Source organism: Cupriavidus sp. D384 (assembly GCF_001652915.1).
In the GTDB taxonomy this organism is placed as follows: Bacteria; Pseudomonadota; Gammaproteobacteria; order Burkholderiales; family Burkholderiaceae; genus Cupriavidus.
Map to the genome: position 1 here is coordinate 1 of NZ_BBQI01000006.1, position 57,671 is coordinate 57,671.

Here is a 57,671-nt window from a genome sequence, read left to right on the forward strand (position 1 = left end):
CGAGCAGGACAGTGTTCTACACGTGGGTCAACATTCGATGCAAATTACCGGGTCAGGTGGGTCAGTTCTCAGTGCAAATCAACAGCTCATGCCGTTAGCGACCAGATCGCGCGCGCGCAACGTTCTCCAACAATCTTCTATATCAACACCCTGCACGCCTCTCGGGATCGCAACGATGCGCAGGCTCGCACTGAACTCGAGCTACCTTCAACTGATTGGCTATGTTGACGGAGACCGACTCCTCTGCTCGTCATATGGCGATCACGCCGACGGCATTCCGGTGGGGCCGGCTGACTACATGAGCGGGCGTAAGGCATGGATCCGTCGTTCGGTTCTGTTGCCGTTCCTGCCGAACGCAAAATTCTTCATGGTCACGGAAGCGGACAGCGGCTACTCGAGCCTCGCCCTTCCGGACCTGATTCTTGATGCAGGGAGTGAAGTTCGCGACGTCTCTATCGCGCTCGTGGCGGTCTCGAACAGAAGTATCATTCTGGCGCGTGGCCGGATCGAAGTTCAGCAACTGCCCGTCTTTCACCCGGAGTCCGGCCAGATGCAATGGGCAGGTGACGAACAGGTCGGAACCATTCGGTTCTCTGCGTCCAACGACTATGCTGCCGTTGCCTCCGTACCCGTCAGTGCGGTGCACCATTCGTGGCGAGACTTCGCGCGTATTGCAGCCCCCTTGGGAGGCATCGTCGGTACTGCGATTGCCTTACTGCTATTAGCATTCCTCCGGCAACGTACTGGAATGCTCGCGAAACTTGATCGAGCGATCCGCCGCAGGGAGCTGTCGCTCGTGTACATGCCAATTGTGGAGTTAAGCAATGGCCGATGGGCCGGAGCCGAAGCGCTCTTGCGGTGGCGTCGGTCCGGCGGGGAAGTTGCGGGTGCGGACGAGTTTATCCCCCTTGCGGAACAGCATCACCGGATGAAACGGTTGACCGCCGCCATGCTTGACGCCCTAGTCAAGGACGCCCACGAGTACCTGGCACAGCATGCCGGTCACCGTTACGTATCCATCAACCTCAGCGCCCAAGACCTTTCGGATACCGCGATCGTGGAAAAGCTCCGGCAGGCCCGAGACCGGTCCGGTCTGCCGCGCCTAATGGTCGAAGCAACCGAGAGCGGGCTTCTCAATGTCAACCACGCCAACAGCGTTATCCGGCGCCTTCGCGAGCTAGACATTTCCGTTGCGATTGACGACTTCGGCATCGGGTATTCCAGTTTGTCATATTTAGGGTCCCTTGATGCCGCATATCTAAAGATTGACAAATCCTTTGTATCAGCGATCGGTAGTGGTGCCGCGACCGGAAATGTTGTCGACCACATCATAGCGATGGCAAAGGAGTGCAACCTCATGCTGATCGCAGAAGGCGTTGAGTGCGAAGAACAGGCAAATTACCTGCGCGACGCGGGGGTCGAGTATGCCCAGGGCTGGCTTTTTGGTAAGCCAATGACGGCCGGTGAACTCGTGGTTCGTGGCTGGCGAGACGCCCCCGGCTCGCGCCGCGCAGGGCTAAGTGACGCCTGACAGAAGATTGATACGACTGGAGGCTCGACACCGGAAGCCGGCCGTCGAGTTCGTGACGAATTCGGTGACGGGAACGGGATAGGACGTGGCTTCTCGCGCCGGTGCGTTCCGGTAGCCCGTGGTCTTGCTTCGTTCACACTTAGCACTTCACGCTCCCGACACTGTCCATTTCATTTCATGCCGTCGCGAACTTCCTGCAGTACTTGGTCGAATTCGTCGACTCGGATCAGACCTAGACGCGGAAATTCGAGATCGACAATGACATAGAGGGTTGCAGCAAGGGTTACCGCAAATAGCAACGCATGGAGCCAGTTGCGTGGCCCCCTTCTCGCCATACCGTATCCGGCAAAGAGGGCACCAATCCAACTCAGCGCCAGCAGCAGGGCGTAGATCACGCTAGGCGGATGCTCCATAGTAGAAGCCAGGCGGGTCGAAGCCGTATCGAATGCAGCATTGAGTGCCGGCAACAGTAGCATGGTTGCTGACGTAGTCGAGGCGCGGGGGGACTCTTCGACGGATCTTTCCCACAGGCGGTCACGCAGTTCACTGGCGCGCGCGAGCGCTTGCGCTACGCCCTCGCGATCGGGCACTGCCCGATACGCCTGGAGTCGAGCATCCAAATATTGCCGAAATGTTTCTCGAAGCTCATCGCGGACGGGCGTGCGCAGCAGATCCAGCCGCAGGTAAGCGGTGCCGATGTCGTTAGCTTCCTGAACGACCAGAGTGCGCCTTGCCTCGAATCGGCTGGCTGCCCCCGAAAAAGTGAAGGCGATAAGCAGACCGAGCAGCGCGAAAATCGCGCTCGTAACCGCCCCTACCCCGGTACTCTCGGGTTCCCGACCAGCATTGACCTGCCACTGCCACACCAACCGTCCGACATCCATAGCCACCAAGATGCTCGCGAACAGTCCGACACATAAAGCAATGGCGCCGAACACACCGGAATCGTAAAGGAGCGATCCCATGCCTGCTTTCTCCCTGAAGTGGACGCGGCTTCCAGTGCTATACGTTGGCTGTTCCGATGTTGGAAGCTCTTGATTATTTCAGCGCACCGGAAAACACTGTGTCAATTGGGCGAAGGTCCATTCCGAGGCCTGCCCGCGCGCCGTAGGCCCCGCCGCTCCGTCAACCCATCCATTCAGCGGCCGTTCCGGCATCATTTCAGTCGCGCTTGGATGGCGGCCACGGCAATGCCTGCAAGAAAGGCCGCCACGCCACCTACAGCGACAAGATCGGTGTCGCATGGTGCGCATGGATGCCTCCCGCCTGCTGCAGATCGCAGCATAGATACAGCAAACATCGGACATACGGAAATACCGAAACGCTGGCCGATTTTCGCCCGCGACTAGCGCCGCTCCGACGCGCCATTGTCCGGGCTAGGGTGAAAGTGTATTCCTCCACAAGCCGCCGAGTCCGCCATGAACCAGGCACAACTCGACGCCCACTACGAGAGGGTCCTGCGACACGTCGCCGCGTGCCGCGCCCACATTCGACAGCAGATAACTTTGATACGGCGGCTTCGCATGCAGGCACTTGATACGTCCAGGGCGCTGAATCTGCTTTCCGTGCTGCGGGACATCTTGTCGGCGCACCGCGCGCATCTTGCACTCATCAGACGCTTGCGTAGCGTCTAGCCCCCGTTTCGTGGCAAAGGTTGTCTCTGATCCGCACCAGATCCGAATAACCGCCCTGCAAGTGGCGCAGCACCTGCAGGCTGAGCGCAACGTCGCCCCCGTCCAGCCTCGCTTCCCGTACCCGGTCGAGCTGCCGCCGGATCCGCTGCCGCGAGGCAGCCAGCTTCCGATCCAGTTCCAACAGGCGAGCCATGAGAGCCAACCGATGTTTTGCGCGCATTACATATCCCCACGACTATGCGTCAGGGTTTATAGGCGAACTCCGGGCGGCAGAGACGTGTCCGGAAAGGTTCGGTATCGGGCATGCCGGGCGCACAATCCGGTAGCTGGGCGGCGCTGGCAGGGGCAGGGGCAGGCGAAGATTTTCCATGCCACGTCCCCGGCTTCACCTGGGGATATCCGGGCGGCAATACTTGCCCGACCAATGACTTCCGCCATCCATCGCGCGCAGGCTAAAAGTCAGGGTCGGCAAGGGCCGGTCAGATGTCACCCAGCCAGCCGTCCGCCGCAATTCGCGCCCGTTGCACGGACGCCTGCTCTGCGGCGCGCTGGGTGCCGTAGCTCGACAAGGAAACATAAGGTCCGCACAGGCGCACCCGGTCCTCATTCTCGACCGTCACCTCGTAGTCCCACTCCTCCTTCCCCACCGGCGGAATGAGCTGAAACACGAACAGGTCGAGCACGAGGCCGCGATAGCGCTGGCGGGTGTGGTCAGATGAATCGGTCAGGTTGTCCCCCGGTGGACCACTAGGGACTGCGCGTGCCGGGGCGACACGCATCCGGACATCCGAGTGGTGAGATTTATGCTACACGCGCCGCCACTCCTTCCTATCCGTGTTCCGCTGATTTTTGGTGGGAGCGCGGCCGCCGCCCCACAGCCATGCCTTCTCCAAAAAACGGCCCGACGCCGGGGAGAAGTCGGGCCGAGGACTATCACAGCGCGGAAGCGGGGGGATCCTCCGCCGAAAAAGTTTAGGCTGCAGCCGGTTGGCCCGGTATCCGCCAGAGGTCGGAGCCACCGCCTCTTGCCGGCGGGCGTCTGCGGCGCCGTCACAAACCGACGCTGACTGGAATCACAACTAGCGGATCTGTATGCCCGAATTTGAAACCCTCGACGTCTGCTAGCGGAGATTAACCCGTAGCTCAGACTACGTTCGTTGCCAGCGCATCTAACCGCGCGGGCAGTAACGGTTGCTGTTATGCTGATCTGCATTGGGAATGACGAGATGCAAGTATGCGATTGGACCGAGAACAACGGGAAGCCGTGGACCTCCTCAAAAAAGCAATAGTTGAGCGCCGTCGTATCGCCCAAGGTGAAGCGGCACGGTGGCAGGTGGTCCCCACGAGCCCGGAGTATCGGAAAGCGCGTCAAATCATTGAGCGGACCCCTGCGCTCTTGGCAGCGTTAGACGAAATCGGGCAAATTCTCATCCCAGAAGTGCCCCTGCTCAGGCCCTAATCCACGTGCCATCGGCAGCTAAAGAAAAGCCAGAACGGGTCAGGATGGGTTGTTATGACTTGGTCACTGGGTTCTTGTTACGTTCGCCAATGATACGCAGCGCCAGCGGGCTGGGCTGACGCAAGCGCGTGTCGGGTGAGACATAAACGTAAACTTTCGGATAACCTCCAAAACTATCCCGGTTTAGAGCCTCAAGTCACCAACGATGCCCGGCAGACCGTTGGCCGGCGGTGTAATGCCGTTAGTCTCTTGAGCGTCCACTACGCAGTACCCATGAACCGTGAGATCGTAATGTATCGCGGAGGGACTTAAACCAAGCATTGGGGTTTTCGCGTCAAGCTCTGAGTCGACGGAGGTCTCGATCGTACCGAGCCACGCTAGAGCTTCTGGGGGGCTTGCGCGAGAGGGGTACCGGCGCGCACAAACAACGCGCGGGGCGCATTTCGATGGAGGGTAATGACCCGGTCAGACTCGGCAGTATGCGCTAGCGCCGTTATGAAAAGTGCGTAGTTGGACTGTCCAGAATGCACACATTGTGGATATGACGGCAGCCAGCATTCCACTGGGGAATCGGCACCTGCTCCGGCCACGCTGGCCCGGAGCTTTTACGCTACTAGCTTCGTTTGGCTCCTTCCCGAAAAGGTCGTCGTATATCCGAGAACACGAGGAGCGTGACGACCAGCCGTAAATCGCGTCGTGATGTAATATTCCGAGGCCTTTGAAGGTTTCGGCCATCGATGTTCTATCTATAATTGGGAATGCTCAGACGAGCTCACCGGCAAGCTACAAAACTTTTCCTGTGCTGAGGTCGCAATTTTCGCCATGATGAGGGAGCTTCTCGTCAATGAGGCTCATCTATCAGACGAACCCTTACAGATGCTTCCCTCCATCTCGGCCCGCTATTTTTAGCGGGCCCTTTTTCGGATACCGAGATTGCATCGCACCCTAGGGCGTGAGCTGGTACGCCCGCGTTCCGAGTGCAATGGCTGCGTCCCGGCGCCCGGCCTGAGTTGCGCAGCAGTCTAGGGTGGTGGCCCAAGACGTGAGCGCCAGACGGAAGCTGCCGGACGTGAGCGCCAAATCGGGATGGCACCACGCCTCATCGGCGAAAGGAAATCGAGTCTCGTGCACGCCATTCGCCGGTGATCCGGCATATCAGCCCGACCAGGAACAGGGTGCGCGCCGCGAGCGCAGTGATTGCCTGGGCTCGATCGTCAGCTAATGTACGGGCGGCATCAGGCGGCGTGCCCCGGCCCCCGACCGCACCGGGTTGAACTCCATTGCGCGCTGTTCCAAAAGCCGCTGTAGTTCAGTCGCGCCCCGGTAGTAGTGGGTCAGTATCAGACGCAACTGCGCATCGGCGAGCGGCTCTCGGAGCAACGCGCCATAAGCTGCCGCTGCGCGGCCGGCCTGCTGGATGGCATGACGCAGCAGAGGCAATTCACCGGATTCGGCGGGGGGTGACAGATTTAGCGGATCGCGAGTGCGGCCCGCCGCGCCGGCGCCGTTGTCGTCGCCCGTGCCGTCGCCGGCTGCACCGGCCCGGGCCGCCAGTTCGATCGACGCCACGCGTTGCATATTGGCGCGGTGCATAAGCACCGCCCTCATCTGCGGATCCGATGCGGCAGCAGCCACGGCCGACAGCGCGTTTGCACACAGCAGGGCGTGACGGCTAAGGCGCGCCAGCGAGGTGTTCAGTGCATCCACGTACGTCTCCGATGAATGCTCTAACTGTAGGCGAAAGCGCGCGGTGGCGACCAGATTGCAATGCTGGCGCGGCTTATCTTGTTCGATTCTTCCCAGTGCCCAAAAGCGACGCGATTTGATTTCTGGACCGGATGCAACGATGTCGCCTTCGCCGCCGCGCTAGCACTGGCGGGCCGTCTGGGCTACGCTGCCGCCAAGGCTTTCAAGAACCAAACACGTCACCCCGCGATGGAGTGTGCTGGGCTTCACCGGAATGGGCAAGGCGTATGGCCACTGGAACAGTTTCAGCGACGCCCAGAACGTGGTCAGCGTCGGCGCCGGCTTTCGGTACTTGGTCGCCCGCAAACTGAGCGTAGCGGTCGGGACAGCCAGGCCGCAGCCCCGCGCGCCTGGCTTTTTTTTGGTTCAACCCCGCAGCGAGTGGACCCCTGAAGCGAGCCCTCAAAATCGGCTTGCCTGCCTCGGTGCGGGCTTTCTTCGCACCACCTGCCGGGAATGTTATTTCCACGATAGGCATTTGTCACTCGTCGGATTTCTCTCACGTGGTGTTCGCCGGCTTTCGCTATTCCAAGTCAAGATTTGCAGCGTTCTTGAGTGCCAATCCGCGAAGAGATCGCGGATAGCGCTCTGCAACCTTACCGGGGAAAGTCATGAAAGCAGTCATCTATAATCCGCCTGCGCCTTGCCGGCCATTTTTAGCAGTGCTCTCCAGCGACGACGGCCTGTTGCTCAGTATGGCCGCCGTCGAATCTCGCCGCGCCGGTGAAACGCTGTTGTCGGAAATGCAGTACCACATCGCCGAACTTTCACACCGACAGTGAGAGAGAGCCGCCGTCGCGCGCCTCATGTGAGTTCGCTCACGAACGCTTCAAATTGGCTGGCGTCCACCGGCGGACAAAAGAAGTGGCCCTGCCCGTAGTCGCATCCGGCAGCCACGAGAATGTCGCGCTGCGACGCTGTTTCGATCCCTTCTGCAATCACGCGGATGCGCAGTGCATGCGCCATGCCAATAATGGCACGGCACAAGGCCACGTCATCTGGACCTCGGGTCAGCGAACGGATGAAGGAGCGGTCGATCTTGATGTAGTCGACATCTAGGCGCCTCAGGTACGATAGCGAAGAATAGCCAGTGCCGAAGTCGTCCAAAGCGATTTCGATACCGGCCGCCTGGAAGCGGGCCAGTTGATTGACGACGTCGGCGCTTTGCTCCATCACCGCGCGTTCGGTGATCTCAATGACCAGGCTGCCGACTGGCAGATTCTTGCGCTCAATCACCGCGGACCACGAGTCGGATCCGCTTGCGGGCGCGCAAAACTCCATTGGGGACTTGTTCACCGAGATCTGGAAACCTTTGCCCAGCACCGCCTGCCAGCGTACAAGCTGCTCCAGCGCTTCTGTCAGCACCCATCGGCCAATATCGATGATGAGTCCGGATTCTTCTGCGACGGCGATGAAATCCGCCGGGCGGATAGGCCCGCGGGCCGGATGGTTCCAGCGGATCAGGGCCTCAGCTTTGCATACCTTGCCCGTCCGCAGATCGACAATCGGTTGGTAGTGCAGAAGGAACTGCCCGGCTGCCGGCGCCGTGCGCAGATCATGCGTAATGCGCAGGCGCTCCTTTTCTGCCTGCAGCAGGGCCTTGGTGAACGCTTTCGAGCGATTACGTCCCTCTTTCTTGGCCGCAAACATTGCCTGGTCAGCGCACACCACCAGCGCCTCGGCGCTATCGGCGTCTTGGGGGTAGATCGCCACACCGATACTGGCCGACACAACGACCATTTCGCCGGCCAAACTGTATGGTGCTGCTATGCGTTCCAAGATGGCTTGGGCGATGCCCTCGGCGACGCCGGTATGGCCGACCGCTGGCAGAATGACGGTGAACTCGTCGCCAGCGAGGCGGGCAACGGTATCTGTCGCGCGTATCGATCCCGTAATGCGACGCACCGCCTCCCGCAGCAACAGGTCGCCCTGGTCGTGGCCGAGGGTATCGTTCACCTCCTTGAACCGATCCAGATCAATGAACAGTAGCGCCAGCACATCCTGCGTGCTACGCGAGCGCTCGATCTCCTGCTGCAAGCGTTCAAAAAACAACCGACGGTTGGGTAGGTCCGTGAGCGCGTCATAATTTGCCTGGTGCCGGATGACCTCCTCCGCCCGGCGTTTTTCTGTCATGTCATGGATCAGCGCGACACGGCGGCGTTCGCCGTGCGCGTGGGCAAGGTAGGTATCCACAGTCAAGTAAGCTGGGAACTCGCTACCATCCTTGCGGCGAATCGGGATTTCCCCATTCCATTTTCCCGTGGCTTCCACGCTGGCTCGCAGGCGTTCCACGCGCAGCGCTGCAGTATGGCCTGTTCCACCGATGCTATAGCCTGACCGGCCCCTGATCTCCGTGACCGTATAGCCGGTGGCGGCAGAGAATGCTGGGTTCACGTCGATGATAGTGCCGTCCAACGATGTCACCACCATGGCCTCGCTGCTGGACGAATAGACCAGCGAAGCCAGCCGCATCTCTTCGAGATGGCGTCGCCGCTCCTCCATGGAGCGGCGTAGACTGTAGTACAACAGCGCGAGCAGCAGCGTCGACGCTATGGCACTGGCGAAAACGACACGGCGATAGGCCGCGTAGGGCGCAAGTACTAGCCCTACCGATTGGCCCACCACGAAATTGAGTCCGAACTCCGGCATTCGGTAATACCCGAACACCCTCTCTACGCCTTCGGAGTCCGACAATGCTCTGAAGCTACCTGTAAGGCCGGCATTGCTAGCCAGATACGGGCGATCGATGATCGCCCTTGCAAGCGAGCCCTCCAAGGCCGGCACACGGGCGATGATTTGGCCAGAATTCTTGATGACCGCCGCCGCCTCGCCATCGCGGTTTGTAAAGGTCTGCGCAAAGCTCGCGAACTGATCGGGACTGACCGATACCACGATGACGCCGTCGAAGCTACCTGCTCGCAGGATCGGGCGTGTAAATTGGATGGACCATTTGTTCGAGACCTTGCCCTTCACTGGGTCGCTGATAAACAGGACATCGCGTCCGGCAGCGTTTTGATGAACCCGGAAATGCTCACGTTTGCTTAGATCAACCTTTTCGCCGGGCTCGGGTGGGGCGATGGACGAATAAACCAGCAAGCCATGCTTGTCGATCACTGCAACCTGGAACGACAGGTCTACCACCAGGTTCTCGCGCTCCCGTACTAACTCATTGAATCCCGACTGGCTCACCAGCCAACTTGCCCTCAGGTCGAGGAGAAACTCGGATAGCCGCAGGATATTCGATTTCGAATATGCGCCGAACGCCTGGGCCTCTGCCTGGGTGCGCTCTGCGGCGTTATGCAACAAGCGCTCACGCTCGCTGACGAGCTGGAAAGCCGCGAACGACCATGTTGCAATCAGCCAGGCGGCCGCCCCTAGGTTTAAGGGGGTAAAAAACTGGCGCAAGTGCTTTAGCATCTTGCCTTCTCGGCGGGGCAAACGGTCCGGCATCAAATGTTTTTGCTGCGTTGCTTCGGGTCGGCATGAATTGTCAGGCTAGCCGAGGTCAGCGACGCCCACAAGCAGCTCCCCCTTTGGCACTCTGTTCTTCGAAATCGGACACTTCGAGCCCAATGAATCACATATCAAGCCAGCCGTGACGCCTGAAGACCCCCGTGCACGATCTTAGCGCGAGCAATGAAGTTCTCAGCATAGCGCCGCCGGACGGAAACATTGTGCGGGGGATGGGGTTTTGATCGCGCCGTTGAAAAGGAGGGTGCACGCAGAACGCCGCTTCGCTACTCTGTCAAGGGTCCTTCGTGCCGTCCAACCCGAGCGCGGAGATGGGTCGATCACAAGCTACCGGCCATAACGGCGGCCAACGGGTCGGCCGAGGTCGGCCATTCTCAGTCACCAAGATCCCTCTTGCGTGTGTCCGTTGTGGCGAGAAAGCACTCTGTCCCAGCCGTATTCGGTCTTCTGGCCTGGTTTCGCCCCCTGTGAAGCGACCCTCAACAATTCTTGCTTCCGGGCCTGATACGCACGCAGCAGGCAGGAGTCGACTGGCCGCTTGCTCGCATACCCCGAAAGCAGCTCGATTGTCTCTTCCGTTTTTGCCAGGCCAGCGCTGTGGAAGTCATCGGCAACATTGCGAATGTATCGAGCAGCCGATTCAGGATCTTTCCTGTTCACGCCAGCGTTCGGCCCCGTGTACATAGCCTTGAGCTCGGACTCACAAATGAGGCCACCTTGCGCTAACCCGCTTTGCGCTTGCCCACCTTGCGACGTCGCGGGAAAATCGCTCGGTTGCGCAGTTGGCACTCTCACAGCACCCTTCGCAAGCGCATCTCGGCGGGCCAGCCAGGCGCGCTTCATACACGCTCCGAGCTCATCTCCCTCCTGAACTTCCACGACGTTCGCAATTGACTCTGCCTCAGCGGCCGATGAGTTGGCGTAGCTTGCCATCGTTTCCTCGTACCAGCGCTGCTCAACTTCGGGCAACTGGGCATCGGTGTTGGCTTTATCCCCAAGGGCTTTCCGGCGAAGCTCAGCATAGCAAAGAGGACCCGCGCTTTGCTTGGACTTCGCGCCACGTCCCTGGGTCTTGGACAGCCGTCGCTCCATGTCCGCATTGAGCGGCGTGCCGGGTGCGCCGGCGGAGGCTGGTTCAGGCGCCAACATAGCCTGTTTTCCGCCCTTCTTGCGCTGCCCAGCAGTATCTGGGACCGCTGCAGGGTCAGCGACCGACTGCGCGGGCGAGGTATCGATCGCCGCGGACAGGATCGTAATGGGCGTCGTAGGCACATTGGAGAACCCGCGAACCGTCGAAGTCGAGACGTTGGCCATCGAGTCAACGACATCCATGCCTCTCACTACTTTCCCGAAGACCGCATACCCATAGCCGTCCGGATTCGGTGCGTTCAAGTTGGCGTTGTCCTGCAGGTTGATGAAGAACTGATTGGTCGCAGAGTTTGGATCGACCATCCGTGCTGCTGCGAGCGTGCCGCGATCGTTTCGCAGCCCGTTGTTCGCTTCAAGCGGTACCCGTCCGTAGGTCGGCTTTTCATTCAGATTGGCGTCCAACCCGCCACCCTGGACCATGAAGCCAGGGATTACGCGGTGAAAGACGGTGCCGGAGTAAGCGCCGGAGCTGACGTACTGCAGGAAATTGGAGACTGTCCGCGGTGCTTTGTCGGGATAAAGCTCGACGACGATGTCGCCGGAGCTCGTGGATATTTTGACCCGGGGGGCGTCTTCCGCGACGGCGACCATTGGCATGAAGGCCGCCAGTACGAGCACATACTTGCGAAGGGATCTCGCGAACATATGGTGTTAGATCGTTGAAATTGAAGTTCTTGGATGTGGCGGCGAGATTCTGAACGAGCGGCGCAGCAAACGCATCACCAGAATTGGGTATCCAGGGCTCAAGCGTTGGCTAAACCTAACGCTCCCGTGGAATGTGGCGCGTAGCCACCCTAGCGCGGCACTGCGTCTAACAATTTGGTAGGGGTTAGTTCCCGGCTAGTTTCGTGGCGGCATCATGAACTTGACGCCTCTTATGCTGGCCTCGCTACAACCATGCGACTGGAGGGGCCGCCACCAACTCCTCGTTCCCTACCAGTTCAAGTCATTAAATGACGACTCATCGAAAAACCGTGTTGGGTCGTCAACTGTCTTCCCCCTCCTCGACGCGCCGCTAAGCCGAAGGAGCCGGCCGCAATTTATGTGAAATGCGGTGCGTAGGTCGGAATCATGCGCCAATTGTCGTACTACCCTTCGCTGTCGGCCCTCCCTGATCGCCAATCATCAGTGAGCAATAGTTCGTCCGACTCAAGCCGGCCAGGAGCGGCCGCTCGACGGATAGCCGAAGATCGACAACTATTTCGGTTCACAATTGTTGGACCTGCTTCTTATGCCGAACCCAACCCATGTCTTTGCGGGCTGCAAGTACCTCTATCTCGACAGATTGTTTGAACCGTCTAAGAATCAGTTGGCGATGCGGGTGCTCGAAGCCACGGATCACGAGCCAGTTCCCGCCGAGGTCATTTAACGCCGAACCGGTCAAAGCTGTGAGAAATATCCGTGCGCGAGCGATAGCGACAACTCCGTCAAACCAGTCGCTTAGCAGTTAGAAAGTCCCGCACGGCCGAAGCCGCGCGGGTCCTTGTGCAGATCCCTAGGTCAGCCAGTTCGGCTTACGGTCGGTCGATCGAGATGGAGTAGAACGGGTTGGTCGGGTTCACGTTGATGGAAACGGTCAGGCCGGTGTTCGACAGGCTCATGCCAATGGACTCGGCCGCACCGGGCAGGCCGTTGACCGGCAACACTTCCGGTCGGTAACGTAGGCCAACGGAGGGCCGGTTGTCTTGCCACGTGTCGATACGGCCATCGCTGCGCTGGCGCGTGTAGGTGCTGGTAGCCGGGGCGACGGCAATCACGGTGTTCGAGAACGTCGTGATGTCGGTACCACCGGTGGGGTTCAGCGCTGCGTCCCAGTAGGCGTTGGTGAAGCCCACTGCTGGCAGTGCGCGTGCCACCGGATGGCGCGCGACCATGAATCCGTCCGCATGCACGATCACGATGGCCAGTTGCCCATCCACGCCCTTGAAGCCGAATGCGCGAGCGGTGCCGGTGGTGTCGGTAAGATCAAAGCCACCGCTGGCGTTGGCCGAGAACGCCGGCAGGTCGCTGGCCGGCCAGGGCTGGCCGCAGCCACTCAAGCCGCAATCGGCAGCCTTGGTGAACTTGCCCGCGGCATCCACCGTGAACTGGATCAGGCCCGAGCCGTAGTTGCCCGGGTTGGTCTCACGTTCAAAGCTCATCGCCACCCAGTCGCCCGCCAGTTCGGACATCGGAATGGTCTGCTCCGGAATCAGCAGGCTCGCTGCGCCGGCGCGACGCTCCAGTCCGATGCCGGACTTCGATACCAGCAGTCGGGCATCGTTGTTGCCGAAGCGGCAGGCTTCAGTGGCATTCGCGTCGAAGTGCTCCGATGCGCTTGTGGCGTCATTGGTGCGATTGAGTGCCACGGCATCCACGGTGAAGCGCTGGATCGTGTTGGCGGTCAGGTCCACCTTCTGGTACTTGCCGCTGCGGTACGACGCGCAGGTGGCCGAGGCCGGATTCAGCAGTGTCTTGATGCCGTCCGTCGAACCCTTGTTGGTGGCCACCGCATCGGACAGGTCAGCGATCGACGTCTTGGACGAAGCGAGTGCGTCGCCCAGGGTATCGAGTCGCTGGTCGAGCGCGTTGCCCGGCGTGCTGCCATGTGCGGCGACGAGCGTGTCCTTGAGCGGGTCCACGCCGGTCAGATCGACCGTGCCGGTCAGGATCAGCTTGACCGCTTGAATCGCGCCATTGAGACCGTCGGCATTCAGCTTCGATTGCGCGGTGGCATCGAAGCTTTCGAAGAAGTCCTTGGTGTTGCCGCCGGCCAGCGATGCCGTGACCAGTTCGGTCAGCGGCGTGATGTTGGCAACAGCACTCGTGCTCGTGCCCGCCTCCACCACCGAATGCAACGTTACGCCGTCTACCGTAGTGACGCTCAGCACACATGGGCGCTTGGCGTCCGCGATGTTGATGACGAACGTGCCGTCGGCGGCCGTGGTAGCCGTACCACTACCGGATGCGCATTTGGCCTGTACGGTGGCATTTGCCAGTGCCGCGCCCACGGCGGCCGTACCGGATAGCTTCGTGGTCGATGCCGCGGGTGTAGCCGACGGCGCTCCCGAATCGGAACCGCCACCACAGGCGCTCAGTGCCGCTGCAGCGATGGCCGCGAGAATAATTCTTGTTTTCATAAACCGGATTCCCCCTGTCGTTTTTCAGAAAGCGAGAGACGTGCATGGGCCGTCTTCGCGCCACGATTTTCTGAAATGAAACATCGGTCCGCATCATTCATTTGAATGAAGAGCCGTCAATCCCCCAGTTCGCGGGGCACGATTTAGCTCGACGTTGTGGGAAGCTGGACACAGCCCGCTAGAGGCTTGTCGGCGCATGCGCCGATCAGAAGGAAAACAGATCCTTTGGGGAGGAAGGCTTGCTACGGGACCATCTTATCGGCGACCTCTATGAGGCCGCGGTACAGCACGACGGGTTTCTCGACGTGTTTCAAACAACAGTCGAAGCGCTGGGGGCCAGCGGATTCCATATGTTCAGTTGGGATCCGGAACGCAATGCCCCCCATTTGTCTGCCTACACGTCGGACAGACACTGGGATTCAGTCGTGGCGCTCTATGACCAGTATTACGGCGCCCTGGACCCGCGGCGTGAAGTGGTAGCCAAAGCCGCAATCGGCGAGTTCCAATTTTGCCAAGACTACCTGAGCGAGACCGACGTCGCGCGCAGCGAGTTTTACCAGGACTTCCATATCCCGACGGGCTTCCGCTACCTGGCCGGTGCGCGCCTGGCGCGGCCCGGTTCCGATGACATCCTTCTCGGATTGTTACGAATGAACGATCGACCGGCCTATTCAGACCAGGAACGCCACGGCATCAGCGGCATGGCCATTCACCTGCAGCGTGCCATCAACCTCTGGCAGGACGCGTGCGTGCTGAATCGGGATGCAGCCATCGGATCAGAACTGATGGCGCAGTTGGGCGTCGCTGTGTTCGCCCTCGATGGCGACTTGAAACTTGTCTTCGCCAACAAGTCGGCGGAAGCGGTGTTGCGCGCCACGACCTGCCTAAGGCTCAATCACGGGAAACTGTCGGCTACCGTGGCAGCCGAGAACACGAGACTGCAGGCTGCGATGGCGGATACGCTCAGATCGCGCCAGGGGGAAAGCGTAGCGCTGCGTGCAGCACCGGGTCTTCCGCCCGAAATCTTCCTGGGCATCAGTCGCCTGTCGGGCGCAGCTACGCGTATGACATTCGGTCATGCGGAAATCCTGGTGACGGTCAGGCGCAGGGGTTCGGTACCGATGGTTCGTGCCAGGCAACTGCAGCAAGCGTTCGGGCTGACCGCGGCAGAGGCGGCTGTCGGCGAAGCGCTAATCGGCGGCAAGACCCCCGACGAGTACGCCATCGCCGCCGGCGTATCCGTCGCCACCGTTCGGACCCAGTTGCGCGCAATCTTCGAGAAAACCGGCTCGCGTTCGCAGGCAGAAGCGGTCGGGGCCATGCTGCATCTTCCGCCGCAGACACCGTGACCGGCGCAATTTCATAACGCCTGATCGGTGCAGAGGTCAATATTGTCCAAGCATGCCACTTGCCACTCCCGAGGCGGTGTTTGTGTCGGACCCGTAGCTGCTGGTCTGGCGGCTTACCGAAAATTCCCATCACCAGAGCCATTCGATGGCTCATGCAACCAATTTCCGGCCGTTGGCTAAGGCGAGTCGTAGCGGCTGCTAAGGGTCGGTCAGCGACCGTCGGCGGCAGAGGCTTCGGACTACGTGTGGCACGTCAGATGTCCCCGAGCCAGCCGTCCGCCGCGATCCGCGCACGGCGCACGGACGCGTCCTCGGCCGCGCGCTGGGTACCGTAGCCCGACAAGGAAAAATAAGGCCCGCACAACCGCACCCGGCTGTCATTCTCGACCGTCACCTCGTAGTCCCACTCCCAGCTGCCGGCCGGCGAGATGACCTGGAAAACGAAGAGTTGCAGCACGAGTCCGCGATAGGGTCGGCTGGTGCGCCCCGTTGGATCGTTCAAGTTTTGCCCCGGTATGCCACCAGGGGTGAGCGTGCCGGCACGGCACGCATCAAGACACCCGAGTAGTGAGATTCATGCTACGCGCGCCGGTATGCCTTCCTGTCAGTGTTTGTCTGATTCTGGCGAGGCAGGGGTTACCGCCTCGAGGCGGGGTACGTCCCCCAAAAACCACCTGATGCCGCAAGGCGTCAGGTCAATAGCTCACGGCAGACGCGCGCTCCTTCGAGAGCGACAGATCAGGAAAGCGCACCTGCGTTTTGCACCCATCCAAAAGTGGGAGCGGCTGTACTAAGATCATTTCTGAGGCGTTTCGCAAGCAGCGCCTCGGCCGTTTGGGCGCCCGCCGTTTCCAGTCACCGGCGGGCCTTTTCCCAACCGGGCGGCACGGGATCCCCACGCCCACTCCATTTCTGCTGTCACCATGAACATCGTCCTGTTGCGCCACGGCAATCGGGCTCTGCTCCTGCCGGCTGGCCGTTCCCTCATCGACTGTCCCCTCCACGTCCGTCTCTGGCTCGGCGCGCCCCAGACCGAGGTCACCACGCAGCTCACCGCGGACACGCCGATGCCCGGCATCCATCCGCCCATCGTGCTGGCCGAGATTTTGCACAACGGGTTCTGCGCCCTCGATGTGTATGGCGTGGTGCGGGGGCTTTCCCGCCCCTTGCCGCGGCCGCCGCCGGTGGGGGCGCGGAAGGACGCGGCGGATGCCATTGCATGGGAATTTCTAAAAGACGAGGTGTGACTGCCTGGAAACCCGCGTGGTTAAGCCAGAGTGAGGTTTACTTCGCATCGATCCATCATTGGCCGGATTGTGGCCCGCTGCAGTCATTCGATTCAACCCAACTGAACGGCTCCCTTGGGTCGATCTGAGCCATCTGGCTTGGGCTCGACAAGGCGCAGGTTCGCCTGCGGCGCCAGCCGGCCTGAGAGATTGCTAACGAAGATCGTCGGCAAATGTGGCGTCGACGAAGGCCCGCAACTGCGTCAGGTCCGTCCTGGCATAGGCCGCCGTGGTCTGCACGGAAGCGTGGCCGAGCAGCGCCTGGGCGGCGGGCAGCGGCACCTGATGGTCGACCACCAGCGTGCGCGCATAGGCATGGCGCAGCCAGTGCGGCGATGCGGCGCGCAGCAGCAACGCCTGCGCCGGCTCGCGCGCCTCCAGGTCATCCGCCACGGCGGCAAAAATCGCCTTGACCTCCCGATAGAGGCCTGCCTGCTGCAGCGCTTCCGCCTTGTTGCCGTGGATCACGGGCAACGTCTCGTGCGCCGGCGGCTCGGGTGGCAGGCCGCGGGCATGCCGATAGGCCCGCAGTACGACCATGCACGGGGTCGGCAGCGGGATGGCGCGTACCTTGCGCCCCTTGCCGCAGACATAGAGCGTCCACCGCCCGGGCGCCTCGGCCTCCAGCCGGGGCAGTGCAGTTTCGGCCGACCAGGCCAGTTCCGCCAGGCGCACGCCGGCATAGCGATACAGCGCCCAGATCGCCCGCTGGCGAAGCGCCGGCAACGCATCGTCGGCACGGTTCGCGTCAAGCCAGGCATCGCACGCGTCCAGCAGCGCTGGCGGAATCAGCCGCGTCGGCACAAAACCGGAACGCGCGCGACTGCCTGCGGACAGACCGGCGGCCGGGTTGGCATGCAGGTAGCCGGTGGCGTACCAGTAGCCGTAAAGACTCGCCACCACCGCGAGGGCCCGCGTGCGGGTCGCTTCGGATAGCGGCGGCGAGGCGTTTTCTGTACGGGACTCGCCGTGCTGCAACGCGTGCCGGTAGGCAAGCAGCTGCTGTCGCGTCAGGTCCGACAATGGTCCCAGGCCGCGCGTGCCGCACCAGCGTATCAGGCGAAGCAGTTCTGCGCCGTAGGCGCGTCGCGTGTGGGACGATCGGCCGGTCCGGTCGCGCATAAAAAGCGCCAGTGCCTGCGCGTCGTCGACGGCACCCAGCGTGTTGGCGGCGGTCTGTGGCTGGGCGAAGCGGCCGATGCGCGCGAGCCACGCATAGTCGGCATGGCCGGAGGCTGCCAGCCATGGCGCGACGACCCACCCGGCGGGCTCCGGATCGGCCGGCATCCCCGCAGGGCTTCCCGGCAAAGCAGGGGAGGAGCGGAAGCGACGGCGGTGCGTGTGGAGCAGCCGGGCGAGGACCGCCTCCGCGCTCGGCGCCTGTTCCGCCGGCGCGGTGCGCAGGCGTCCGCGCTCCCAGTACTCGACCGCCCCGTCGTGGGCCAGCAGCAGTTTAAGCACCGTCGGCTGCGCAGCCTTGGCGTCCGAGAGTGATCCGTAGCGACGCTTGATGCGCGTCAGGGTCCAGTGCGCGTAGACCGGATGCCCGAGCGCCTCGGCGAGGTAAGCGAGCGCCGTATCGACCGTCGCCGGCAACGGGCGCGGCGGGACTGCGCCCGTATCGATCCAGTCGGCCGGATTCATGACTTGTCGCGGCGCTTGCCGTCGGGCTTACCGGCTGGCTTGCCGGTCGACCGGGGTGCGCGCGCCACCTTGGCCGGGGGCGGTGCGGCAGCCAGGGTCGCGCGCAGCAGCTCATCAAGCTGGGCGCGCTGGCTGGCGGTAACAGCCTTGAGCGCGCTGGCCTCGCCAACGGCAGTCTGGCGCGCAGCGCGCTCGCTGACCAGTTCGGCGTCCTGCCGTCCGCGCTCCTCCTCGAGCGCCGCGACGCGCCGCTCGGCGAATTTGAGCTGGGAGGCCAGTTGCGCGCGCTCGGCGCGCACCGCGTCGCGCTGATGGGCGGTTTCCTGCAGGAGCTGCTTCGACAGCGCCTCGTAGCGCGTCTGGACGGTAGCGATCGCCTCGGCGTGGGCGCGCTTGTTCGCGTCGGCACGATCCTGCGCGGTCGCCAATGCCGTTTCGAGTTCGCCACGACGTGCCGCCTGCTCGTCGGCCCGCGCACTGGCGGCCGCCAGGGCAGCGCTGGCTTCGGCCAGCGCGGTGTCGCGCGCGGCAAGCTGCCCGCGGACCTCACTCAGCTCCTCGCGGAGCAGTTCGACCCGCAACTCGGTCTCGGCGCGGGCAGACTGCGCGGCCTCCGCGGTCTGTTGCGCTTCGCGCCGCAGGCGCACCACATCCTCCAACTGCACCGCAACGGCGGCCTGCCAGAGCGCGCGCATCGCTTCGGCGATCTCGACGGGAAGCTCGGGCAGGGCCAGGTCGGCCAGGCCCACGCGCACGACTTCGGCCTCGATGGCATTCAGCGTGCGCGAAAGCGTCGCCGGGTCGCCGCCGCCGAGGCGGTCGCGCAGCTTGCGCACCGACACCACGCGGCGAAAGCGTGCGGCGGTGGGCGGCGCCGCGTCGCCGGCTTCGGTCAGCATGGCCAGCACGGTGGCGCGGATCTGGTCGGGCGTGGCGGCGAGGCGGGGCATGGCGGTGGACTGAGGGTAAATGTGATCCTATCTTACGCACGCTCCTAACGTTAGGAAAGGAATTTAATCATGGTAAGGAATGACTAAAGATGGATAACTATAATTATCTTGCCGAAACAGGGGATCGCACGGGCGCGCCGGTGCGCTATCAGGGCCCAGGGGCCGATCAACGATTCAGGACGGGGAGCAAAGGACCAGTCAGCAAGTGACTGATTTGACTGGGGTATCAGGCGAGCGCCGCCCGGAAACCCGCATGGATGCTAGGGGCGGCTACCCCGGTAAAGTGCAGGGAAATCAAAGAGACCCCAAGTGGCGGCCCGTTCCAGTGCCCATCTGAGGGATCCGGGTTAAGGTTGCAGCCGATGAATCCTAGGGTATTCACGCAGCGATCGAGCTCAGCAATACATGAATCGAGACCATGTCCTGGTGACTGCGGCAACTGGCAGACGGCAGTGAATTGCGCCGGATACAGAGTCGTCACGCGGTGAATCAAATCGTTGCAAGCTTGTGACCAGTGAAGGCTTGTGGTGGGATTGCCCACATGGTGTGCCATGGCGCTCGCCTTGGGGGACAAGATGGTCATATCGACCCCGCGTTCGCGTTGCAGACGAAGCTGATTGCGCTCCAGGCTATCGCGAATGTCGTCGTCGCTGATGTGAAAATCGGGAGCGAGGGGTGGCGCGGCCGGCTCAAGCAGCTTTGCGGTCTGTCGCGAGCGATAGTCGTCGAGCGCTTTGGGGGCGGTCGTGTAATGCCCGTGGCAATCGATGATCATGGTGGTCTGTGCTCCCGATAAATGGCGGGTTAGTTCAGCGAAATCTTGGCGCTGCGGATGACCTTGTCCCACTGTGCGGTTTCCTGACGAGCCTGCTTTTCAAGGTCGTCGGCTGAAGTGACGTGAAGGTCGACGCCTTGCGTATCGAGTCGTTCACGCAGAGTCTTGTCGTTGCCGATTTTCACCAGCGCTGCGTTCAGGCGGGTAATGACGTCGCTCGGGGTGCCCGCCGTCGCATAGATGCCGTACCACGTGGTGTACTGGAATCCAGGCAATCCTGAGGCCGATATCACAGGAATACTCTTGAGGCTCGGCGATGTCGATGGCGCAGTGAGCCCAATGGCGCGAATGGCACCCTTGTCGATCATGCCTTTCAGTGAGGGGAAACTGCTGAACAGTCCCTGGACTTCGCCTGAAACAAGGTCGTTCACGACCAACGATGTGCCCTTGTATGGCACATGATTGATATCGATCTTTGCGGTCGCCTTGAATTGCTCCATGCCGAGGTGGGCAAGCCCTCCTACACCCGCGGACCCAAAATTGACCTTGCCTGGATTTGCCTTGGCATAGGCAATCAGTTGCTGAGTTGACTGGACAGGGAGCTTCGCGCTGACCACCAAGACATGCGGACTCGTCGAAACCATGCCCACCGGCATCAAATGCTTGGCTGCATCCGCGACGCTCTTTGTCAGCAGAGGCTGGATGACGATATTGCCGGACGCCGCGAAGAGAAGCGTATAGCCATCGGAATTTGCCCGGCTGACCGAGTTCATGGCAGGCAAGCCGGCACCGCCGCCGAGGTTGTCGATCACGAATGACTGGCCGAGCTCTTTACCTAGCGCCACGCCAACTTCACGTGCGACGACGTCAGCGGGGCCACCTGCCGCGAACGGCACAACCATCTTGACGGGCTTGTTTGGATAGCTTCCAGATTGAGCCAGCACGTGCGAGCCGCATACAGCAGCGATGCAGGCGAAGGCGGTGCGAACGAGTGAGGGATTACGCATGGGTTGTCTCCTGTGCCGATCATTGCCGGCGTCTGTTGGCGCGGGCCATTCTATGGCGGGGAGCAACCATGCATTTGAGCGTTTCATCAGATGAAACGCTGGAGACGCGCGTTCGTTTTTCTGGATCCTTGAATGTTCTAACCCAGCGGCGGCTGCGCCTGTACGGGCTTCCTTCAGTAATCCGATTAAGAGGGAAACCCCAAGTGGCAAGTGGGTGCGCTTTCACCAGCTTGCAATGAACTGGCGTCTCATGGCCAAGCCGGAGACGAAAATTTCCCTTAGAGAGTGGCCGGCACGGGTCGCCTCAAAATGCTGTAGCCGTTTTTACGGCGGCCCCCGAGTTTCATTAGTGAACTCAGGCTTTACCTCGCACATCGTTGGACTGCCGCACGATGAAAGCGGAGCCATTCTCCAGCGTCTGTGCTCACTCGACTAAGCCCGAGAATGTTTACTGGCATCGGTAAGCGCTGCACGATTTGCTGATCTAGGACAACCAGTGCAACCTCCACGATGCCGTCGCGGACTACAAATCAGAAGGCGCGTGGTACATGCATGGCACGACAGTCGAGGCGCCGCACTGACAACAGAAGGGGGGGTGATCCGGTGCGGCAAAGCGCAACGGCATTTCGTCAGTCGTGCACGAGAGCTGCGGTGTTGTAGACCTTTTCGCACCATGCCGAACTGGCGCCAAGCAACCGCGAGAGCTTGGAGGCGGCGACGAGCTGAACGCGCGCAATTTCCGAGCGCTCCGCTGCTTGCAGCCGCGAAGCGGGCCCGGAGAGTGTGAGCGCAGCCTGGAACTTGTCGCCTGAGCCGAAGAGCGGTGTGGCAAACGCTGCCGTATAGAGGTCACGGACGCCCGAAGTGAACCACGGCAGCGGTTCCTCGCGATTTGCTGCGGCTTCCCCCTTGGCCCAGTACTTGATGACTGAACCAATCGCCGTGTCGTCGAGCGGCAAGATTGTCCCGGGCAGACGGGTTTCTCGAAGGCCTTCACTGGGTTCGGCGCGGTAGAGACACATGCGTTGCTCGTCGCCGTGAAGCACGTAGTACGACGCGCTTTCCCGCGTGGCCAGGGCGAGCTCCTGCAACACAGGCTCGATGACGGAGCCGAGCTGAAACGATTGCTCGTACAGCTTGCCCAGATAGAGCAGGCGGGGGCCCAGCGCGTAACGGCCATCGGCCGTGCGCACCACATAGCTCATCCTCTCCAGCGAGTTCAGCAGGCGAAAGACGGTCGTCTTATGCATCCCCGACGCCGTCGACAGGTGCGCAAGCGACAGAACTTCCGAGCCCAGCCGGAAGCAATCCAGCAGGCTGAGGGCCTTTTCAACGGCGGCTACCCCGTGATTACTCATTTTTCATTTCCGACGTAGTTTCGATCATTGTACTGTGTACAACGATATTTTGTATGGTACACGGGTAAACGCCTAGTGGAACGATGACGTGGAGCGACTATAGTTCTCTCAAATTTGTGAAACGACGTTGTACACAGTACAACGCACAAGAAAGGAGACAACACATGCAAGCGATTCGATCCCGAGTTCTTCTCTTCGCAGCCATGGCGATGACCGCGGCGTCAGCCCACGCTGCGTGGCCTGAGGACCGGCCCATCGAGCTATATGTCGGATTTGCCGCCGGTGGCGGTACCGACTTGCTTGCGCGCGCCATGGCGCCGTTTCTGCAGAAGCATCTGGGTGGGAAGGCACGCATCGTCGTGGTCAACAAGCCCGGCGCCTCTGGCGAAATCTCTTACCTGTCGTTGTCGCGCGCTGCGCCGGACGGCTACACGATCGGCATCATCTCGACGCCGTCGTTTCTGACGATTCCGATCCAGCGCAAGCCGAAGTACGACCCGGCAGCGATTGTTCCGTTGGCGCGCGTCATCGACGACCCGACCATGTTCGTGGTGGCTGGCGACAGCAAGCTGACCTCGATGGCCGACCTCGTCAAGCAATTGAAGGCCAATCCCGAAGGGCTGGCAATGGGCAGCAACGGCATCGGCACGAACGGCCATATGGCGGCGCTGGCGCTGCAGCAGGCCACCGGCGCCAAGGTCAACCACATCCCGTTCGCCGGGACGTCGCAGACCAAGACCAGCCTGCTTGGCCATCACATCGACGTGATGGCGATGAGCACCACCGAGTACACCGAAGCCGACCGCGCGTCGAAGGACGTGAAGGTACTAGCGCAACTGGGCAGCGAACGCCGCCCCGGCGTGGTGGCAGACGTGCCGACGGCGCGCGAGCAGAAGCTTGACATCACAGTGTCCTCCGAGCGCGGGTTCGCCGCGCCACGCGGGCTGCCGCCGGAGATTGCCAGGCGCCTGCAGGCGGCCATAGAAGCCACTGCCAAGGACCCCGAGTTCCTGACGCGCGCCGTAAACGAGGCGCGGGGCGTTTCCTATCTGTCCGGCGCGGCGTGGAGCCAGCACATGGTCACGCAGCGCGGCAAGTTTGAAGGCCTCTGGAAGGTCGCTTCCACGAAGTCGCCGCAGTAATCAGATCCACTTTGTTCGTCCGTCACATCTGGAGTTGTAAATGAGCACCCAAGCCAAAGCATCCCCCGCGATCCGTCGCGATTTTGAGCGCGTTTCCCCTGAACTGGTCGAGCGGGCCTCGAAGTTCCAGGCCGCCATCCTGGCCGATGTGGTCGGCCGTCGCGGCACTCTGAACGCACGGGTGCAGGGCCTGTCGTCGACGATGAAGGTATGCGGCCCGGCGCTGACCGTCGAAGTCCGTCCCGGCGACAATCTCATGTTCCACGTGGCCCTGGCCATCGGCAAGCCTGGCGACGTGATCGTGGTCGACGGCAAGGGCGACCAGACCGCCGCCCTGTGCGGCGAGATCATGACCACGCAAGCCCAGGCTTCCGGCCTTGCCGGCTTCGTGATCGATGCCGCCGTGCGCGATTCGCATGAGCTCGCCAACGGCCCGTTCCCGATTTTTTCGGCCGGCACCAACCCGTGCGGCCCCACCAAGGCCATCGGCGGCCTCGTGAACTGGCCGGCATCGGTGGCCGGCGTCGCCGTCAACCCGGGCGACCTGATCGTGGGCGATGCCGACGGCGTGGTCGTCATCCCGCGTGAAGACGTGCCGGCGATCCTGGAACTGGCGCAGAAGAAGGTGGATGCCGAAGCCAAGCGCATCGCCGCCATCAAGGCCGGCGACCTACGTCCGGGCTGGCTGGACAAGGAACTGCGTGCCGCCGGCGTGCTGGCTGAAGGTGAAACGCTGTGAGCGGCATCAAGAAACCCGTTCTGCTGGTTACTGGCAACGACCTGGCGCCGCAGGCGCTTGAACTGCTGAAGGACTTCGACGTGACCTTCGCTGGCAAGCAATGCAGCGAAGAGACCGTGCTGGCGCTGGCCAAGGAGAAGGACCCGGTAGCTATCATCGTGCGCTACGGCAAGATCAACGCCAGCATCATGGACGCCGCGCCGTCGCTGAAGGTGATTTCGAAGCACGGCAGCGGCATCGACGTGATCGACCAGAAGGCCGCCGCCGAGCGCGGCATCGCGGTGAAGGCCGCCGTGGGTGCGAACGCTGCCGCCGTGGCCGAGCATGCGTGGGCGCTGATCCTGGCCTGCGCCAAGTCGGTGCCGCATCTGAACGACCGCATGCGCGCCGGCCACTGGGACAAGTCCACGCACAAGACCATCGAGCTGAGCGGCCGCACGCTGGGCCTGGTGGGCCTGGGCGAGATCGGCCGCCGTGCCGCGACGACCGGTGTGGCGCTGGGCATGAACGTGATCGCATTCGACCCGTACGCCAAGTCCGCCCCGGCGGGCGTGACGCTGGTGGACAGCCTGTCGCAGATCTACCGTGAGTCCGATGTGGTGTCGCTGCATTGCCCGCTGACGGAAGAGAACCGCGGCATGCTGAACCGCGAGACGCTGGCGCAGTTCAAGGATGGCTCGATTCTGGTCAACACGGCGCGCGGCGGCCTGATCGACGAGCCGGCGCTGGCCGAGGTACTGGCCAGCGGCAAGCTCTACGCAGCCGGCTTGGACAGCTTCGCCGTCGAGCCGATGGTCGCGCCGCACCCGTTCCAGCAGATCCCAAACCTGATCCTGTCGCCGCATATCGGCGGGGTCAGCGACGCGGCCTACGTGAACATGGGCGTGGGTGCGGCAAAGAACGTACTGGCTGTGCTGCAGGAAGCCGCCACGTCGGCGTAAGTGAAGCAGGGGAGCCTCAGCGCTTTCCACAATAGATACAGGCACCACGATGGGTCGGGCAAACAGCCCCGACCCGCCACAGGTGCTAGGAGACAACGATGTTGCATCGCGCATTCTCTCGCCTGGCGGCGCCGCTGGCCGTCGCCTCAGTGCTGGCCGGGCTGGCTGGCGTGGCCACTTCGGCGCTGGCCGCCTACCCGGACAAGCCAGTCCGGATCGTCGTGCCCAACCCGCCGGGTGGCGCTGTCGACGTGGTCACGCGCAAGATCGCGCAGAAACTGACCGTGCAGATGGGCCAGAGCTTCGTGGTCGAGAACAAGCCCGGCGCGTCGGGCACCATCGGCACCACGCAGGTCGTCAATGCCCCTGCGGATGGCTACACGCTGCTGGCCAACGACAACTCGTACACAACGCTGCCCTACGTGTTCAAGAAGCTGAATTGGGATCATCAGACCGCGCTGGTGCCCATTGCACCGTTCGCATTCTCGCCAGTGGTGCTGGGCGTGAAAGCCGATTCACGCTTCAAGGATCTCGCCGCACTGATCGCCTATGCGAAAGCGCATCCCGGCGAGGTGACGTTTGGCACCGGCGGCCCGGGCAGCTCGCCTCACTTCGCCGCCGAGGCGTTCCAGCAGGCCGCCGGCATCAAGCTGATGCACGTGCCGTACAAGGGCGCCGGTGAGGCGATGGTCGGGCTGCTCGGTGGCAGTGTCGATCTGCTCGTGGTCTCTACGCCAACCGCGCTGGCGCCGGTCAAGGGCAACCAGATGCGTCTGCTGGGTATCAGCGGCAAGCAGCGCGTCGATGTCTTCCCGAATGTGCCGACCTTTGCGGAAGGGGGCGTGCCGAGCTTCAGCCTGTTCAACTGGTCCGGCCTGGCAGCACCGAAGGGCACGCCGAAGGAGGTCATCGCCCGTCTGCAGGCAGAGGTCCAGCGTGCGCTCCAGTCCCCCGACATGAAGCAATTCCTCGCGCAGATGGGTTCGCAGCCTGGGAATCTGGACAGCAGCGCCTTTGCGCAACTGATCCAGAAGGAAACTGCGCAATGGGCCACCGTCGCGCAGAAGGCCAATATCGAAAAGCAATAACCGGGGAGCCACGATGTTTCTGCTTCAGCCACCCACCGTCCGCGATGCCACCGTACTGACGCGGCTGCCCGATTCGTTTCGCCGGCAGGACCGCAACAACGCCTGGTCGCAGGCCAATCGCGGCGGGGCGCTGACCGATTCCTTCCTGGAAGGGCCGGTCTGGTCGGACGGCCATCTCTGGGTGACCGATATTCCCTACGGCCGCGTGTTTCGCGTGTCGATGCAGGGCGCCTGGGAGCTGGTTGCCGAGTACGACGGCGAGCCGAACGGCATGAAGCGACTGGCCGGCGGCGATTTTCTGATCACCGACTACCGCAATGGCCTGATACGACTGGACCCGAAGTCGGGCACCGTCACGCCGTTCCTGGAGCGCCGCAATTCCGAGCGCTTCCGTGGCGTGAACGACCTGACCTTCGATGCAGCCGGCAACCTGTACTTCACGGATCAGGGCCAGACCGGCATGCACGACCCCACGGGGCGCGTGTACCGCCTGTCGCCGGAGGGCAAGCTCGATGCCCTGCTTAGCAACGCGCCGAGCCCGAATGGCCTGGTGCTGTCACCGGACCAGAAAGTGCTGTACGTCGCGATGACGCGCGGGAACTGCGTGTGGCGCGTGCCGTTACAGGCCGATGGGTCGGTCAGCAAGGTCGGGCAGTTCTTCTCGTCATATGGGGCGAGCGGCCCTGACGGACTGGCGATGCGCGCCGACGGCTTCCTGCTGGTGGCGAACCCGGGGCTCGGCTATGTCTGGGTGCTCAATCATCGTGCCGAGCCGGTCGAAGTCATCCGTACGCCGGTTGGCGCTTCCCTGACCAATCTCTGCTTTGGTGGTCCCGACGGCAAGACGCTATTGATGACCGAATCTACCACTGGCGCGATCCTCAGCGCAGAGATGCCCCAGGGCGGTGCCCCGGTGCACGGAGGACGCGTGGCATGACCCCCGTGCAGACTCCTGTCGTCGAATTCGCGGGCGCGTGCGATTGCCATATGCACGTGTATAGCGGCCGCTACCCGGTGGCGCCGGGCGCGAAGCTGCGGCCGGCCGATGCCTCGGTCGACGACTACCGGGAGGTCCAGCGCGTGCTGGGCACGCAACGCGTGATCGTGGTGACCCCTTCGACCTACGGCACGGACAACGCCAGCACAACCGATGCCATCAAGGCGCTGGGCGAGTGTGCACGCGGCGTGGCGGTGGTGGCGGGTGATGTCACTGACGCTGAACTGGCGCGGCTGCACCAGGTTGGTATCCGTGGCATCCGGTTCAACCTCACGCTGCCCGCGCCGGTATCGCTCGACGACTTGCCAACGTTGGCCGCGCGGATTGCCGCGTTCGGATGGCATGCCGAACTCAATATCCCGCCCGAGTGGCTGCCCGATGCGGCCGGCATGCTGGGCAGGTTGCCGGTGCCGGTGGTATTCGACCATTACGGCCATCTGCCGCTCGGTAGGCCGCAGGCGGAGCCAGCCTTCCGCGTCATCGCGGATCTGGTGGCCGCTGGCAAGGCTTGGGTGAAGCTCTCAGGCCCCTACATCGAATCGCGCGAATGCGCACCGCATTACCGCGACATGCAGCCTTTGGCAACGCACTTCCTGCGCCTCGCGCCGGAGCGGATGGTGTGGGGATCGGACTGGCCGCATCCTTCGGCCCAAGCAAAGGGTAATGGACCGATTGAGGACGCTGCAGTGCTGCGGACCTTCCTCGGTTGGTGCGGATCACCCGTGACGGCGCACCAGATACTGGTTCGCAATCCGGAGTCGCTTTACGGGTTCGGGGAAATTACCCCGGCCTGAGTGGTACCTAAGAAAGTAATGGAGACATGATGTTCGCAACGTTTCAACTGACCGAGCGCATGCGCACGCTCGGCACTTCGATGTGCCTGGTCGTCGCCTCGCTCGCCGCTGGCTCGGCCCAGGCGCAAACGGACTGGCCCGCCAACAAGGTCATCAACTACGTCGTCCCGTACCCGGCAGGTGGCACGACCGATATCTTGGCGCGCTTGGTTGCGCGCAAGGTCGGCGAAGCGCTGCATACCACCATCGTGGTTGAGAATCGCCCCGGAGCCACAGGCGCCATCGGCTCCGCTTTTGTCGCGCGGTCGGCCCCCGACGGATACACCCTGCTGGGCGCATCGACGGCTTCGCACGCCATCAATCCGGCGTTGAACCCGAAGTTGCCATATGACGCGGTCAAGTCGTTCACGCCGGTGGCGTTGCTGGGCACCATCCCCAGTGTGCTCATCGTCGGCCCCAACAGTCCCTATAAGAACGTCAAGGACCTCGTCGCCGCTGCCAAAGCCAAGCCTGGCGTCGTGAGCTATGCGTCGGGCGGTAACGGCACCATCTTGCAAATGTCGGCGGAACTGCTGCAGCAGCAGGAAAATGTGCGGATGACCCATGTGCCATACAAGGGCGACGTTCCGGCGATTCAGGACGTCATGGCTGGCCATGTTGATTTCATGTTCGCACCCACCGCGCCGATTCTTCCGCACGTGCAGGCAGGGAAGCTCCGCGCCTTGGCGGTAGCCACGTCAGCCCGCGTGCCGACCCTGCCAAACGTGCCGACGATGGCCGAAGCCGGCATCTCGAACTTTGAGGCGGAGCAGTGGCAGGGAATTTTCGCGCCGGCCGGCACGCCACCGGCGATCGTCCAGCGGCTCAACGCCGAGATCAACAAGGCTTTGCAGGATCCGGAGGTCAAGGCACAACTGGGCAAGCTGGGGATCAAGGTGGTTGGCGGAACCCCTGACCGGCTCGCGGAGGCCCAGAAGGCCGATATTGCCAAATGGAGCCGCGTGGGTAGGGCGGCCAACATCACGCTGGAGTGAGTCATGGCTGATCGCATTGAACCGCAGGTTTGGTCGCGTCGCCGGTTTGTTGCCGCGTGTCTGACGATGGCCGGGGTCGCACCATTCGCGCAGGCAGCATCCAGGCAAACAGTACCGTTCTCCGAGGGGGATCAGCCGCCTGTGCTGGCTGCCCCCGAGGGTGCGTGTGACTGTCATATGCACATCTACGACCCGCGATTCGTGCCGTCACCGCATTGGAAGAATCCGCCGCCGGTGGCGCCGGTCAGCGCCTACCGCCTGTTCCAGACACGCATTGGTACCTCACGCACCGTCGTGGTCACACCTTCCACGTACGGCATTGACAACAGTTGCACCCTCGACGCACTGCATCAACTCGGCGATGGCGCCAGAGGTATTGCCGTGGTTGACGCTGACGTGGCTGACGCGGAGCTGCAACGGCTGCGCGATGGCGGCGTCGTGGGACTGCGTGTCAATTTCGTCTCGCCACAATCGTGGGGCACGACGACACCGCAGATGCTGGAAGCGCTGGCGCGCCGCGTGAGCCCGCTGGGCTGGCATATCCAGGTTCTGATGAACGCCGACCAGATCGTCTCGCATCGCGCAGTGCTGGAAGCGCTGCCCACGCCGGTCGTGTTCGACCACCTGGCCCGCATCCCGCAGCCAGCCGGCACCAGCCATCCTGCGTTTGGCGTGGTGACGGGCCTCATGCGCAAGGGCAGGGCGTACGTGAAGCTGTCCGGGGCCTACATGGACACCGTGACCGGCGCGCCGGCCTATGCCGACATGTCGGCTGTGGCACGCGCGTTCGTAGAAGCCGCCCCCAATCAGGTGATATGGGGCAGTGATTGGCCACACCCGACGGAGAAACACAAGCCCGACGACGCTGTGCTGTTCGACCTGCTGAAGCAGTGGGCGCCGGACGAGCGCGTGCGCCGGCACATTCTGGTCGATACCCCGACCCGTCTGTATCAGTTTGCATAACAACCGGAGCAAGACGTTGTACACCGTAGTTGCCGAACGCCAAGAGCCCAATCTGGAAGCCGACACGATCAGGAAGGTTGCCTGGCGCATCGTTCCGTTCCTGATGGTCTGCTACTTCTTCAATTTGCTGGACCGAGTCAATCTCGGCTTTGCAGCGCTGGAGATGAACAAGGACCTGGGATTCAATGCCGCCGTCTACGGGCTCGGTGGCAGCATCTTCTTCGTGTCTTACTTCCTGTGCGAGGTGCCTAGCAACCTGGCGCTGCAGAAGGTGGGGGCGCGGCGTTGGATCGCGCGGATCATGATCTCATGGGGCTTGGTGTCGGGCGCCATGGCCTTCGTGACCGGCGAGACCTCGTTCTATACGGTCCGCTTCCTGCTCGGGGCCGCCGAAGCCGGCTTCTTCCCCGGCGTCATTCTGTATCTGACCTACTGGTTTCCGTCGGCCTACCGGGCTCGCATCGTGGCCACGTTCATGGTGTCGATTCCGCTGGCCAGCTTCTTGGGCTCGCCACTTTCAGCAGCATTGCTGCATGTACATGGTTTCTTGGGCCTGAATGGCTGGCAATGGCTGTTCCTCCTGGAGGCCTTGCCTACGGTGCTTCTCGGCATCGCGTGCCTGTTTGTGCTGACGGATCGACCGCAGGTCGCGAGATGGCTGAACGATGACCAGAAAGCATGGCTGGAACAGCGTTTGGACAGTGAGCGTGCAGGCAAGAAGCTCGTTGGCAAAGCATCGATCTGGAAGCTACTGTCGAACCGCCATTTCCTCGTCATGGCGCTGGTCTGCTCAGGCGCGTCGGCCGCTGGCACGACACTGTCGCTGTGGCAGCCACAACTGTTGAAGTCGTTTGGATTGTCCACGATGGAAACCGGCTTGATCAACGCAGTACCGTACGGACTCGCATGCGTGATTATGGTGCTCTGGGGGCGGCATTCGGACAAGACCAGCGAGCGCCGCTGGCATACTGCCATCCCGCTGACCTGTATCGCTATAGGACTGCTGTCGACGCTGGTAGCGCCCGCGCTCGCCACTACGCTGCTGGGTCTGAGCCTGGCGTTGTGTGGTGCGTACTCTTTCAAGGGTCCGTTCTGGACGCTTTCGTCAGGTTGGCTCGATTCCGGTTCCGCTGCGGCAGGGCTGGCGGGTATCAATGCGGCGTCGAACCTCGTGGGTGGCGGAATGGTCTCGCTGGTCGGTCTGATCAAAACGTCGACGGGAAGTTATGGGCTTGCGCTACTTCCGGTGGTTGCGCTGGCACTGTTGGGAAGCGCGTCGTTGCTGTGGATCAGCCGGAACACTGGTCCCAGCGACAAGAGCACAAAACAATAGGGGATGCGACTCCCGCCGAGTAAAAGGGCCGGGGTGCCGCCCGGCGGTGGGCTACTCGCCGGCGATCGCGTTTCGTTGGGCAGTTCTTTAAAAAGCCTTGACTGACCGACGGACACCCTACCAACCATATCGGGCGATTGCGTTGTGCTGCGGCGTCCAGAGCGCCGCGGAGCACTGATAGTTCGCCGATGCCTGGTTGCTTGACGACTAGTTCGGAGACAGATCCCTCCGCCCATCCACCACCCGGCAATTCCGCGTCCAATGCCTGGATGCCGCTTGCGATGACTCGGCCCACAGGTCGCGCCAGTTGGCTCGCTCTCCACAGCGACGGATGAATCGCACTGGGATCGATAAGCGGATCAATCCTCTTGGAAGGGCCGACCGAAATAGATGGCTCCGCAACTTCGGCGTTCACGGCAGGCAAAGCCCTCTCAACGCCCTCCAAAAGGGACAACTGAAGGACGAGACTGTCTGCGCGAGACACTTGCGATGAGTGATTTGTACTGTATATACATACAGTATAGCGGGCGACGACGCAAGGGGTCAACACAGAGATGCGGGAGTTCTCTGGCGCGCTGGAAGACTTCGTTTAGCCGGCTAAAAGGCGCGTACTTTCAAACTTGAAAGCCTTACTAATTTTTATAATTTAATTTAACATAACTATATTTATGCCTCTTACGTCACTTTGAAAGGATTTAAGCCGGCAAAACGAGCAGCCTGAACGTAGCCGACGGAGTTCTCCAAGTTTTTTGCTTTTCATAACAGCGCCTCGAGGCGGTAACCGGCTTCTGCCTTCGCTTTCGCGTGTAATACCATTTGCAGCTTCTGAACGCTAATTGGAGCTGATAGGTTGCTCAATCTCGAGTCCCTCGACCTATCCAGTCGTTTCACCCTTCCCCCGGTTTAGCTATCGGGTCGGCCTGCGCGTCGATGTTTTCGAGGCTTGCTCAGCGTTCACTCGCGTTAGGGCAGGCACAACTCGCGCTGTCACCGATTTTTCGTGACACGCTTACTCAAAGGCCTCAGCCACTTCGTTACCTCCATCGTTGCTCCGGATGTTTCCGGCGGGCGGCTTGCACCCACTGGGACGGCAGCAGCCCACGGCGCAAGACGCTTAAAGCGTGAGCGTTTCGCAATAGAGGCATTCGGAATGACCAACGTAGTCCTGGCCAGGTGGAGTTCATGAGAAAACACGAACACTCATGCTTCGTGTCGACCGCGTCCAGGGCGAGTTGCACGAGCAACTCTTTTAGGAGCGACTGCGGTTCGCGCTGCGGTGTCTTTCACCGACTCTAAGAACGTCTCGAGCAATGGTGATGGTGGGCCATTACGCCAGGCGACACTGACATCCAGCACGGCATGTTCGTCTCGAATGGGAACTGCCGTGATGTCTGGGGGCAGGGATCCTTTGACTGATTCCGCAAATAGGGTTACGCCGCGGCGCAAGGACACTAGGCGCAGCAGAACCGGCATATCGTCACCGTGTTCCACGACCTTGGGAAGAAACCCTGCGGTTAGGCAGACACTGTCGACCACCGAACGGAAAGGTCCCCAGCGAGCATGGGAGCCGAGAACGAAAGGGATGTCTCGAAGATCTTTGACCGACACGGATGATCGCCTCGCGATAGGATCAGACTTTGCCACAAGGACGACAAGCCGTTCGCGGTAAAGCTGGGCGTGCTGACAACTGCCATCGAACGCAGCCGACAGCAACAGGCCAACGTCGATGGTGCCATCATTTATGGCGGCCAGTTGTTCGTGAGAAGACATCAGGTAAAGACTCACGTCTGCATCGGGAACCTTGCCGCGAAATTGCACGACTGCTTGCGATATCAGTCCGTAGACCGTCAACGTCGAATAGCCCAGCATGAGCGTCCCCGCCATACCAGCGGACGTCATTTTCGCCAGCCGGACCGCCTGCTGGATCTGTCCAAATGCCCCCTCTATCTGCCGCGCGAACACGTCGCCGGCAGGAGTCAGTTCCACGCGGCGGGTAGTACGTTCAAGCAGTTTGAACCCAAGCTCCTCTTCCAACGTCTTCACGGCGCGGCTCACGGCGGGCTGTGCGATGTGCAGATGCTCGGCCGCGATTCGAAAATTCAAGTAACGGGCAACGGCCAGGAATGCGCGCAGTCGCTGTTGGTCAGGGAGACTGTGGATTAATAACATACAGGCATCAATACGGACACAATTGATATTGGAGGATATATTAAATTTCGGGAAGAATGGCCTTCAACGTGGCAATGCCGAGCATCACACGTCGGTGTTATGCCGGCAGGTGCGAGCCAGCCGCTTCGTAAGACCAAGGAGACAGTAGAAATGAATCTAGGAATCCCCGCATTGAGCACCACGGTAACCGTAGGCCAGGTTGCGGGCACATTGGACGTCGCCCACAATCTTGCCGAAATTGAGCAAGTGGTCGAGTCGGCTAGCGCCGCCGGCTCGTCGTTGGTAGTGTTCCCAGAAGCGGTGATGTTTCAGTTCACTGAACCTGCGGAGAGGATTGCCGCAGCAGCCCAGCAGCACAGCGCGAAATTTGAGGCTGCGCTACAGGCATACGCTGAGCGCTATCGCGTTGCCATTGTCGCGGGGCTCTATCTGCCGTCGTCCACGGCCGGCCGTTCGCGTAACGTCCTCAGTTTGCTGCGCCCAGACGGCTCCGCGCCTGTTCACTACGACAAGCTGCATCACTACGACGCGTTCAACTTTATGGAAAGCGAGAAGCATGATCGCGTTCCGCTCAAGCCGGACTACGAGGAACTGGTCGTCTTCGATTGCAATGGCATCAAGTTTGGTCTGCTCAATTGCTACGACCTGCGCTTTCCTGAGATGAGCCGGCTGCTGGTTGAGAAAGGGGCCGATGTCTTGATCGTGGCCTCTGGATGGGTGGCTGGTCCTCTGAAGGCATTGCAGTGGGAGACGCTCGCACGGGCGCGTGCCATCGAAAATACCTGTTACGTCGTGGCGTGCTGCCAGCCAGCGCCCCACTCCGTCGGGATGTCGATGATTGTGGATCCTATGGGTGCTGTGATCGCTGGCGTGCATGAAAATGCCGGCTCCGCCAGCGCCCAGCTTTCGATGGAACGGCAGGCGTATGTCAGAACGATCCTGCCATGCGTGTCTCAACGCCGATACATGCTTATTGACACCAATGCTGAGCAATGCGAGGTGCGCAATGGCGTACGTTGATTCCATCACTGGTGTTCAAGCGCAACCATCGGGGACGGACGAGCACGCGATGCGCAAGGTTGTCGTTTCAGCAGCGCTGGGCCAATTTGTCGAGTGGTATGACTTCGTCGTCTATGCGTACTCGGCGACCATGTTGGCGAAACTGTTCTTTCCCCATTCGGACCCGGTCGCCGCATTGCTGTCAACGTTTGCCGTCTACGCCGTCGGATTTATCATGCGGCTGTTCGGTGGTTACGTGTTTGGTCGGTTGGGAGATCGCTACGGACGTAAGTCCACTCTCGCGGCGATTATCCTGATCATGGGCGTGTCCACTGTCGGGATTGGCCTGCTACCCACCTACGAACAGATTGGTGTTTTTGCCCCGGTTCTCCTAGTGGTATGCCGCCTGCTGCAAGGTCTGTCGGCGGCTGGCGAGGCGACCGGATCGAACTCTTTCGTGGCTGAACACGCGCCAGCGAGGCGCCGCGGCATCGCAGTTGCGTTCACCTATTCCTTTGCAAACGTAGGCCCCATCGTCGCTGCTCTCGTCGTCTTGGCCGTTACTAGTGGACTCGGGCCAGAGCGCTATGCCTCCTGGGGCTGGCGCATCCCGTTTTTGCTGGGAGCGCCGTTCGCGCTGGTGGGCATCTATATTCGCGCAAAGGTAGGAGAATCACCAGCGTTCGAGGCTATGAAAGCGACTAGGCGCGGAAATCCCGAGCCCATTCTGGCAACCCTTAAGCGGTATCGCTCGGAGGTCTTGTTCACGTTCGTACTTTCCGCGCTGTCTAGTCTGGGCTTCTACACCCTGGCCGGTTACTTCGTCACCTACCTGACGACGACCACCAAGCTGAGTGCCAACGATGCTTTGATTTCCAACTGCGTTGCCTTGATGTTGGCTTTCCTCGCCATGAATCTTGGGGGGTATTTATCCGACCGATTAGGTCGAAAGCCAGTACTTCTTGGCGCGCTGGTGCTGTCCATCGTTACGCTGATTCCCGGTTATATGCTTGCTGGTCAAGGAAGCTTGGCCGCAGCTATTCTGGGACAGGGCATGATTGCGATCGCTGGCGGCCTGTTCTGGGGACCGCTCCCGATTGCTCTGCTTGAGCTCTTTCCGACGCGCGTGCGACTGAGCTGTGCATCGATCAGCGTGAACGCGGCCTACGCTCTGTTCGGTGGCACCGCGCCATTCCTGAGTACCTATCTGTTGGCGCTCACGCACAACAGGCTGGCGCCTGCCTACTATGCGGTTGGCACATTCTTGGTGGCATTCTTGTTCATAGTGCGGATTCCGGAAACGTATCGGCGTCCTTTGTTGCAGGAGGGCGACCTTAGTTAAAGGATTGCGAGCTGCACAATCCTCGTTGACCTGGCCCTGCGCCACAGGGCCAGCTCCGGCCAGCACCTGCGCGTTGGCCCTGTTCCCGTTCGCGCGGAGTGCGATGTGAGTGGCTGGCCCTAGAAAAAGTGGCGGATTACAGCGCGGAGCAGCAACTGATTCCGGTTGGAGGATACGTTAGCGGCCCCGGTCACATATGCTGCATCGAGGACCGTGCCAGTGCGATCTCCTGCAACGTGCTGATATCTGCCCAATTGACTAGGCTGCCCCGAGCATGCAGCCGCGCGCAGCGCAATACTGGAGGCATTGCGCCATCGAAACTTGTCATGCCCCAATCTCGCCGCAATGCAGCTCTCCCTGCGATTGAACCGATGTTGGCCCGTCGAAGCGCGACGTTGCCCCGCTCGGGTAGCTGGCACTATTCGTTGAAGTTCGATGGCTATCGGCTGCTGGCCAGCACTGGAGTGACACAACTTCGGCTGCGTGGCGGCGGTAATGCCACAGCTTGGTTTCCGGAGTTAGTGGCCTCGTTAGCGCCCTTGCCTGCCGATTGTGTGCTCGATGGCGAGGTGGTCGTTCTCGATGAAATCGGGCGCGCGGATTTCGAGCGCCTTCACGCCCGCGCATCGCACCGCAGCTGGTATGCGGGAGCAGTTCCTGTTGTGTACTGCGCGTTTGACCTTCTAGTGAACCACGGTGATGACATCCGCAACGAGCCAATCGAAGAGCGACAAGCCCAGCTCGCGGCATTGCTGGAGAACATCGAGCGGGGCGTGATGTTCGTTTCCTCGACTGACGACGGGGAATGGTTGTGGCAGCAGGTACTGGCACTCAAGCTGGAAGGCATTGTGGCCAAGCGCGCGGGCAGCCGCTATGCCGGCGGCTTGTCGAGCGATTGGCTCAAGATCAAGCGCCCTGGCGTGCATGATCATGGGGCGTTCAAGCGGGAGCCATAGGTGCCCTTCCCTCGTTGCAGCCCAAGGCGAATCACAGCACGCGAAGTTTCCCGCCGTGTAACCCACGTAGGCAAAAAAAAGCCCGCGGATGGGTACGCAGGCCGGGATGTCACCGTGGGGTCAATCACGATACCGGTAGTGTGACGGCAAATGTACTTCGTTGTCATCCCAACACAGGAGGGATACAGCATGGCCGAGCGAGCATCCAAGGTTCGCGGCATTGCTTCTCACTTGCGGCGCACTGTATATTTATACAGTATGTTGTTTGAAGTCATGAAACTCTGTCTGGAAGGTCGCCGGCTACACCGCGGATGGTGGGGCGGGCAGCGCCTATGGCGCGGCCAAGTGGTCATAGAGGACCGCATGGATAAGGGAGCGCATCGCGTCATACCCCATGCCATCATGCTCTACAGCCAGCACCAGGACGTCGCGGAACTTGGAGTGCTTTACGACGCGAAGATTGTCAGAATGACCGCCGACGATTTGATCGTCACGGGTTTCGAGCGCGCCACCTTCGAACTGAAGGAATACCGGCAAGCTTGGCTGATGCGGCCGATCACGCGCGAAGAAATGGAAATGCCAATTCCAGCCGATGTGGTGCGCGGCCGGGGGAAACCTGACGTATGAATGGAGGGCAACGATGTGCGTGAACTATGCGCCGGTGCAACAGCAAATGCTACGCGACGTGTTTGGCGTCGAACCGCCCGCCGGAGAATGGCGATCGGAAGCGTGGCCGGACTACCCTGCCCCAATCATCCGAGCGACCGAGAGTGGCGATCGTGAAGCCGTACTCGGATCTTTCAGTATGGTGCCTAAGGGAAAGATCCCGCCTGGCGTGCGCTACTACCCGACAGCCAATGCTCGATCCGAAACGATTGGAAAGCTCAGCTCGTTTGCAAAGCACTGGAAGGCTGGCCAGCTATGCTTGATACCGGCCCTCGCATTCTACGAGCCCTGCTGGGAGACGGGCAAAGCCGTACGGTGGAAGATTGGCCTTCCTGACGACGAACCGTTTGCGATCGCCGGCTTGTGGCGTCCGTGGCCCGACGGCGCCATTTCCTTCACTATGCCGACGCTCAACGCAGACGCGCACCCTCTGATGCGGCGCTTCCATAAACCTGGGGATGAGAAGCGCGGTGTTGTCTTGCTGCCGCGTGACGAGTGGGACGATTGGCTAGCGTGCCGCGAACCGGAGGTCGCGCGAACATTTCTGAGGTTATACCCGTCGGATGCGATGGTTGCCGAACCCGCTCCCGCACCGCCGCGCGCAAAGAAAATTGAAGTGGTTTCTCTTAACGAAGGCGAGAGCAAATGAAGATAGCCGTTGCACTACTCATTGCCTTTTGCCTCAACACATCCGCTCTTGCAGAAGACTCCGGCCTCGTGTTTGCGGCCCCCCCAAGGGATTCGTCGAAATTGCTGCAAGAGTTTGATGTTGCTTACACCAAGCGAGAACCGCACGGAGCTATCCTGGAGATCCTAAATCCAAACACTGCGGGCTTCTGCAGCCTTGGGTACCCTGCGCCGCCCGACGCACCGATCACTTCCATTGGGCCACGTGGTGAACGGCTTGCAGTTGGGGAACCGGCTCGAATTGGGGTAATCGTACTTTTCGTGCTAAATCTGGCGCTTTCCCTGAAAGCCTTTACTGGCAAGGCTTGCCGGTCGACTCCGGCGATCGTCGGAAGACTCTGAGAGATCCCGCGGTACCATAGCTGCCCGCGCACCGCGCCGCCGCAAGGAGGTAGGGAAATGCCAGGCATGGAATTTCGCTATGTGGGAATCGACCGCTTGCCCGCCAAGATGTCGCAGTTCGACGTGGAGCGATACTTTGCGCTCACCGACCGCGACATGGCGGAGCTGAATGAGCGGTTTCGACGAGACCGGCGCGCCGGCGCGGCAATCCAGCTGGTCTTTCTTCGGGCGAGCGGCCATACGCTGGACCATGTCGGCACCTTGCCGCGCCAGTTGCTGCGTTACATCGGTGAGCGCCTTGGCCTGCCGACGCCAACCATCGCGTCGCTTCGGACCATGTATCACCGCTACAAGACGCTCTATGACCACCAAGTCTGGGCCTGCGACTATCTCGGGCTGACACGGATTGGGCCAGACCATTGGGCAGGGCTTGGGGCGTGGATGCGCCAGGATGCGAAGGAATCTCTGACACCCGAGGACCTGCTACAGCACGCGCGCTCCTGGCTATACGAGCGGCGGATCCTGATCCCGGCCGAGCGAGCCCTGCGCGATCTCGGCCGCTCGATCTGGGCGGAAATCGAGCGAGCTGCGGTAGCCATGATCGAGGCTGCCATCCCGGAATCTCAACTTGCGCGTGCGGACGCGGTTCTGTCGACCCGACACGGTACTTCGGGTGTGACCGTTCTTGAGTGGCTGAAGACCCCGCCGGCACGCCACAGCCCGACAACCATCGCTGAAACGCTCGAGAAAATTCGATTTCTGAAGGAACTCGGTGCGCATACCTGGCAACTAGATGCGGTGCCTATGGAAAAGCAGCGGGCCTGGGGCAAGCGCATCGAGGCGCGCCGCCCCGTTAAGATCAGAGAACTGAAGGCGTCGACGCGCACGCTGGAACTGGTTTTCTTCCTTCGAGTGACCTTGCTGGAATTGACGGACTCCCTGCTTTACCAGACAGGGCGACGGGTCTCCGATCTGGTTCGACAGGCCTACGAAAAGACCACGACCAAGCAGGCCCGCTCTGCCGCGGATTACCGCCAGCGCCTGCTAGCGATCAAGATGCTCGTCGGCGACGCCGAACGCTCGGCCGAGGAGCGGCTCGCGGAGATCGGCAAGCTGCTGGGGGATTTACCTAGCAAGCCCGCCATGAGCCATGCAGCCAGTGTGCGCGAGACACTGACTGAGGACAATCAGCGGATCCGAGCTCTACTCATATCGCTGCGGGACCTGGATTTTTCCGGCCGGGAAGCGGAACCCAGCCTCCGCCAATTGGCACTCATCAGCAAATTGCACGATAGCGGTGCGAGTGAGCTACCCCGTGGCAGTGAGGTGCCAGCCAGCGCCAGTTGGCATGACCTTATCGAGAATGACGATCGCAAACGTGCACTGCATGCGTTGGAGGCCTCGGCAATCACTGGCCTGCGCAAAGGCATGCGACGTGGCTCCGTGTGGATTCATCACAGTCTATCTTTCCGGGAACGGGATCAACTGCTGATTCCATCGACGCAATGGGAAAACGAACGAGACCGACATCTGTCGTCGCTGGCCTTGCCATCGACGGCCAATGCGTTTATCGACCGCCTGACGGAGCACCTCAAGGTGAATCTTGCGGCCTTGGATGAGGCGCGCGAGGCCGGCCGGGTCACGATCGGCTCAGGCGGTACGCTGCACCTGTCGGCATTGGAGGCGCTGCCCACGGATGGCCTGCCTCGCAAGACACGCGACATGCTCTTCAAGGCCATCGGTACAGCCCAATTTGCGGATCTGATCATGGAGATGGACGCCCGCACCGGCTTCAGCGCAGTCCTCCTGGCCCGAAGAGCGCGTGACGAGAACGAACTCGTGGCGTTGTACGGCGCGCTGATCGCACACGGCACCGAGATCGATGCCAAGGCTGTCGCAGCGATGATTCCCCAGCTGGACTCGGCGCACATTTCGACACAGATGCGCGCGCTGGAGATGCCAGGCCGACTGGCACGTGCCAATGATCGGGTAATTGAGTTCCAGCGGACTCACGCGATCACCGAACTATGGGGAGACGGGCAACGAGCCTCGAGCGATTCCATGAGCCTCGACACCTCACCCCACCTGTTCTATGCCCGCGCCGATCCCCGCAGACGCACCCACGCCGTCGGAATCTATACGCACGTGCTGGACCAGCACGGAATCGTGTACAACCAGCCGATCGTGCTCAACGAGCGACAAGCTGGCGTCGCGATCGAAGGCGTCGTGCGCCACAATGACACGCGCGACGACGGTGGCTTGCTTCGACTTTCCGTCGACACGCATGGATATACGAGCGTCGGCATGGCGGTTGCGAAGCTGCTTGGATTCGATCTGTGCCCGCGTCTGCGCAATCTGGCCGAGCGCAAGCTCTACTTGCCGCGGCGATTGGTCGTCCCTGACAAGCTCACTCCGGCCGTCGCCAATGAAATCTCTCTCAAGGCTATTCGTGATGGCTGGGATGGCCTGCTGCGGCTAGTGGCATCTATCAAGTCCGGACGCGTCAGCGCTGTGGTCGCCCTCCAGCGCTTCGGCAGTGCTGCCCAAGGCGATGCCGTATATCGTGCCGCTGATCAGCTCGGCAAGCTGCTGCGGACACTGTTCCTATGCGACTATTTTGGCAATCCAGAATTCCGGCGGGAGCTGCATACGCTGCTCAATCGCGGCGAGTCAGTCCATCAACTCCAGCGTGCGGTCTACACTGGCAAGGTTGCGCCGGAGCGGGGCCGTCGGCGTGACGAGATGATCGCGATCTCGGGCTCACTGACCCTGCTCACCAATCTGGTGATTGCATGGAACACGCAGCGCATGCAGGTGACAGTGGATACCTGGCGCCAGAAGGGGCAGAAGATTGATGATGAATGGTTACGGAGAATGGGGCCCGCGCATTTCGGACATATCAACTTCCGGGGCACGCTGCGGTTTCCGCTCCATTTGTATCAGGAGATGCTGCTGGACGCCGCGCCCTGGCAGCGCGCGACAGGTTCATGAGGAGCGCAATATGGCTCTTGATGCTTGATGCGGACAAAGCGTCCTCATGTTGCAGCCCGGCAACGTTTGCTTCTTTTACCTCATGCTCGGGAAAGTGGCAGAGGACATTTCAAGTGATTATCAAGACGCCGGGGCGATGGCTGCCATCCGCATCGACACGCACTATTCCGTAGATCGGAGCCACCTGCTTGGCTAAAACCCTGCCTCGCGAATGCCGACACTCAGCACGTTGCGCAGCCAGTCGTCCAGGCGGCTGCGTGACTCGCCGGCAAGGTAGACGCGCCCACGCAGTTCCGTCAGCGACGGCAATGGGTCGGACAGTTCGATCTGCACCAGGTAGAGCGCCGCCTCCGGCAACAGCACGCCTTGCTTTTCCACGGCCGCGATCGGTCCGCCGTGTGGCGTGGTGAGCTGGGGAGACGGGATGTGCGCACTGCGCGATGGGGAAATCGCCCGAATCACCCCGCAGTAGCGATCCGGATGCGTCTCGGCGTAGAAGCACGCGCGTGCGCCAAGGCGCAGGTACTGGATGTCGGCCTCGCCTACGTAGGCATCGACTTGCCAGTGCGACGGGTCGATCAGCCGGCCGAGCACCTGCTTCGGCCCCACCCACGTGCCCTCACGCACGTCGTCCGGCACATCGACCCAGGCCCCGTCGAAGGGTGCCACCAGCAGCAGGCGGTGTTCTTCCGCCTGGACGGCACGCACGCGCGCCAGGCTTTGTTGCAAGGCTTCCAGCGTGGCCGCCTGCTGCTCGATGCCTCGGCGCAAGTCCAGCAGCCCGGTGAGCCGCGCGTTATTGCCCGCCACGCTGGCGCGGGCGGCGACGCTCTCGCTGGCAAGTTCGGGTTGACGAAGCTGGATCAGCGGCGCCCCCGCCTTGACCGTGCCCGCCGGGGTGCGCGTGACCATCTCGGCCGGCACTGGTGAGTACGCGGTCCACTGGCGGGCGCTGTGGGCCAGGGCCGGCGCACGCACGCCCGTTGGCCAGGGCACGGCCAACACGACCAGCACCGCCAGCAAGGCGGCCAGCAACAGGCCGCGACGCGGCCTGGGCGTCTCGGCACGGCGTCGGATCCACACTTTCAGTTCCCTCCAGATCGGCATGGCGATGAAGAACACAATCTCGACGGCGAACAGGAACACACCGAGCGCCTTGAAGAACAGGTGATAGACCACCAGCGCAATGCCGAGAAACACCACCAGCCGGTAGCACCACGTCACCCAGGCAAAAGCAATCAGCTTGTGCCGCAACGGGGCTGGCAACGGTTCGGGCCATGGGTCGTTCCACCCCCACAGCAGGCGCCGCATTGCGGTGCGGGCCAGTGCGCCAGCGCGTTCGTGCAGGTTGGGCAGGTCGAGCAGGTCCGACAGGATGAAGTACCCGTCGAAGCGCATGAACGGGCTGGCGTTAAGCGCCAGCGACAGCACCCAGCTCGTCGTGGCCAGATAGAAGCACGCCTGGCGCATCGGGCCCGGCGTCAGCAAGGCCCAGGCCAACGTGGCGAGCCCCGCGATGATCAATTCGGTCACGATGCCAGCACTGGCGATAGCCAGGCGTTGGCGCGCCTGAGTCAGTCGCCATGATTCGCTGGTGTCGGTATAGAGCATGGGCCACATCACCAGGAACGCCACGCCCATGTGCCCCACCCTCACCCCAAAATGCGTGGCCACCAATGCGTGGCCGAGTTCGTGCAGCGTCTTGGCCACCACCAGCGCGCAGGCAAAGCCCACCGCGCCCTCCAGCGAGATCGATTCGAACAGCGTGTGGCGGAATGTGTCCCACTGCCGCAGCGTCAAGGCAATGCCGACCAGCGTCAGCGCAATCACCGCCCACGCTGTGGACGGCCGGAAAATCCATTGCAGATGCGCGTACACCCATCGCATGCGGTACGTCGGGCGCAGCAGCGGTATGCGGAAGAACAGATAGTGGTGCAGCCACCATCGCCACGTCAGCCACGCGCGCGGCGCGTGCGAGGCCGCCATGTCCTGGCTGCGGCCCGGTGCCGGACGCAACAACAGGTTGGCTTGCAGGAAGGCGGCAAAGGCGAGGATCTGGCCGCTCAGCGCGTGCAAAGGTGTGCTCTCGCGGATCTGCCGCGCGGCGACGGCCGGCACCAGGTGCCAACGCTGCAGGCACTCGAATTCGAGCCAGCCGATGCGGAAATGCCGGTTGCGCACCGGGTCTTCGATGATCCACGCCGGGCTACCGTCGGTATGCGCGGCACCGGGGAAGATGCGCAGGTCATCTCGCACCGGGGGCAGCGGCAGGTCTTCGGGGCTGGGCTGGCCGGGATTGTTCAAAGGATTGGGCAAGACGCTGGCCATGATCAGCTCACAGGCCCGTCAGCGCCCGCAGGCTGGCCAGCGGGCGGCGCAGGATTTCATAGCCAAGCACCGACCATCCACCCTTGATGCGCGCGGTGCCCTTCAGGCCGATACGGGCCACGCCGGGTTCGGCGTTTTCAGCGTTTTCGGCGGGGTCGATGCTGGCACGCAGGCGGTAACTCGGCACGCCCTCGGGTGTCGGCACCGCCTGGTAACTGGTTTCGATCAGCGTGCCCGTCAGCGGCTTTAACGGTCGCACCGTCAGGAACAGGCTTACCGGGGCGCCCACCGCCAGCGTCATGGCGTCGGCCACCGGAAGCTGGATCAGCATCGCGGGCTGGTCAGGATTGGCAAGTTGCATGATGCGCTCGCCAGTCACCACGGGCTTGCCGAGCCAGTCATTGATATCGGCGAACACGGCCACGCCATCGCGCGGGGCAAAGACGGTCTGGCGTTGAAGCTGCGAACGGATCGACTCCAGTTCCGCGCGGCGCTCCTCGGCCCTGCTCTGCAGCGTGGTGAGTTGCGCCTTGCTGTCGTCGTTGCGGAACGAACTCTGCCGCGCGGCCAGCAGCTCGGCGTCGGCCACCGCAACGGCCTGTGCGGCAACGTCGAGCCGGTGGGCAAGCGTGGTGTCGTCCAGCGAGAACAGCGGCTGGCCTGCCTTGACGGTCTGGTTCGGCTTGACGTGAATGACCTTGATGACGCCTTCGATGGGCGCGCTCACCATCTGCAGATCGAGCGACGTGATCTCGGCGGGCGCCAGCGCGCTCTGCCGCACGGGAATTAACGGCACCAGCAACGCCACGGCAATGGCGATGCGGCGCGTGCGCGTGCCCCACCAGCGCGACAGCTTTGGCTGGCGCCGGGCCAGCATCTCCCAGTGATAGCCCCACGCCTGCGACAGGCGCGTCATCACGATACTGTGCCCCGCCGACGGCACCGCATCGAGCAGGAAGATCGCCCAGCCCAGCACCTGGCCGCCACGCGTCTTCAGTGGCAGCGCCCAGATGCCGCCCGACCACCACTCCTCCCAGCCGCCACGCACGATCTCGCTGGCCTGGGCGGCGTCGGCCGGCGTCAGCCATTGGGGCTCGCCGCTGGTCAGCCGCTGGCGCAACCACGTGCGCGCATGGCCCAGCCACACCACATAGGGCGACTGCTCGTCCAGCGACACCATCCCCGAGATGTTCAGCAGGCGCAGGCCGCCCGCATGCGATTCGAACACCAGCGCCTGCCGGTAGCGCAGCAACGGATAGGCATCGTTGGCGATATGGAAGCTGAGCTGCTGCACCGTATCGGCCTGCCGCGACAGGCTTTCCAGCTCGGCGAGCTGCAGCAGCAGGACGACGTCACCCTGGGGCTGTGCCTGCATGGCGTCACCTCGCCTGCGTGACTGCCGTGGCCGGCGGGAACTGCGCCACGCCGCTCATGCCCGGCAACAGGTCGGTGGCCGGTGCCTGCAGGCGCCCTTCGATCTCGATGGACTGCGCCACCGCATCCACCCGCGAGTTCATGGCCGACACCCGCGCCCCATAGCTCTTGCCGGTCTCGGTGATGCTGACGGTGAACAACGTGCCGATCTTCACGGTGCGCAGCATGGTCGACGGGATGTTCAGCCGCAGCTTGATCGGGCCGTCGCTGACCAGGTCCACCAGCGGCGCCCCGGCGTTTACGCTCTCATGCGGCCGCACATAGACCTTGGCCACGCGGCCCGAAAATGGGGCTTCCACCGAGCAGTGGCTTACCTGTGTCTTGGCCAGCGTCACGGCGGACGCTGCACGGTCGGCGGCGGACTTGGCCAGGTTCAGTTCGGTATCCCCCACGGCGTCCAGCTTGCGCAGTGCGGACTTGGCCTGCAGCGTTTCAACGGCGCCCGCCAGTTCGGCCTCGGCCATGCCTTGCCGGGCGCGGGATTCGGCGCAATCCATCTGCACCAGTACCTTGCCCTTGCCGACCGTCTGCCCCAGCGCGGCCAGCAGCTTGACGATGGTGCCGCTCATGGTGGCGGCGACGGTACTCTCGGGGTCGGCGCTGAGCAGTACGCGGATGGCGCCGGGGTCGGTGCCCGGTGCGGCAGCCGCCGCCGGGATGGCCATCGCCGCCATCGTGGCCGTGGCCAGGCGCAGCGCCATCCGGGTGTGAAAAGATGCCAGAGACGCGATCATGGATTGGTCGATGTTGGCTGGGATGGCTGGACGGGTTGAACGGTAGTTGGAGTCATCGGCGGCCGAGGCGGTGTGGATGGCAATGGCAACGACATCTGGAGAACCTGCGCAACCGTCGCGGAAACGGTCGCACCTTGCGAGACTTGCGGCCCGCCCGTTGTCGGCGCTGGCTGCGGCCCCTGCGGCGATTGCGGTGATGGCGGCGTCTGCTGCGATTGCGGCGCCTGGAAGGTCTGCTGCTCCCAGCCCTGCAGTGTCCGTTCGATGCCGGCCGCCAGCGTGGCCACGTCGTGACTGCCGATCTGGTCGGGCATCACATCGAGCCCGATCGAGTTATAGAGGCGCCCCCACGCGGCCTGCGCCTCCGAGTACGCGGCATAGCGCTGGTACTGCGCCAGCAACCAGCGTGCGTCGGCGCGGATGAACTCCAGCTTCGAGTCCGCCGACACCCGCGCGCTGGCTTCGGCAAAGTCGCGCATGCGGCCGTCCACCTTCATACTGCGATCGGCGAAGTCGAGCTGTTCGCGCGCCAGGTGGTAGCGCTGCACGGCCACGCGCACCTGCGTCAGCACCGCCATCGACAACGACAGCCGGCGCATGTCCGACACCTTGTTCTGGGCATCCTGGGCAGCATCCAGCGCGGGCTTCTTCAGCAGGTTGAACAGGTTGTACGACACACGCACGCCCACCGCCGCCCACGTGTTGTTGAACAGCAGGTCGTTGGAGTCGTAGTGCCCGCCCAGGTCCAGCGTCAGGTTCGGCCACAGTTCGGCCTTGGCGATCTTGATGTCGTTCTCGCTGACGCGCTTGCGATACCACTCCTCCATGACCTCGGGGCGGTTCTCCAGCGCGGCCTGTTCCAGCGCACCGATGTCGAAGCGGTCAAACGGCATGGCCAGTTCGGGGCCGTCGGCCAGTTCGTACTTCTCGCCCGGCGGCATCGACATCAGCGCCGCCAGTTCGGCGCGGGCCAGTTCCAGGTCTTGCCGGCGCGTGGACAGCAGGCTCACCGCATCGAGCAGCGCGCGCTGGTATGCCAGGGCCTGGGCACGCGGCAGGTAGCCCTTTTCCTCGGCTTCCTGCGCGTTCTTCAGGCCGTCGTTGACCTTCACCAGCAAGCCGTCGACGTTGCCGATCAGCCGCTGCGCGCCCAGCGCGCGCCAATAGGCATTGCGCACGTCCTGCAGCACGTTCTGGACGACCTTGCGGCGCCGTTCCTCGGCCATCAGCACCTGGTCGGTCTTCTGCTGCGTGCGCTCGTAGGCCACCAGGAAGTCGAGCGTGCTCCATGTCAGGTTGAGATCGGCCAGCCGGTGGTAGCGCTGTTCCGACGTCGACGGACGCAAGCTGACCTGTCCGTCCTCGATGCCGACGGACGTGCCGCCGGAATCATTGTTGCGCCACGTGTAGCCGGCCCCCGCCACCAGCTTGGGCAGCATCTCGTGCTGCGTCACGTCCACCAGGCTGCGCGACAGCGAGCTTTCCATCAGCTTCAGCCGGTAGTCCAGGTTGTATTTAAGCGCCCGCGCCGCGGCCTCGTAGAACGTGATCGGGTGTGTCACGGGCTCCTGCTCGTTGTAGATGTCGCGCCGGTCGTCCGCCGCACGCTGCCGGACCTGGTCCGGTGTGTAAGGCTGCGGCGTGGTGACCGTGGTGCACGCTGTCCCCATCAGCGTGGAGGCGACGGCCAGCAGGATCGGCCGGTGAAAGCGTCGCTTCATGGTTGCTCCTGTCTGGAACCGTCTGCCGGCGTCACAGCGCGGGCGGCAAGCTGGCGGACCTGTTCGCTGAACGACGCCGCGGCACGCGGCCCGGTGGCGCTGGGCTTGGCGCGCTGGCCGGGCTTGCCGCGCTGCGGCTCGGATTTCTCGGCGGGCTTCTCCGGGCGCGCCTCAATGCCTTTCAGCGCAAACACCGACGGGTCGGGCAACCAGCCGTCGGCCGATAGCGAAACCACGCCGTGTCGTCCGGCCATGCGGGCGGCCTCCAGACTGGCAATCGCCTGGAGCTGCCGCAAGGTGGACTGCAGCATCAACGCGTTGTCCGGGTCCTGCCCCAGCCCGGCGGCGATGGATGTGGCGCGGATCTCCGGCGGCAGGAACAGGTCCGGACGCTCCCCGCGAATGTAGAAGTTGCCCATTTCTCCCGCGCGGGCCGCGTCGCGCACTTCCGGCGTCACGAAGACCACGGGGTCCACGCCCAGGTTCGTGCCCCCGCGTCTCCCCGGCTCATCCAGATCGGAGAAATAGTTGAAGGTCGGCGGCGGCACGTACGGGGCGTCGATATTGAGCGTGATGACCAGTTGCGCCTGGTCGGTCGCGCCTGCCAGGTCCTCAATGGTGTAAGTGAACGTGTCCTGCAGGATGGGGCCACGGCCCGCCGCCTGCAGCACGGCCGGATTGGTCAGGTCGATCTCGTACGTGTAGCTGCCGTCCGCATTGAGGGTCAGGAAGCCGTAGGCACCGGCGATGCGCGTGCCCGGCGGGACTGCTGTCCCACCCTGCGCCTCGGTGCCCGGACGCACGCCGATCACTTCGAGATGATCGCCACCATCCACATCGCTGTCGTTAGGCAGCACGTTGCCGGACGTGGACGTTTCGGCGCGCGTGTTGTCCACGGCACCGGCGTCGTCGCGCGCCACCGGCGCATCGTTCTGGCCGGCGATGGTGATCGTCAGCGTGGCCACGGCCGACAGGCCGCCGGCATCGGTCACCGTGTATGTGAAGACCTCGGTCAGCGTCTCGCCCGCCGTGCGCAACGCCTGTACGGTGGGGTTGTCGTTGTCCACCACGTAGCGGTAGCTGCCATCAGTCTGCACCGTCAGCGTGCCGTAGCGGCCCACCGTGGCACCGGCCACCACGCCGTCGCCGGTCGGGCCGGTGATCACGGTCACGGTCTTGGTGTCGTTGTCATCGACGTCGGTATCGTTGGCAAGCACATTGCCAACCGCGTCGGCCCCCGGGACGGCATTCAGATGCCCGCCGGCCTCGATGGCCGCGCCCTGGTCGTTGACCGCTACCGGCGTGTCGTCCTTGCCGAAGATCAGCACGCGCAGATTGGCCTGGTCCTGCCCACCGAAGTTGTCGCTGATGGTGTAGGTGAAGTTGTCGAGCAGGATGTCCGAGGGGTTGCGCAGTGCCTGTACCGCCGGCAGGTCGTTGTCGACGATGTAAGTGAAGCTGCCGTCGGCGCGCAGCACCAGCGTGCCGTACTGGCCGCGCAACGGCACGCCGATCAAGCCGGCCGTGCCACTGCCGGTCTCCGAGCCGGTGCGGATACCCACCACGGTCAGTGGCCCGTTCTCCGGATCGGTGGCGTTGACCAGCGCGTTGCCCACCGGATCGCGGCCCGGCGTGGTGTTGTTCACGCCGCCAGCTTCGACGGCCAGCGTCAGCACATCGGGCGCATGCGGCAGGTCGTTGACTCCGTGGATGGTCACGGTCAGTTGTGCCAGGTCGACCAGGCCGCCGCCGTCTACCACCTGATAGGTGAAGCGCTCGGTCAGGCTCTGCCCGGGCGACAGTGCCCGGACGACGAGATTGGTTTCGTCAGCGTGGTAGCGGAAGCTGCCGTCCGGACCGATTTCGAGGAAGCCGTACAGGCCATTCACGCGCACGGTGCCGGTGCCTACGTCGGTCAGCGTCCCGCCAGCCGCTTCGGCGCCGGCACGGATGCCGCTCACCGCGCGGGTGTCGGCGGCATCGACATCGGTATCGTTGGGCAGTACGTTGCCGGTGGCATCGATGGCCGGCGTAACAGACGAAGCCGGCGTGGCGTCGGTGGTGTCGTCTACGCCAACCGGCGCGTCGTAGCGGCCGAGGATCGTGATAGTCAGCGTGGCCTGGCTCGTCAAGCCACCGGTGTCGCGCATCGTGTAGGTGAAGGTCTCCGTCAGTGACTCGCCCGCCTTTAGCGCCTGCACCGCCGCAAGGCTGTCGTTGACGCTGTAGACGTAGCTGCCGTCGGCGTTGAGAACCAGCCCGCCATAGAGTCCAGTGAGCGACGTGCCGATGACGCCGGTCGCGCCGCCCGACGTCTGGATGGCGGTGGCCGTCTTGGAGTCGCCACTATCGATGTCGGTGTCGTTGTTGAGCACGTTGCCGATAGCGGCCTGCCCCGGCGTGCCATTGAAGGTGCCGCCGCGTTCGATGGCGGTGCTGCCGTCCGCCACCGCTATCGGGGTGTCGTTGGCGCCGTGGATGACGACGACAAGGTTGTTCGAGTCGCTCAGGCCGCCGTTGTCGGTGACGAAGAACGTGAAATATTCGGTCAGCGTGTCACCAGCCGTGCGCAGCCGCTGCACGGTCGGGTCGTCGTTGTCGACAAAGTACTGGTAGCTGCCGTCGGTATTCACCAGCAGCGAACCGTAGTGGCCGCGCAGCAATTGGCCGATGGTGCCGAAGGTCACCGACCCAGTCGCGCTTCGGTCCCCGGTGCGGAACGCCGTGACGGTGCGGGTGAAGTCGTCCACGTCGGTACTGGCCACCAGCAGGTTGCCTGCCGGATTGCTGCCCGGCGTGCCGTTGGCGAGGCCGCCAGCTTCGAACGCGTCGGCGCGCTGCGGGGCCGCCACGGGCGGGTCATTGGCGCCGTTGATCGTGACCACCAGTTCGGCCAGGTCGGTGGCGCCGGCCGCGTCGCGCACCTTGTAGGTAAACGTCTCCGAAAGCGACTGGCCGATATTGAGCCCGTCGACCAAGGGATTGGCGTTGTCCACCACGTAGCGGAAAGTGCCGTCGGTATTGAGCACCAGCGTGCCGTACTGGCCCACCACCTGGATCGATGATGACATGCTGTCGGCAACGGCCCCGGCCGATTCGACGCCCGCGCGGGCGCCGGCGACGACCTTGGTCTCGCCATTGGCATCGACATCGCTGTCGTTGGCCAGCACGTCGCCGACCGGATCGAGGCCCGCATTGCCCGCGCCGCCGGCTTCCAGCGCGAAGGTGGCGTCGTTGACGGCCACCGGGTTGTCGTTGGTACCGGTAATGCGGATGTGGATCAGCGCCGAGCTGGTCAGCGCGCCGTCGCTGTCGGTGTACGTGAAAACCTCGGTCAGCGTGTCGGTGGGCCGCCGCAGCGCCTGCACCACGGCCAGCGAGTCGTTCACGTTGTAGGTGAACTCCCCGTGATCGTTGATGGTCAGGCTGCCGTACAGGCCCGCGATGGTCACCGATCCGCCGACCGGCACGGCAAGCGAAGTGCCGCCGAACGCGATGTTGACGACAGTGATCGTATCGCCGTCGGGATCGATGTCGTTGGCCGTGGCGTCGCCGGTGGCGGGCGCGCCGCCGCTGCCGTTGGCCACGCCGCCTGCTTCGCTCGCCGTGGCGGACACGTCATTGGCCACGGGGTTGTCGTTGACGCCGTGCACGGTCACGATCAGGCGCGCCGTCGACGTGCCGCCGCCCGGGTCGAGCAGCGTGTAGACAAACGCATCCCGCAGCGTGTCGTTGGGGCCAAGCACCACCACCGCCGCATTGGTGCTGTCGACGAGGTATTGGTAGCTGCCATCGGGATTGATGACGAGTTGCCCGTAGGCGCCGTTGATCGTGACGCCTCCGGCCGTGACGGCGGTGTCCGTCGCGCCGGTGGCATCCGGGCGGATCTGGCTGACCACGTCCGAGGCGACGGGATTGTCGACGTCGCTGTCGATCTCGCCGCTCGCGCCCGGCACGCGCTCGTCGAGGATCACGTTGCCGGTCGGGTTCACGGGTGTGCCGATCACCGTGCCGGTGCCCACGTCCACCTGGGCGGCCGATGCGCTGGCGGCATTGTCCACCGCCACCGGGTTGTCGTTGGCGCCGTGGATGGTGATGGTCAGCACGGCCACCGAGCGCAGGCCGCCCACGTCGGTCACCTCGTACGAGAAGGTATCGGTCAGCGTACCGCCGACGTTCAACGCCTGCACCTGCGCATTGTTGTTCTCGATCACATAGTGGAAGCTGCCGTCGGCGCCGATGCGCAGCGTGCCGAACTGCCCCAACGTGGACGCGCCGCCGCTATCGGCCGTGCCGCCTGCTGGCACGGCGACGATCGGCCCGAGCGAGCCAAGCACGCCCGACGCAAAGCGCGTCACGGACTTGCTGTCGCCGGCGTCGACATCGGTGTCATTGCCGAGCACATTGCCCAGCCCGTCGCTGCCCGGGGTGCCATTGGCAGCGCCACCGGCCTCGGTGGCGTCGCCGGTGTCGTTCACGGCCGTCGGCGTGTCGTTGGCGCCTTGGATCGTGATGGTCAGCGTGGCTGTGCTGGTGACGCCGGCGAGGTCCGTGATGGTATAGGTGAAGACTTCGGTCAGCTTGTCGGTGGACAGCCGCAGCGCCTGCACGGCGGCGTTGTTGTTGTCGACCACGTACCGGTAGCCGCCGGTATCGGTCATCTCCAGCACGCCGAAATTGCCCGCGATCAGGCTTGGCGTGACGCCGGGCGCCACCGTGACGGTGGTGGCGCCAAAGCTCACGTTGACAATCGTCAGCACGTCCTGGTTGGTGGCGATGTCGACGTCGATGTCGTTCGCAATGACATTGCCGGTCGGGTTGACGCCAGCCGTGCCGTTGTTGGTGCCCCCCGCTTCCACGGCCGTATCGACATCGGCCACGGCAATCGGCGCATCGTTGACCGCGATGACGGTGATCGCCAGCGAATCGGTGTCGCTCAGGTTGTCGTCGGTCGGCTCGAACGGAATGCCGTCGCCGTCCACGTCGCCGCGCTGGCCCCGGTCATCGGTGCGGATCACCAGCGTCTCGTTGCCATTGAAGTTGGCCGATGGCGTGTATACGAGCGTAGCCAGCGCCGCGTTGATGTCGGCCTGGCTGCCCTGCAGCGTGAACGAACCGGTGCCGAGTGCGCCGGCCACGATCGCCGCCGCGCCCGGGCTCAGCGTCAGCACGCCGTGCGACACGGACAGCGTGACGTTGATCAGGCCGGTGCCGGCGTCGGGATCGCTGATGGTCAGGCCGACGATGGCCAGCGGGGTGTCCTCGTTGACGGACGGCGATGCGGGCAGGCTGTTGACGGGCGGGTCGTTGCGTTCCACGTAGCCCACATTGCCCGCCACGGCCACGCCGCCGTCGCCATCGGTGAACTGGATGCGCGCCAGTTGCGTGGCGCCATCGCTGTCGATGCGGGCATTGACCGTGCCAGTGGGGTTCGCCAGCGCGATGGTTGGCGGTGCATCGACGCGGAATACGCCACGGCCCAGCACACCGAAGCTGTAGAAGCCGTTGGCGTCGGTGGTGGTGGTGTAGACCTGGTTGTCGGCGGTGGTGGTCAGGTCGTTGTCGGCGCCCGCCCAGGTCAGCGTGACGGTCTGCCCGGCGATGCCGGGGCCGTCGGGCGTGCTGCTGGTCGTGGCCGAATCGGTATCGTTCCAGAGCGTGCCGCTCAGGTAGCTCACCCCAGCGCCGTCGGCGTCCTGGTAGTCGTTGGGTCCGGACAGGCTGCCGGTCCGTTCGCCGGTCACGCTGCCCGCCGTGCCGACCGCGGTGCCCGCGAAATTGGTAAAGGTGTCGGGAAGGCTGGTGTACGTGACCGTCGCGCTGGTGTCGGCCAGCAGCACGTTGTTGGGCAGGCTGGCGGTATAGATCAGGCCCACCGAATGGCCGGCCTGCAGCGCGGCGATGTTCAGCGTGAGCTGGTTGCCGGTCGCCGTCAGCGTGAACCCGGCCGGCAGCGCATTGGGCGCGAACGCCACACCGTCGATGGTCACGCTCTGCACCGCAAGCCCCTGCCCGCCCGCCGGCAGCACGTCGCTCAGTACCACGTCGTAGGCTGTGGACGTGCCGGTGTTGCTGAATCCCAGGCTGTAGGTGGCGGTGCCGAACGGCGTGCCCACGCCGGGGTTGAAGGCGATGACCGACTTGTCGAGGTTGGTGATCTGCGGCTCCACCACGCGCTCGATCACGTCGGCGGTGGTGGTGCGCACGGTGCTGCCGCTGAGGAAGACCGCGTGCACGGGTAGCTGGGTGCCGGCCTGCACGCCCGCGCTGTTGTCCACCCGCGCATTGAATTCAAAGTAGAAGCCCTCGAAATCGGCGTCCTGGTTGCTGTTGACCAGCGAACCGAGGCGCACGGTGACGACGCGTGGATTGCTGGTGTCGATCCGCGACGGATCGATCACGCCCTGCGCGCGCAGCGGGCCACTCAGGTCGCCCTGCAGCAAAGTCTCGCCCGCGTTGTTGACGCCACCGTTCAGGTATAGCGTGCCGCCGATGATGAAGCTGCCATCCAGCGTCTGCAGCCCTGGGGCGCCGCCAGCGGTCGGATCGGAAATGAAGCTCAACAGCGCCGAGCCATCGTTGACGAACGTCATGCCTTCCGGCAGCACGATCTGGACGGCCGTGTCCGCTGTGGCGCCTTCCGGCACCAGGATGGCCACGCGGTAGTGGACGATCTCGCCCACGGCCACGTCTTCCGGGTCGGAGGTGGTGGGCGTGCCAAGCGGCGTGTCCAGCATACCGCCCACGTGGCTGATCGCGCCGCCCGCCGCCACGCGAGTCTCGTTGATGTTCTGTACCTGATAGTCGTTCAGCACGCCAGTGTTGAGCAGGCCATCGGTGCCGGTGCGCTCTCCGGCCACGGCCCCGCTCAGGCTGGTCCAGCTCACGTTGACCGGGTTGTCGATCGAGCCCGACGTGCCCACCAGCGCGTTGACCGTGCCACGGACCTGGATCACGACGCTTGCGCCGCGCGGAATGTCGAGCTTGCTGCCCGCCGCCGTCTGGAGCACGCCGTTGACGATCACGAAGTCTCCCGGACCCGAGATGGTCGCGCCACCGGACAGCGTCACGCCGATGATCGTCACGCCGTCCAGTTCCTCGGGCAGAACGTCGCGCAACTGCACGTCATAGGCATTGAAATCGCCCGAACCGGTGCCGTTGCTGATGGTGATGGTGTACGTCATCACGTCGCCACGATCCACGCCGGCGATGGAACCCGAGGTCGCCACGGTCTGGCCAAGCACCAGGGTCGGCTCCACCACGCTCACCGTCGGACGCGCGCCGGTCAGGTTGACGGTACGGTCCACGCCGGTCGTGCCGTTGGGCGTGTCGCCGTCCGGATCGGTGTAGGCCACGCTGGCGCTGTTGGCCAGCTGCGTGCCGGCCTGGTTGCCGATGACGTTGCTGGCTACCAGCCGCACGCGGATCACGAAACTGTTATTGGTCACCACGTTGTCGCCCAGCGCGCTGCTGGCGCTGAAGACGATGCGGGCATCGGACCCATCGGCAACCGGGTTGCCGTCGGTCGTGCCCACGCTTGCCACGGTCACCGTGCCGTTGAAATCCCCCGTCAGCGCACCGCTGCCGGCCTGCGTGGTGATGAGCTGGTAGCCGCCGTTGCCAAAACTGGTGTCGAGCATCATGCCGGCTGGCACGATATCGGTCAGCGACAGGCTCTGCGTGCTACCTTCGGGCAGCGTCACGACGATGTCGTAGACCATGGTCTCGCCGACGACGAGGTTGGCCCCGGGGGTCTGGCTGGCGCTGGACGCGCCGTCGGCCGGCACGCTGGTGCCGTCCTGGAAGAACTTGGTCACCACGGGCACGGCCACCAGCTCGGCGGCGGTGTCGACCAGGTCGGTCGGCGTGAAGTCCGTGCCGCCGTTCACGCTGGCGTAGTGCGTGAGCACCCCGGAGCTCTGCAAGTTCTGCCCGGCCAGTACGCCCTGCTGCGCCACCGTGTCGTAGGTGATGACCACGACATTGGCGCCGCTGGTGTCGTTAGCGCTGCCGGGACGCCCCGCCATCAGCGATGCCTGGTTGTTGGCATCGAGGAAGGTGATGCTGTTGCCCGAGACCGTGTAGTCCACGCCCGCCACCAGCAGCGTGCCGTCGCCCCGGCTGATGCGCAGGTTGGCCGCCCCGAGACTGCCGTTCAGGAAGGCCAGTCCGGACGGCAGCGCAATGGTGGTGCTGACGTCGAACGCGCCGCCGCCGCCCGTGTTCTCGATCGCCGTGGCCAGTCGGATGATGTCGCCGGCATCCATGTTCGTGACCATGCCGTCCACGGCGGCGAGATCGGTCACCGCCCCCGTGAAGGCCGCGCCGCCGGTGCCCGCCGCCGACCACGTGCCCGTGGTACCGCTGACGGTGCCGCCCGTGCTGGCTACCACACCGTGCTTGATGTTCAGGGTCGGCTCGGCCACGGACTGCACCAGGGCCGGGTCTGTGCTGATCAGCGGCTGCTGCCCGATGGTGGTGGTCTGCTGCGACTGGCCCAGTACGGTGATCGAGCGCTGGTCGGCAAAAGGCTGGTCGCCCACGCGCATCGTGAACAGCAGCTCGATGCGGTTGTTGCCGACGATGTTGCCGCGCAGCACGAAGCTGCCGAAATCGAAGATCACGGAATTGCCGGGGCCCGGCGTCACGCTGATCACCGAACCCGGATGCGTGTCGCCCGGCCCGGCGCTCCACTGGTTGACGCCGATGCCGTTGCTCCAGCTCACGTTGGCATCGAACAGCGGCAAGGGCAGATAGGCCGTCAGCTTGAAGTTCTCGTAGTCGCCGGTGGTCAGGTCATAGCTCATGCGGAACGTGACCACATCGCCCGGGTGCAGTTCGAAGTCGCCCTGGGGCGGCACGCCGTTGACCAGGAACACGTCGGTGCTGATGCTGCTGGTGGGCACGGTGACGGTGGTCTGCGAGCCGTCGGACTGGTCGCCGCCGGAGTTGAAGGCGTCCAGCGCCACGACGCCGTCGATCTGGGCGGTATTGCCCAGGCTGTCGCCCTCGTTGATCTCGCTCTGCGGATACGTGGCCTGGTACGCCTCGTCCACCGTGGCCTGGTAGCGGATCGTGGCAACGGTGGCGCCCTCGCGCGTGCTGTTGCCCGACAGGTCGCCGGCCAGGATGCCGATCGGCAGGCCCGCGTTGCGGATGGACCGCGCCAGGTCGAACGTGATGACCGTGCCGTTCGGCCCCTTGGCGCCAAGGGTAAAGACCAGCGGCACCGTGTACGTCTGGCCGTTCTGCTGGAACGTCATGACCGGCGTGCCGGAAAACGTCATGCCGTCGCCGAGCGTGTCGGTGATGGTGAGCTGGCCCGTGCGCAGCAGGGTCTGGCCGAACGCGAAATAGTCGGAGACGGCAATGTCGTACTGGAAGGCCAGCGTGTCGCCCGGCGACAGCCCGGCCGTGCCGGTATCGCTGCCAATGCTCACGCTCTTGTGCAGCGTGATCGACTTGGCGGTAAAGCTCAGCGGGTCGCCATTGGCCGCCACTTCGACGAACGGCGGCGCGGGTGCCAGGGGGATATCGCGCGGGTCCAGCGGGGTCCAGTCGGCGGTGGCCTGCGGCGCGGCCACGGTGATGCCGCGATCGTCGCCGCTGACCGGGTCGAGCACGTTGCTGCCGTCGCTGTCCGTCTGGGGCACGATAAAACGCACCACGGTATTGGTGGGCCCGGTGATCGCGGCGTAGACCACGGTGTACGACTTCACGTAAGCGCCGCCAGCCAGCACCGTGGCAATATCGCCGGCGTTCGTGTAGACCGTGCCGTCGGCCAGCGTCAGCG

General features: G+C 63.1%; 38 protein-coding genes and 1 pseudogene (1 of these 39 running past the window's edge). 20 read left to right on the top strand and 19 right to left on the bottom strand.

The annotated features are described in order from the left end of the window. Positions 1 to 1,531 (top strand): EAL domain-containing protein (locus tag A9J21_RS01795; protein WP_082926176.1); only part of this gene is annotated, 1,531 nt, incomplete at its 5' end. A 170-nt stretch (positions 1,532 to 1,701) separates the two neighbouring features. On the opposite strand, the gene A9J21_RS01800 is transcribed toward A9J21_RS01795, so the two are convergent. The 4 genes from A9J21_RS01800 to A9J21_RS01825 all read right to left on the bottom strand — a co-directional run bounded on the left by A9J21_RS01800 (position 1,702) and on the right by A9J21_RS01825 (position 6,331). Continuing rightward, entirely contained in the window at positions 1,702 to 2,496 is a 795-nt protein-coding gene (locus A9J21_RS01800; protein ID WP_066731286.1) for a DUF4239 domain-containing protein, read from the bottom strand. Positions 2,497 to 3,142: 646 nt separating this feature from the next. Further along, complete coding sequence (locus tag A9J21_RS01810; RefSeq protein WP_066731290.1) at positions 3,143 to 3,358, bottom strand: hypothetical protein; 216 nt, start codon at positions 3,356 to 3,358, stop codon at positions 3,143 to 3,145. 286 nt (positions 3,359 to 3,644) lie between these two features. Then, positions 3,645 to 3,944: a hypothetical protein gene (locus tag A9J21_RS01815; RefSeq protein WP_156545605.1), complete on the bottom strand. Its 300-nt coding sequence runs from the start codon at positions 3,942 to 3,944 to the stop codon at positions 3,645 to 3,647. A 1,898-nt stretch (positions 3,945 to 5,842) separates the two neighbouring features. Further along, positions 5,843 to 6,331: a hypothetical protein gene (locus A9J21_RS01825; protein WP_066731296.1), complete on the bottom strand. Its 489-nt coding sequence runs from the start codon at positions 6,329 to 6,331 to the stop codon at positions 5,843 to 5,845. Positions 6,332 to 6,981: 650 nt separating this feature from the next. Here A9J21_RS01825 and A9J21_RS31335 point away from each other — a divergent pair. Beyond that, on the top strand, positions 6,982 to 7,152 hold the full coding sequence (locus tag A9J21_RS31335) for a hypothetical protein (protein ID WP_156545607.1): 171 nt from the start codon (positions 6,982 to 6,984) through the stop codon (positions 7,150 to 7,152). A gap of 22 nt (positions 7,153 to 7,174) precedes the next feature. On the opposite strand, the gene A9J21_RS01830 is transcribed toward A9J21_RS31335, so the two are convergent. The 3 genes and pseudogenes from A9J21_RS01830 to A9J21_RS01840 all read right to left on the bottom strand — a co-directional run bounded on the left by A9J21_RS01830 (position 7,175) and on the right by A9J21_RS01840 (position 14,109). Continuing rightward, a complete protein-coding gene (locus A9J21_RS01830; RefSeq protein ID WP_404851338.1) occupies positions 7,175 to 9,787 on the bottom strand; it encodes an EAL domain-containing protein in 2,613 nt (870 codons plus the stop codon). Positions 9,788 to 11,080: 1,293 nt separating this feature from the next. Continuing rightward, positions 11,081 to 11,587: pseudogene (locus A9J21_RS32175) on the bottom strand (peptidylprolyl isomerase); the annotation flags it as partial. Positions 11,588 to 12,504: 917 nt separating this feature from the next. Next, entirely contained in the window at positions 12,505 to 14,109 is a 1,605-nt protein-coding gene (locus A9J21_RS01840; RefSeq protein ID WP_066731303.1) for a hypothetical protein, read from the bottom strand. A 239-nt stretch (positions 14,110 to 14,348) separates the two neighbouring features. On the opposite strand from A9J21_RS01840, the gene A9J21_RS01845 reads away from it, so the two are divergent. Continuing rightward, complete coding sequence (locus A9J21_RS01845; protein WP_066731304.1) at positions 14,349 to 15,458, top strand: helix-turn-helix transcriptional regulator; 1,110 nt, start codon at positions 14,349 to 14,351, stop codon at positions 15,456 to 15,458. Positions 15,459 to 15,711: 253 nt separating this feature from the next. On the opposite strand, the gene A9J21_RS01850 is transcribed toward A9J21_RS01845, so the two are convergent. Next, positions 15,712 to 15,960: a hypothetical protein gene (locus tag A9J21_RS01850; protein ID WP_156545609.1), complete on the bottom strand. Its 249-nt coding sequence runs from the start codon at positions 15,958 to 15,960 to the stop codon at positions 15,712 to 15,714. Between the two features lie 421 nt (positions 15,961 to 16,381). On the opposite strand from A9J21_RS01850, the gene A9J21_RS01855 reads away from it, so the two are divergent. Continuing rightward, a complete protein-coding gene (locus A9J21_RS01855; RefSeq protein WP_066731309.1) occupies positions 16,382 to 16,705 on the top strand; it encodes a hypothetical protein in 324 nt (107 codons plus the stop codon). Positions 16,706 to 16,897: 192 nt separating this feature from the next. Here the strand turns inward: A9J21_RS01855 and A9J21_RS01860 are convergent, their stop codons facing one another. The 5 genes from A9J21_RS01860 to A9J21_RS01880 form a co-directional block, all read right to left on the bottom strand. Beyond that, positions 16,898 to 18,388, bottom strand: coding sequence for a tyrosine-type recombinase/integrase (locus A9J21_RS01860; RefSeq protein WP_066731311.1), 1,491 nt, complete (start codon positions 18,386 to 18,388; stop codon positions 16,898 to 16,900). Then, positions 18,385 to 19,338 carry a DNA-binding protein gene (locus A9J21_RS01865; RefSeq protein WP_066731314.1) on the bottom strand — a complete coding sequence of 318 codons (954 nt, stop codon included), beginning with the start codon at positions 19,336 to 19,338 and terminating at the stop codon, positions 18,385 to 18,387. The genes A9J21_RS01860 and A9J21_RS01865 overlap by 4 nt, the downstream gene beginning before the upstream one ends. A 226-nt stretch (positions 19,339 to 19,564) precedes the next feature. Beyond that, positions 19,565 to 20,113, bottom strand: a complete 549-nt coding sequence (locus A9J21_RS01870; protein ID WP_231906776.1) for an amidohydrolase family protein — start codon at positions 20,111 to 20,113, stop codon at positions 19,565 to 19,567. 29 nt (positions 20,114 to 20,142) lie between these two features. Next, on the bottom strand, positions 20,143 to 21,120 hold the full coding sequence (locus A9J21_RS01875) for a tripartite tricarboxylate transporter substrate binding protein (protein WP_082926178.1): 978 nt from the start codon (positions 21,118 to 21,120) through the stop codon (positions 20,143 to 20,145). Between the two features lie 629 nt (positions 21,121 to 21,749). Continuing rightward, the gene (locus A9J21_RS01880; protein ID WP_066731315.1) at positions 21,750 to 22,478 is read right to left on the bottom strand and encodes an IclR family transcriptional regulator; all 729 of its coding nucleotides are present in this window, start codon (positions 22,476 to 22,478) and stop codon (positions 21,750 to 21,752) included. A gap of 164 nt (positions 22,479 to 22,642) precedes the next feature. Here A9J21_RS01880 and A9J21_RS01885 point away from each other — a divergent pair, with 164 nt between their 5' ends. The 9 genes from A9J21_RS01885 to A9J21_RS01925 all read left to right on the top strand — a co-directional run bounded on the left by A9J21_RS01885 (position 22,643) and on the right by A9J21_RS01925 (position 31,509). Further along, positions 22,643 to 23,620 (top strand): tripartite tricarboxylate transporter substrate binding protein, encoded by a 978-nt coding sequence (locus tag A9J21_RS01885; protein ID WP_066731318.1) that lies wholly within the window; start codon positions 22,643 to 22,645, stop codon positions 23,618 to 23,620. A gap of 40 nt (positions 23,621 to 23,660) precedes the next feature. Beyond that, complete coding sequence (locus A9J21_RS01890; RefSeq protein WP_066731321.1) at positions 23,661 to 24,359, top strand: RraA family protein; 699 nt, start codon at positions 23,661 to 23,663, stop codon at positions 24,357 to 24,359. After that, positions 24,356 to 25,300 carry a hydroxyacid dehydrogenase gene (locus A9J21_RS01895; protein WP_066731323.1) on the top strand — a complete coding sequence of 315 codons (945 nt, stop codon included), beginning with the start codon at positions 24,356 to 24,358 and terminating at the stop codon, positions 25,298 to 25,300. The genes A9J21_RS01890 and A9J21_RS01895 overlap by 4 nt, the downstream gene beginning before the upstream one ends. A 98-nt stretch (positions 25,301 to 25,398) precedes the next feature. Then, complete coding sequence (locus A9J21_RS01900) at positions 25,399 to 26,388, top strand: tripartite tricarboxylate transporter substrate binding protein (protein WP_231906777.1); 990 nt, start codon at positions 25,399 to 25,401, stop codon at positions 26,386 to 26,388. Positions 26,389 to 26,401: 13 nt separating this feature from the next. Further along, positions 26,402 to 27,325 carry an SMP-30/gluconolactonase/LRE family protein gene (locus A9J21_RS01905; RefSeq protein ID WP_066731326.1) on the top strand — a complete coding sequence of 308 codons (924 nt, stop codon included), beginning with the start codon at positions 26,402 to 26,404 and terminating at the stop codon, positions 27,323 to 27,325. Continuing rightward, positions 27,322 to 28,179, top strand: coding sequence for an amidohydrolase (locus A9J21_RS01910; protein ID WP_066731328.1), 858 nt, complete (start codon positions 27,322 to 27,324; stop codon positions 28,177 to 28,179). The genes A9J21_RS01905 and A9J21_RS01910 overlap by 4 nt, the downstream gene beginning before the upstream one ends. A 59-nt stretch (positions 28,180 to 28,238) precedes the next feature. Continuing rightward, positions 28,239 to 29,213 carry a tripartite tricarboxylate transporter substrate binding protein gene (locus A9J21_RS01915; RefSeq protein WP_066731459.1) on the top strand — a complete coding sequence of 325 codons (975 nt, stop codon included), beginning with the start codon at positions 28,239 to 28,241 and terminating at the stop codon, positions 29,211 to 29,213. Between the two features lie 3 nt (positions 29,214 to 29,216). Beyond that, positions 29,217 to 30,176, top strand: coding sequence for an amidohydrolase family protein (locus tag A9J21_RS01920; protein WP_082926180.1), 960 nt, complete (start codon positions 29,217 to 29,219; stop codon positions 30,174 to 30,176). Between the two features lie 16 nt (positions 30,177 to 30,192). Then, positions 30,193 to 31,509, top strand: a complete 1,317-nt coding sequence (locus tag A9J21_RS01925; RefSeq protein WP_066731460.1) for an MFS transporter — start codon at positions 30,193 to 30,195, stop codon at positions 31,507 to 31,509. Positions 31,510 to 32,709: 1,200 nt separating this feature from the next. Here the strand turns inward: A9J21_RS01925 and A9J21_RS01930 are convergent. Continuing rightward, the gene (locus tag A9J21_RS01930) at positions 32,710 to 33,678 is read right to left on the bottom strand and encodes a LysR family transcriptional regulator (RefSeq protein WP_066731333.1); all 969 of its coding nucleotides are present in this window, start codon (positions 33,676 to 33,678) and stop codon (positions 32,710 to 32,712) included. 150 nt (positions 33,679 to 33,828) lie between these two features. Between A9J21_RS01930 and A9J21_RS01935 the strand changes: the two genes are divergently transcribed. From A9J21_RS01935 to A9J21_RS01960, 7 genes are all read left to right on the top strand, one after another. Further along, positions 33,829 to 34,698, top strand: a complete 870-nt coding sequence (locus tag A9J21_RS01935) for a nitrilase-related carbon-nitrogen hydrolase (protein ID WP_066731335.1) — start codon at positions 33,829 to 33,831, stop codon at positions 34,696 to 34,698. Positions 34,699 to 34,747: 49 nt separating this feature from the next. Further along, a complete protein-coding gene (locus A9J21_RS01940; RefSeq protein ID WP_066731462.1) occupies positions 34,748 to 36,019 on the top strand; it encodes an MFS transporter in 1,272 nt (423 codons plus the stop codon). 326 nt (positions 36,020 to 36,345) lie between these two features. Continuing rightward, complete coding sequence (locus A9J21_RS01945) at positions 36,346 to 36,975, top strand: hypothetical protein (RefSeq protein WP_066731336.1); 630 nt, start codon at positions 36,346 to 36,348, stop codon at positions 36,973 to 36,975. Between the two features lie 189 nt (positions 36,976 to 37,164). After that, positions 37,165 to 37,602: a hypothetical protein gene (locus A9J21_RS01950; RefSeq protein ID WP_156545611.1), complete on the top strand. Its 438-nt coding sequence runs from the start codon at positions 37,165 to 37,167 to the stop codon at positions 37,600 to 37,602. Positions 37,603 to 37,615: 13 nt separating this feature from the next. Continuing rightward, positions 37,616 to 38,290: an SOS response-associated peptidase gene (locus A9J21_RS01955; protein ID WP_066731339.1), complete on the top strand. Its 675-nt coding sequence runs from the start codon at positions 37,616 to 37,618 to the stop codon at positions 38,288 to 38,290. Beyond that, positions 38,287 to 38,670, top strand: a complete 384-nt coding sequence (locus tag A9J21_RS31340; RefSeq protein WP_156545613.1) for a hypothetical protein — start codon at positions 38,287 to 38,289, stop codon at positions 38,668 to 38,670. Before A9J21_RS01955 ends, A9J21_RS31340 begins: the two co-directional genes overlap by 4 nt. Positions 38,671 to 38,727: 57 nt before the next feature. Beyond that, positions 38,728 to 41,661 (top strand): Tn3 family transposase, encoded by a 2,934-nt coding sequence (locus A9J21_RS01960; protein ID WP_066731341.1) that lies wholly within the window; start codon positions 38,728 to 38,730, stop codon positions 41,659 to 41,661. 192 nt (positions 41,662 to 41,853) lie between these two features. On the opposite strand, the gene A9J21_RS01965 is transcribed toward A9J21_RS01960, so the two are convergent. The 5 genes in view from A9J21_RS01965 to A9J21_RS01985 are tightly spaced (at most 7 nt apart) and all read right to left on the bottom strand, a layout consistent with a single transcriptional unit that may run on beyond the window. Beyond that, entirely contained in the window at positions 41,854 to 43,989 is a 2,136-nt protein-coding gene (locus tag A9J21_RS01965; protein ID WP_066731343.1) for a site-2 protease family protein, read from the bottom strand. Between the two features lie 7 nt (positions 43,990 to 43,996). After that, the gene (locus A9J21_RS01970) at positions 43,997 to 45,364 is read right to left on the bottom strand and encodes an efflux RND transporter periplasmic adaptor subunit (protein WP_066731345.1); all 1,368 of its coding nucleotides are present in this window, start codon (positions 45,362 to 45,364) and stop codon (positions 43,997 to 43,999) included. 4 nt (positions 45,365 to 45,368) lie between these two features. Further along, positions 45,369 to 46,157 carry an efflux RND transporter periplasmic adaptor subunit gene (locus A9J21_RS01975; protein WP_066731347.1) on the bottom strand — a complete coding sequence of 263 codons (789 nt, stop codon included), beginning with the start codon at positions 46,155 to 46,157 and terminating at the stop codon, positions 45,369 to 45,371. Continuing rightward, a complete protein-coding gene (locus A9J21_RS01980; protein ID WP_082926183.1) occupies positions 46,154 to 47,878 on the bottom strand; it encodes a TolC family protein in 1,725 nt (574 codons plus the stop codon). Before A9J21_RS01980 ends, A9J21_RS01975 begins: the two co-directional genes overlap by 4 nt. Continuing rightward, positions 47,875 to 57,671 carry the 3' portion of a VCBS domain-containing protein gene (locus A9J21_RS01985; RefSeq protein WP_082926184.1) on the bottom strand. It continues 1,411 nt past the right edge of the window, so only the last 9,797 of its 11,208 coding nucleotides appear in the window; its start codon lies off the right edge, out of view — the gene reads right to left on this strand; it ends in the stop codon at positions 47,875 to 47,877. Before A9J21_RS01985 ends, A9J21_RS01980 begins: the two co-directional genes overlap by 4 nt.

What these genes read in the sequence shown, in the direction of transcription:
- A9J21_RS01800 (WP_066731286.1), bottom strand. Translation starts at nt 2,496, where the DNA reads ATGGGATCGCTCCTTTACGATTCCGGTGTGTTCGGCGCCATTGCTTTA.
- A9J21_RS01810 (WP_066731290.1), bottom strand. Translation starts at nt 3,358, where the DNA reads ATGGCTCGCCTGTTGGAACTGGATCGGAAGCTGGCTGCCTCGCGGCAG.
- A9J21_RS01815 (WP_156545605.1), bottom strand. Translation starts at nt 3,944, where the DNA reads ATGCGTGTCGCCCCGGCACGCGCAGTCCCTAGTGGTCCACCGGGGGAC.
- A9J21_RS31335 (WP_156545607.1), top strand. Translation starts at nt 6,982, where the DNA reads ATGAAAGCAGTCATCTATAATCCGCCTGCGCCTTGCCGGCCATTTTTA.
- A9J21_RS01830 (WP_404851338.1), bottom strand. Translation starts at nt 9,787, where the DNA reads ATGCTAAAGCACTTGCGCCAGTTTTTTACCCCCTTAAACCTAGGGGCG.
- A9J21_RS01840 (WP_066731303.1), bottom strand. Translation starts at nt 14,109, where the DNA reads ATGAAAACAAGAATTATTCTCGCGGCCATCGCTGCAGCGGCACTGAGC.
- A9J21_RS01855 (WP_066731309.1), top strand. Translation starts at nt 16,382, where the DNA reads ATGAACATCGTCCTGTTGCGCCACGGCAATCGGGCTCTGCTCCTGCCG.
- A9J21_RS01860 (WP_066731311.1), bottom strand. Translation starts at nt 18,388, where the DNA reads ATGAATCCGGCCGACTGGATCGATACGGGCGCAGTCCCGCCGCGCCCG.
- A9J21_RS01865 (WP_066731314.1), bottom strand. Translation starts at nt 19,338, where the DNA reads ATGCCCCGCCTCGCCGCCACGCCCGACCAGATCCGCGCCACCGTGCTG.
- A9J21_RS01870 (WP_231906776.1), bottom strand. Translation starts at nt 20,113, where the DNA reads ATGATCATCGATTGCCACGGGCATTACACGACCGCCCCCAAAGCGCTC.
- A9J21_RS01875 (WP_082926178.1), bottom strand. Translation starts at nt 21,120, where the DNA reads ATGCGTAATCCCTCACTCGTTCGCACCGCCTTCGCCTGCATCGCTGCT.
- A9J21_RS01880 (WP_066731315.1), bottom strand. Translation starts at nt 22,478, where the DNA reads ATGAGTAATCACGGGGTAGCCGCCGTTGAAAAGGCCCTCAGCCTGCTG.
- A9J21_RS01885 (WP_066731318.1), top strand. Translation starts at nt 22,643, where the DNA reads ATGCAAGCGATTCGATCCCGAGTTCTTCTCTTCGCAGCCATGGCGATG.
- A9J21_RS01890 (WP_066731321.1), top strand. Translation starts at nt 23,661, where the DNA reads ATGAGCACCCAAGCCAAAGCATCCCCCGCGATCCGTCGCGATTTTGAG.
- A9J21_RS01900 (WP_231906777.1), top strand. Translation starts at nt 25,399, where the DNA reads ATGTTGCATCGCGCATTCTCTCGCCTGGCGGCGCCGCTGGCCGTCGCC.
- A9J21_RS01905 (WP_066731326.1), top strand. Translation starts at nt 26,402, where the DNA reads ATGTTTCTGCTTCAGCCACCCACCGTCCGCGATGCCACCGTACTGACG.
- A9J21_RS01910 (WP_066731328.1), top strand. Translation starts at nt 27,322, where the DNA reads ATGACCCCCGTGCAGACTCCTGTCGTCGAATTCGCGGGCGCGTGCGAT.
- A9J21_RS01915 (WP_066731459.1), top strand. Translation starts at nt 28,239, where the DNA reads ATGCGCACGCTCGGCACTTCGATGTGCCTGGTCGTCGCCTCGCTCGCC.
- A9J21_RS01920 (WP_082926180.1), top strand. Translation starts at nt 29,217, where the DNA reads ATGGCTGATCGCATTGAACCGCAGGTTTGGTCGCGTCGCCGGTTTGTT.
- A9J21_RS01930 (WP_066731333.1), bottom strand. Translation starts at nt 33,678, where the DNA reads ATGTTATTAATCCACAGTCTCCCTGACCAACAGCGACTGCGCGCATTC.
- A9J21_RS01935 (WP_066731335.1), top strand. Translation starts at nt 33,829, where the DNA reads ATGAATCTAGGAATCCCCGCATTGAGCACCACGGTAACCGTAGGCCAG.
- A9J21_RS01940 (WP_066731462.1), top strand. Translation starts at nt 34,748, where the DNA reads ATGCGCAAGGTTGTCGTTTCAGCAGCGCTGGGCCAATTTGTCGAGTGG.
- A9J21_RS01945 (WP_066731336.1), top strand. Translation starts at nt 36,346, where the DNA reads ATGCCCCAATCTCGCCGCAATGCAGCTCTCCCTGCGATTGAACCGATG.
- A9J21_RS01950 (WP_156545611.1), top strand. Translation starts at nt 37,165, where the DNA reads ATGGCCGAGCGAGCATCCAAGGTTCGCGGCATTGCTTCTCACTTGCGG.
- A9J21_RS01955 (WP_066731339.1), top strand. Translation starts at nt 37,616, where the DNA reads ATGTGCGTGAACTATGCGCCGGTGCAACAGCAAATGCTACGCGACGTG.
- A9J21_RS31340 (WP_156545613.1), top strand. Translation starts at nt 38,287, where the DNA reads ATGAAGATAGCCGTTGCACTACTCATTGCCTTTTGCCTCAACACATCC.
- A9J21_RS01960 (WP_066731341.1), top strand. Translation starts at nt 38,728, where the DNA reads ATGCCAGGCATGGAATTTCGCTATGTGGGAATCGACCGCTTGCCCGCC.
- A9J21_RS01965 (WP_066731343.1), bottom strand. Translation starts at nt 43,989, where the DNA reads ATGGCCAGCGTCTTGCCCAATCCTTTGAACAATCCCGGCCAGCCCAGC.
- A9J21_RS01970 (WP_066731345.1), bottom strand. Translation starts at nt 45,364, where the DNA reads ATGCAGGCACAGCCCCAGGGTGACGTCGTCCTGCTGCTGCAGCTCGCC.
- A9J21_RS01975 (WP_066731347.1), bottom strand. Translation starts at nt 46,157, where the DNA reads ATGATCGCGTCTCTGGCATCTTTTCACACCCGGATGGCGCTGCGCCTG.
- A9J21_RS01980 (WP_082926183.1), bottom strand. Translation starts at nt 47,878, where the DNA reads ATGAAGCGACGCTTTCACCGGCCGATCCTGCTGGCCGTCGCCTCCACG.